Below are 57,671 nucleotides of genomic sequence, written 5' to 3'. Positions count from 1 at the left end.
CGTTGGCGTTGGGCAGGTCGACCCACGCGTCGGTCGCAGGGTCGTAGGCGAAGGTCTCGTTGGACAGGTCACCCTGCTGGACCCCACCGCTCACCACCAGCTGGGCGTTGGCCGCGGCGTAGGCCGCCGCCCAGTGGTCGCTCGGCGCGTCCGCGACCGGGGACCACGTGTCGCTGGCCGGGTCGTAGGCGTAGGTCGCCGCCGAGCTGGACTCGGTGTCGGGGTTGATGCCACCGGAGCAGTAGAGCTGACCCTCCACCCCACCGCAGGAGGTGAAGGCGATGCCCTCGGGGTAGTCCGCCAGCTGCTCCCAGGAGTCCGATGCCGGGTCGTAGGCCGTGACCATGCTGGAGCTGGGTGCGCACTGGTCGGTGGTGCATCCACCGACCGTGTAGAACCGTCCGTCCAAGACAGCCTGGCCCGCTGCCGAGACCGCCGACGGGTTGTCCGCGACCTGGGTCCAGGCATCGGCGCCGGCGTCGTAGACGAAGGTGGCCCCGGTCGTGGAGCCGGCGTCGTCCCAGCCGCCCGACACGACGATCTGCCCGTCGATGACCGCAGCCGCGGGGGCGTTGACCATCATCGGGAGCGGCGCGACCTCGACCCACTCCATGGAGGCGTTGTCGTAGCGGTGGACGGCCGCCGTCGGCTCGAAGCCGTCACTGCCACCCACGACGTACCACTGGCCGTCCAGGGCCACGACCCGGCTGTCCATCGTGCCGGTCGGGTAGGGCGTCAGCTCCGTCCACGGCTCCTCCTGCGGGGCACGGGCCGACGCGTCGTCGTCCGTCCCGCCCGGTGCCGCGGCGAAGGAGGGCTCTGCGTCGACCGTCCGCAACGGCGCGCCCTCGGCGGCCAGCGCGTCGGCGGCCGAGAAACGGGAGCCGTCGGCACGCAGGATGGTCATGTCGCCACCCACCTCCCGCAGCTCCACCTGCGCCGCACCGGTGCCCCCGTTGCTCACCGTGAGATCTCGGGTCTCGGACTCGCCGAGCACCACCTCGGTCTCGATCGACTCCGGGTCCACCGTGAGGACGCCGCCCTCCAGGGTGAAGTCGGCGCGGACCGCCCCCTCGTCGGGCACGTCGACGTCCTGCGTCGCCGCGCTGTAGTTGCGGGCGGTCGCCTCGAACGGATGCGTGCCGGCCAGCGAGCTGAACAGCCAGTAGAAGCCGTCGTCCTGGCCCTCGTCCGTCGGGGTGTCCTTGGTGATGCCGGCCTCATCGGTGACCAGGTCGGTCACCTTCGCCCCGCTGATCGGGCCGTCGTCGACACCGGAGGTGACGGTGCCGAAGACATACCCGCCCTCACCGACCGGGTCGCACGACATGCTGCCGAGCAGCACGTCATCCACCTGCCACCAGAGCGTCCAGTTGGCGTCGTAGAAGTGCCAGCGCACCTGCACCTGGCTCTGCCCGGCCGCCATCGGCAGCGGCACGGTGTCGCGCACCGCGACGTTCTCGCCGGTGTAGGTCTTCACCGTGGTCCAGGTGTCGCCGCCGTCGACGCTGACGTCCAGGTCGGCGGTGTCGCCGAAGTCGACGTAGAAGTGGTTGAAGGCGACGACGGGAGTGGCCTCGGCGCTGAGGTCCACGACCGGGGAGACCAGGGACGTGTCCTGGAATCCCTCAGGGCCGTAGAAGTCGCTGTTGACGTCGGCGAAGCCGCCCTCGGCGCCGGTCTCGTTACCCATGCCGGCCGGGTCGTCGAAGGTCCACACCTGGCCGTTGTCGAGGTTGTCCTCCACGGTCCACCCGGCCGGGATCTCGAGGGTCTCGAAGGACTCGGTCAGCCCCGAGGAGCTGGCGGCATACCCGTTCGCGACGCAGGACAGGACATCCACGAGCATGCTGACGTCCAGGGTCTCGTCACCGGCGAGCGCCACCTCCTCGGTGACGGTCGTGTAGCCCGGGTACTGCGCCTCGACGCGCACCACGACGGCGGTGTCGAGCGGCACGTCGAGGGCGTAGGTGCCGTCGGCCGGGTCGGTGTAGGTCGTGAGGGCCGTGCCCGCGACGGAAACCTTGGCGTAGAGCGGGTAGCCCTGGCCGGAACCGTCGGTCACGGTCCCGCTCAGCGTGCCCGTGGGCGCCCGGTCGAGAGCGAAGTCCTGCACCGTCGTGCCGTCCACGGGCACGGTGACCTCCGCGCTCTCGTCGACCCAGCCGAAGCTGGAGGCGGTGACGGTGTAGTCGCCGGCGCTCACGAGGGCGCGGTAGTCGCCCTCCGCGTCGGTCGTGAGCTCGCGCTGCAGCGGCCCGTCGAGGCTGACCTGCGCGCGGGCCAACGGGTCGCCGGAGGCGGCGTCGGTGACGGTGCCCTCGACGAAGCCGGTGTCGCCGCGCGGGGCGGCCTCGACGAGCGCGAGCGCGTCGAGACGCCCCTCGCCGAAGACGTTGTTGTCGTCGTCGGTGCCACCGCACTGGTCGTCCGGGTTGTCGACGGCGGTGCCGTCCAGCAGGTCCTTGGTCGCCTCGAGGTCGCCGACGAGCAGCGGCGCGCTCGCCCACAGCAACGCGATGGAGCCGGCGACGTGCGGGGAGGCCATCGAGGTGCCGGTGAAGGCGGCGTAGCCGTTGCCCGGGACCGAGGAGCGCACGGCGGTGCCGGGCGCCGAGAGGTTCGGTTTGGTCTCGCCACCCTCACCCGCGCCGCGGCTGGAGCTGTCGTTGATCTGGTGGTCGGCGTCGTAGTTGCCGACCGAGTAGTTGACGACCAGGCTGCCCGGCGACCCGGAGGTCTCGCAGCCGGGGCCGATGTTGCCGTTGGCCCACACCCCGAACTGTCCGGCCGCCGCCCAGGCGAGGGAGACGTCCTCCATGAACGGGTCGTTGGAGGGTATGCCGGAACCCCACGAGTTGTTGATGACATGGGGGCGCTGGGCCGGGTCGGGGTCGCTGCCGTCGACGCGGGTCGGCGCCAGCATCCACTCGCCGCTGGTGATGAGCGCCTCGTCGGAGGGGCAGCAGCCGTTGGCCGCGATCCACCGCGCGCCCGGCGCGACGCCCACCTGGTTGTCACCGCCGTCGTCACCGACCATGGTGCCGGTGACGTGGGTGCCGTGCCCCTCGCCGTCGACCGGCTCCTCCGGGGAGACCCCGGCCGCGTCGAACCAGTTGTAGTCGTGGTCGAAGGTCCCGTCGCCGTTGTTGCCGCGGTACTGCTCCGCGAGCGCGGGGTGGTCGAACTGCACGCCGGTGTCGATGGTGGCGACGACGATGCCCTCGCCGGTCACGCCGTACTCGCTCCAGACGTCGTCGGCGTTGATGTCGGCAATCCCCCACTCGACCGCCGCCGGGCCGACCGCGGTGGGCTCGACGGGGTGCACCTCGGGCACGTCGTAGGTGCGCGTCGGGTAGATCCCCTCGACCTCCGAGCGGCCCGCGAGCGCGAGCGCGAGATCCTCCGAGCCGGCGGTCACGTGGACCGCGTTGGTGATCCAGTGCGCCTCGTAGGTCGCCCCCTCGGCGTCCAGCTTGGCGCGGACCCCGGCCTGGCTGGCGTCCGCCGTGCTGGTCAGCGCGTCATACACCCCCTGGCCGCGCGCGCCCCAGTCCTGCACCCCCTCGAACTGCGTCAGGTCGGGGCGCTCCTCCAGCCGCACCCAGAAGTCGACCCGCTCCTGCGTCTCGAACTCCTCCTGCAGCACCCGCTCGATCTTGCCCTCGGCATCCGGGGTCGGAGCCGCGAGCGCCGGGCCCGAGACCAGACCTCCCGCCAGCAGCGTCGAACCGCTGAGCGCGGCGACCGCCCGTCGCCATCCGTGTGTCGTCCTCACAGTGCCCTCCCTGGTGCCGTCTGCCCGTGGACCCGGACGTTGTCGAATCTATGTAGCCGGACGCACCGGTGTGACAGTTCGGACCAGGGCAATTGTGGGGCAGAACGACCGGGCGCGGGCGCGCGGCCTCCGGGACCGGGTCAGGAGGTGAGCGGCACCGCGCGGAAGCCGGCGCCCCGGACCGTCTCGATGACCAGGGGCGCGCCCGCCTCGGTGAGCTTGCGGCGCAGTCGTTTGATGACCGAGCGCACCTGGGCACCGTCACCCACGAAACCGGTCGCCCAGACCGAGCGCGACAGCTCGACGAGGGACCAGACGTGCTCGGGGTCGGAGGTGAGCAGGCTGAGCGTCTCGAACTCCAGCCTGGTGAGCGACAGGGCCGACTCGCCGAAGCACACGCGCCGCACCTCGGGCTCCATCCTCAGGTGATAGGTCGCAGCCGCACAGGCGGTCGCCGCCGCCGGGCAGTGACGGAGCAGCGCCTCCGCACGCTCCCGGGAGGGCGCCACGATGACGGTCACGTCGTCGGGCAGCAACCCGGCCAACCGTTCGCGTTCAGCGCGGGTAGCCGCGACGACGACCACCACCGGGCGGTCGATCTCGATGCGCTCGAGATCGCGCTCCCCCGACTCCAGCACTGCCCCCGGCGACTGCACCATGAGCGAACTGTAGCCACGTCCACGCAGGCCCGCCAGGGCCTTCGTGATTGACGGCATACACCGCATGACCACAGCGTGATCGTCAGTAGCGCGGGTGATTCTTTGGCGATTTTGACTTACTTCCGCAGGTTCTGCATCCTGTCGGTATGCAGCAGCACACCTCCGGCGCCGACACCCGCGCCGTGCACGCCGGGCGCTCCGATCTCACCGCTCTCGGGGTGCACGTGCCGCCCATCGACCTGTCCAGCACCTACCCCCTGCCGGACGTCGAGGCGGGCGGCGCCGCCTACGACCAGATGGCCGGAGGAGGGGTGCGCGAGGAGGGCCAGACCGCGGTCTACCAACGGTTGTGGAGCCCCGGGGTCGCGCGCTTCGAGGAGGCCCTGGCCGAGCTCGAGGGCGGCGAGGCGGGCATCGCCTTCGCCTCGGGGATGGCCGCGCTCAGCGCCGTGCTGCTCGCCTGCGTGGGTGCCGGCACCCCGCACGTCGTCGCGGTGCGACCGCTCTACGGCGGCTCGGACCACCTGCTGGCCACCGGCCTGCTCGGCACCAGGGTCACCTGGACCGACGTCCAGGGCATCTCCACCGCGATCGAGGCCGACACCGGGCTGGTGCTGGTGGAGACCCCGGCCAACCCGACCCTGGACCTCGTGGACCTGCGGGCCGTCGCCGCGGCCGCCGGGGACGTGCCGGTCATGGTCGACAACACCTTCGCCACGCCGGTCCTGCAGCGCCCCCTGGAGCTGGGAGCCAGCCTCGTGCTGCACTCGGTCACCAAGTTCCTCGCCGGTCACGGCGACGTCCTCGCCGGTGCCGTGGTCACCTCCGAGACCTGGGCCCGTCGGATCCGGCCGGTCCGGGCCGTCACCGGCGCCGTCCTGCACCCGCTCGCGGCCTACCTCGCGCACCGCGGCCTGCAGACGCTGCCGCTGCGGGTGCGCGCCCAGCAGGAGAGCGCCCGGCAGGTCGCGCAGTGGCTCGCCCAGCACGAGGAGGTCGAGCGGGTGCTCTACCCCGGCCTCCCCGACGGTGACCCGCAGGGCCTCGTGGGCAGCCAGATGTCCGGACCGGGTGCGGTGCTCGCCTTCGACCTGGGCAGCTACGACCGGGCGGCCCGGGTCGCCTCGGCCGTCGGGCTCATCACCCACGCCGTGTCCCTCGGCGGCGTCGACTCCCTCATCCAGCACCCGGCCGCGCTGACCCACCGCCCGGTGGCGGACGGGGCCAAGCCGGGCGAGGGCATCCTGCGGCTCTCGGTCGGCCTGGAGGACCTCGCCGACCTGCTCGCCGACCTGGACCAGGCGCTGCTCACCGCCGCGGTGATGAGCCCCCGGGCGCTGAGCCACTCGGGCTGACCCGAGCCCTCGGCCCCGAGGACGGCCGTCGCCGTCGCCGGACCCTCGTGCGTCAGGCCTTCTTGGGCGCGGCCTTCTTCGCGGGGGCCTTCTTGGCGGGCGCCTTCTTCGCCGGCGCCTTGCGAGCCGGCTTCTTGCGGGTGGTCGGCCCCTTGGAACGCTTCTCCGCGATGAGCTCGAAGGCCCGCTCCTCGGTGAGGCTCTCCGGGTCGTCGCCACGGCGCAGGGTCGCGTTGGTCTCCCCGTCGGTGACGTAGGGCCCGAACCGGCCATCCTTGACGACGACCTTCTTGCCCGAGACCGGGTCCTCGCCGAACTCGGCCAGCGGCGGCTTGGCGGCCCCGCGCCCCCGCTGCTTGGGCTGGGCGTAGATCGCCAGCGCCTGCTCGAGGGTGATGTCGAAGATCTGCGCCTCGGTCTCCAACGAACGGCTGTCGGTGCCCTTCTTGAGGTAGGGCCCGTAGCGGCCGTTCTGGGCGGTGATGTCCACACCCTCGGCGTCCTGGCCGACGACACGGGGCAGCGACAACAGCTTGAGCGCGGTGTCCAGCTCGATCGTGGCGAGGTCCATGTCGGCGAAGAGCGACCCGGTCCGCGGCTTGACCTTGGCCTTCTTCTTGGCACCCTTGGCCCCCGACTCCCCGTCCGCGTCGTCGTCGACGACCTCGGTGACGTAGGGGCCGTAGCGCCCGCTGCGGGCGATGATCTCCCGGCCCGTCTCGGGGTCGGTGCCGAGCACCCGGCCGTCGTCGGCCGCGGCCGCCAGCAGCTCCTCGGCCTTGGCCGCGGTCATCTCATCCGGCGCGATCTCGTCCGGCACCGTGGCCCGGCGCGGCGTCTCGCCGTCCTCACCGGGCAGCTCGACGTAGGGGCCGTACCGGCCGACGCGCACCACGGTGCCGTCGCCGGTGGTCACCGCCGAGATCGCCCGGGCGTCGATGTCGCCGAGGTCCGCCACCAGGTCGCGCAGGCCCTCGGTCGTCGACGCCTGGTCACCGAAGTAGAAGCGCTGCAGCCAGGCGACCCGACGCTCCTCGCCCCGGGCGATCTTGTCGAGGTCGGTCTCCATCGCGGCGGTGAAGTCGTAGTCCACGAGCCGCGGGAAGTGCTGCTCGAGCAGCTGGGTGACCGCGAAGGCCAGCCAGGTCGGGACGAGAGCCGACCCCCGGCTGTGGACGTAGCCGCGGTCCTGGATCGTGCCCACCGTCGCCGCGTAGGTCGAGGGGCGGCCGATGCCGCGCTCCTCCAGCGCCTTGACGAGGGTGGCCTCGGTGTAGCGGGCGGGCGGGCTGGTCTGGTGACCCTGCGCCTCGGCGCGCAACGTCTCCAGGGTGACGCCCTCGCTGAGCTTGGGCAGTCGCATACCCATCGCGCTGTCCTCGCCGTAGCGGCTCTCGTCGCGACCCTCCTCGTAGGCCGCGAGGAAGCCGCGGAAGGTGATGACGGTGCCCGAGGCGGAGTACTCCGCGCTGGAGTATGTCGTGCCTGCGGCCCGCGTCCCCGCCGGCAGGGTCGCGGTGAGCTTGACGCTGGCGGTCGACCCCTTGGCATCGGCCATCTGCGAGGCGACGGTGCGCTTCCAGATGAGCTCGTAGAGGGCGTACTCGCCGCCGCGCAGCTCGCCGGCGACCTGGGCCGGGGTCCGGAAGGAGTCCCCCGCCGGGCGGATCGCCTCGTGGGCCTCCTGCGCGTTCTTGCCCTTCTTGCCGTAGACCCGCGGGACCTCGGGGACGAAGTCGGCACCGTACATGTCGCGGGCCTGGCTGCGGGCCGCCCCGACCGCCTGGCTCGACAGGCTGGTCGAGTCGGTCCGCATGTAGGTGATGTAGCCGTTCTCGTAGAGCCGCTGCGCGGTGCGCATCGTGCTCTGGCTGTTCATCCGCAGCTTGCGGGACGCCTCCTGCTGGAGGGTGGAGGTCGTGAACGGCGCCGAGGGGCGGCGGGTGTAGGGCTTCTCGGAGACCTCCCGCACGACGACGTCGGCCTCCCGGGTGCCGGCGGCGATCGCCTCGGCCGCCGCGGCGTCCAGCTGCACGGCCTTGGCGCTCTTGAGCGTGCCGTCGTCGGCGAAGTCGCGACCGCTCGCGACCTTCGAGCCGTCGATGCCCGTGAGCTTGGCCTCGAAGCCCTGACCGCTGTTGCCGCCCGGGGCGAACTCGCCCTCGACGTCCCAGTAGGAGGCGACCTTGAAGGCCATCCGCTCGCGCTCGCGCTCCACGACGAGCCGGGTCGTCACCGACTGGACGCGTCCCGCCGACAGCCCCTGCTTGACCTTGCGCCACAGGACCGGAGACACCTCGTAGCCGTAGAGCCGGTCCAGGATGCGGCGGCTCTCCTGGGCGTCGACGAGGTCGGTGTCGAGCTCCCGGGTGTCGTTGACGGCCCGCTGGATGGCCTCCTTGGTGATCTCGTGGAAGACCATGCGGCGCACGGGGACCTTGGGCTTGAGCACCTCGAGCAGGTGCCAGGCGATGGCCTCGCCCTCGCGGTCCTCATCCGTCGCGAGGAAGAGCTCGTCGGCGTCCTTGAGTGCCCGCTTGAGCTCGGTGACCTTCTTCTTCTTGTCCGCGTCGACCACGTAGTAGGGGTCGAAGCCGTCGTCGACGGCGATGGCGAACTTGCCGTAGGGCCCCTTCTTCATGTCGGCCGGGAGCTCCGAGGGGTTCGGCAGGTCACGGATGTGGCCGACGCTCGCGTCGACGCGGAAGTCCTTGCCGAGATACTCGCCGATCTTCTTCGCCTTCGCGGGCGACTCGACGATGACCAGCTTGCTACCAGGTGCCACGGAATCTCCTTCGCCCCGTGTGCCGCGGATTCGTCGCGACGTCCGACACGGGGACCTCGGGCGTCACCGTAGCCCATGCGGCCCCAGCGGCTACGCTGACTCCCTATGGCGGCACGCGGCGCGACACGGACGGTGACCACGAGCCCAGGGACCGGCCGGTCGCTGGGCCACCGGGCGAGGTCGGCCGCAGCGCTCCTCGCGCTCGGCTCGATCGTCCTCGCCGGGTGCGACGACGACTCCGGCGCCGGGGAGGACGCCTCGGTCGCGGACGCCGCAGCCGAGGCGGGCGAGGCCGCCAGCGCGGAGCCGAAGGAGGGCGGGGGCACCTCGGGCGCCGGCGGGTCCGAGGACTCCGACGCCGCCGAGCCCGCAGCCCCGCCCACCGAGCCCGCCGACATCGAGCTCGACCGTGGCGACCGGAGCGTCGATGAGGAGGGCTCCACCATCACCGTGCAGGGCGACCGTGCCGCCTTCGTCACCCCGACCGGCAACATCGCCTGCGTCGTCAACGACGCCAGCGCCGCCTGCCAGCTGCTCGACAAGACCTACTCCCCCGACCCCGCCCACCTCGTCGCCAGCACCGTCGGAGACTGCCCGGCGGACGTGATGGACACGATGCTGCTCACCGACGCCGGCGGGGCCTGGACCTGCCCGCCCGAGCAGCTCACCACCGTGGCTGCGACCGACCAGGGCGGCTGGTGGGCCGACGCCGCCGGCGCCCCGACGACCGGCGTGGACGACACCGACGCCGCCGTCCTGGACTACGGCCTGACCCTCCAGATCGGCGACACGTCCTGCCAGTCCGCCGAGGACGGCGTGACCTGCCGCAGCGGTGAGCTGGGCCGGCAGTTCTTCATCTCCCGCTCGGCCTACCGCTTCGGCGCCGCCTGAGGCGTCCGCGACCCGGCGTGGCGCGCACCCGGCGCCTCGCCCCTGACCTCAGCGCAGCAGCCCGTCCTTGACGAGCTCGCGCAGCGTCGGCAGGACGGCCTGCTCGACCGCGGGGGTGTCCTGCTCGGTGAGGACCGCCAGCCCCGAGCAGAGCTGGGCGGCGGTCAGCTCCCCGTCGCAGGCTCCCACCAGCCCGGCACCCAGCGTGTCCAGCCGCACGGTGCGCCGCAGCCCGCCCCCCTGCCTGACCTGGATGACCTGCGGGTCGGGCTCACCGGGCCGCCCGATGCGGTCCTCGGTGACGTCGTCGGCGACCTGCCACGCGGTGCCCAGCAGCTCGGCGTCGTCGTGCTCGGCGAGCCAGGTGCGGGCCTCCAGGCCGGCGAGCACCGCCGGGCCCATCGGGGCGCTGACCGGGCCGCGCACGTCCATGAGGTCCAGCCAGGGTTCACGGTCCGTCGCCGGTCGCTGCACCGTCACGACGCCGAAGCCGAGCCGCTCGACCCCGCGCGCGGCGAAGTCGTCGAGCCACGCGGCATACAACGCCTCGAAGCCGGGGGTGCCCGGCTGGTGGCCACCGTCGCGCGCCCACGTCTCGGCGTAGTCCGCGACGTCCTGCTCCTCCCGCTGGACGACCCAGGCGTCCACCCCGGTGCCCGCGAACCACGCCCCTACGTGCTCGGCCCAGTCCTCACCCGCGCGCAGCTCCCAGTTGGCGAGCAGCTGGGCGATGCCCCCGGGGCGCAGGTGCTCACCGAGGTCCCGGACGAGCCCGGCGACGAGGGCGTCCCCCGCCTGGCCCCCGTCGCGGTACTCGTAGACCGGCACCTCCGGGGCGCGTGGCGTGATGACGAACGGCGGGTTGCTGACGACGAGGTCGAAGCGCTCCCCCGCCACCGGTTCGAGCAGGCTGCCGGTCCGCAGCTCGGCGGCCACGTCGTTGAGCGCCAGGGTGAAGCGGGCGAAGGCCACCGCCCGCTCGGAGAGGTCGGTCGCGACGAGGTATGCCGCGTGCCCGGCCAGGTGCAGCACCTGCACCCCGCTGCCGGTGCCGATATCGAGAGCCCGCTCGACCCGCGGCCGCGGCGTCCAGCTGGCCAGTGTGGTCGACGCGCCGCCGATGCCGAGGACGTGGTCGGTCGGCAACGGGCCGCCGGTCACCATCTCCGAGCGGTCCGAGACGACCCACCACGACTCGTGGTCGGTGGCGTAGGGGCGCAGGTCGCAGACGGCCTCCAGGCCGTCCTCGACCTGCACCGCCAGGCCCAGCCCGAGCAGGCCCTGTGCGCCGAGCCGGGGCAGGGCGGCGTCGAGGTGGTCGCGCCGGACCCGCCCGCCGAGGGCGAAGAGCCGGCACAGGACCAGCACGGGGTCGGCCGAACTTGCGGCGACGCGCTGCGCCGGGAGAGGTTGCTCCCGGTGCAGCGCGGCCACCGCGACCGGCCCGAGGGCCTGCGTCAGGGCCTCGACGGTGTAGCCCACCTCGCCCAGGTCGGCCCGCAGGTCCGCCAGGAGGCCCGGGTCATCGACGGAGGGCGGCGGCAGGCTCAGCGCTCGACCGCCGTCGCGGGCACGTCGTCGCTGTCGCCGATGGCGATGTCGCGGCGCTTGGACACCACGACGGCGGCGACGATCACGGCCAGGGCGGCCAGGGCGATGCCCCAGCGGATGAGGTCGTTGGCGCCCTCGCCGTAGGTGAGGCCGATGATCGCCGGGGCGATGAGCAGCGCGACGAGGTTCATCACCTTGAGCAGCGGGTTGATGGCCGGGCCGGCGGTGTCCTTGAACGGGTCACCGACGGTGTCACCGATGATCGTCGCCTCGTGGGCCGAGCTGCCCTTGCCGCCGTGGTTGCCGTCCTCGACGATCTTCTTGGCGTTGTCCCAGGCGCCACCGGCGTTGGCCAGGAAGACCGCCATGAGCACGCCGGTGCCGATCGCGCCGGCGAGGTAGCCGGCGAGGGCACCGACGCCGAGGCCGAACCCGACGGCGATCGGGGCGAAGACCGCGAGCAGTCCGGGGGTGGCCAGCTCACGGAGGGAGTCGCGGGTGCAGATGTCCACGACGCGGGCGTAGTCGGGCTTCTCGGAGTAGTCCATGATGCCGGGCTTCTCGCGGAACTGGCGGCGCACCTCGAAGACGATGGCGCCGGCCGCGCGGGTGACGGCGTTGATGGCCAGCCCGGAGAAGAGGAAGACGACCGAGCCACCGATGAGGACCCCGACGAGGGCGCGCGGGTCGAAGACGAGGAAGGACTGGAGCACGTCGGCGCTGGCCTCGCCGGCCCCCTCCAGGGCCTGGAGGATCGCGTCGAGGTAGGAGCCGAAGAGCGCGGTCGCCGCGAGCACGGCGGTCGCGATCGCGATGCCCTTGGTGATGGCCTTGGTCGTGTTGCCCACCGCGTCGAGCTCGGTGAGGATCTGCGCGGCCTCGCCGTCGACGTCGCCGGACATCTCGGCGATGCCCTGCGCGTTGTCGCTCACCGGGCCGAAGGTGTCCATGGCCACGATGACGCCGACCGTCGTGAGCAGGCCGCAGCCGGCCAGCGCGACGTAGAACAGCGCCAGGATGAGCGAGCCGCCGCCGAGGGTGAAGATCGCGAAGATCGCCGCCGCGATGGTGACCGCGGTGTAGACGGCCGACTCCAGGCCCACCCCGATGCCGGAGAGCACCACCGTCGCCGGGCCGGTGAGGGAGGTGCGGGCGACGTCCTTGGTGGGTCGGCTCTCGGTGCCGGTGAAGTAGCCGGTCAACCAGAGGATGAAGGCGGCGAGCACGATGCCGATGACCACGGAGGCCGCCGCACCGACGGCCGCGTTGACCGTGTCGGCGTCGGCCGCGACCTCGAGCTCCAGCCCGCTGGTCACGGCGAGCTCGGTCGGCAGGAAGACCAGGGCCGCCCCCACGGAGGCGACGGCCGCGATCCCGGCGGAGATGTAGAAGCTGCGGTTGATGGCCTGCAGGCCGTTCTCCCCCGGGCGGGCCTTGGTGATGTAGACGCCGATGATCGCGGTGAGGACACCGATGGCCGGGATGATGAGCGGGAAGGTCAGGCCGCCCTCGCTGCCCAGCGCCGCGGTGCCGAGGATGAGCGCCGCCACGAGCGTCACGGCATACGACTCGAAGAGGTCGGCGGCCATGCCGGCGCAGTCGCCGACGTTGTCGCCGACGTTGTCGGCGATGGTGGCGGCGTTGCGGGGGTCGTCCTCGGGGATCCCGGCCTCGACCTTGCCGACGAGGTCGGCGCCCACGTCGGCGGCCTTGGTGAAGATGCCGCCGCCGACGCGCATGAACATCGCGAGCAGGGCGGCGCCGAAGCCGAAGCCCTCGAGCACCTTGGCCGCGTCGCCCTGGAAGATGAGGACGACCAGCGCCGCGCCGAGCAGACCGAGCCCGACGGTCGCCATACCCACGGTGCCGCCGGTGCGAAAGGCGATGCGCATGCCGTCGTCGCGACCAGTGGTGCGGGCCGCCTCGGCGACGCGCATGTTGGCGGCGGTGGCGAGGTTCATGCCCAGCCAGCCGATGAAGGCGGAGAAGCCGGCGCCGAAGATGAAGGCGATCGAGCGGCCCACCCGGACGAAGAGGTCGTCGGCCGGCAGCGCCATGAGCAGGAAGAACGCCACGACGGCGAAGACCCCCAGGGTGCGGAACTGCCGCCCGAGGTAGGCCGAGGCCCCCACCTGGACGGCACCGCCGATCTCCTGCATCGACGCCGTGCCCGGCGAGGCGGCCAGCACCTCCTTGCGGAACATGAAGCCCATGACGAGGGCGACGAGGGAGATGCACAGCACCACGACGACGATCGAGGTGTCGGCACCCGAGAGCGAGACATCGCTCGCGGCAGCGACTGGGGACATGTATGCCTCCTCAGAGGGCCCGCATCTTCGCGGGCGACGACGCGGTGGGTCCGCGGGACATCGTTCGGATGTCGCCACTGTAGTGATCAGGCGCCCGCACGCCTAGCATCCCGACCTGCGGACGACGAGGTATGTCGGAGCGGCGGCGTAGCGTGGTCGTCGAGATGGACGACCTGTGCTCCGCGACCTTCGACCCCCACACCACCCTGGCCCGCCTCACCGAGGGAGCCCGGGCCGAACGCCTGCGCCACGTCCGCACCGTGCCCGCCCGCGAGGGCCGCACCGCACCCTGGCCCTCGTGGTGCGCGCCCACGGTCAAGGCGGCGCTGCTGGGGCACGGGATCGACGCCCCCTGGGCGCACCAGGCGGAGGTGGCCGAGCTCGCCCACGCCGGACGGCACGTCATCGTCTCGACCGGCACGGCGTCAGGCAAGTCGCTCGGCTACCTCATCCCCGTGCTCACGGAGCTGAGCGACGGCACCGGCGCGGTGACCGGCCGGGGGGCGACCGCGCTCTACCTCGCGCCGACCAAGGCCCTCGGCGCCGGCCAGGAGTCGCGGCTGCAGGCCCTGGCCGTGCCCGACGTGCGGGTCGCGCGCCTCGACGGTGACACGCCGAGCGAGGAACGCCGGTGGATCCGGGAGCACGCGCACTACGTCCTCACCAACCCCGACCTCCTGCACCACACGCTGCTGCCCGGGCACGAGCGCTGGGCCCCCTTCCTGCGGGCGCTGCGCTACGTCGTCGTCGACGAGTGCCACATCTACCGCGGGGTCTTCGGCGCCCACGTCTCGGCGGTGCTGCGTCGGCTGCTGCGGGTGGCGGCGAGGTATGGCGCGACCCCCACCGTCGTCCTCGCCTCGGCGACCGTGGCCGAGCCCGAGCCCCTGGCCCGGGCCCTGACCGGCCAGGACGTCGTGGCGGTGACCGCCGACGCCTCCCCCCGCCGCGAGGCGGTGGTGGCCCTCTGGCAGCCGGGTGAGCTCGAGGACGGCCGCCGACGCAGCACCCTCGGCGAGGTCGCCGACCTGCTCACCGACCTCGTCTCCTCCGACGTGCAGACGGTCGCCTTCGCGCGCTCCCGGGTCGGGGTGGAGCAGGTCGCCTCCCGTGCCCGGCAGGCCAGGGAGGCACGCAGCGGGACCGCCGCGGGGATCGCCGCCTATCGCGGCGGCTACCTTCCCGAGGAGCGACGCGAGCTCGAGTCGGCGCTGCGGGAGCGCACCGTCATGGGACTCGCCGCCACCAGCGCCCTGGAGCTGGGCATCGACATCGCCGGGCTGGACGCCGTGGTCATGGCCGGCTGGCCGGGCACGCGCGCCTCCTTCTGGCAGCAGGTGGGCCGCGCCGGACGCAGCGGCTCCCCGTCCCTGGCGGTGCTCGTCGCGGCCGACGACCCGCTCGACACCTACCTCCTCACCCACCCCGAGCTCATCTTCGAGGCACCGGTCGAGACGTGCGTGCTCGACCCGGAGAACCCCTACGTCCTCGGCCCGCACCTGGCGGCCGCCGCCGCCGAGCTGCCGCTGACCGAGGCGGACGAATGCTGGTTCGGCCCCGGCCTGCGCGCCCTCGCGGAGCAGCTCGTCGTCGGCGGCGTCCTGCGGGCCCGCCCCACGGGGTGGTACTGGGCCCGCCCCGACCGGGCCACCGACCACGTCGCCCTGCGCGGCGCCGGGCAGACCGTGCAGATCGTCGACGCGCGCAGCGGACGCGTGCTCGGCACGGTGGACGAGGCGCGGGCCCTCACGACCGTCCATCAGGGGGCGGTCTACGTCCACCAGGGCGAGCCGTACGTCGTCACCGAGCTCGACCTGGACGGCTCGGTCGCCCTCGTCGTGGCCGGGGATCCTGGCTGGAGCACGCGGGCCCGGAGCGAGAGCACCTTCAGCATCCGCGAGCAGCAGACCCGACAGAGCTGGGGGGCGGCGTCGCTGGCGACGGGCAAGGTGGAGGTGACCACGCAGGTGACGGCCTTCCAGCGGGTGCTGACCGACGGCACCGTCATCGGGACCCACCCGCTCGATCTTCCGGCCCGCACCCTGGTGACCCAGGCGGTGTGGTGGACCCTCCCGCTCGAGGAGCTCGCCCTCGCCGGGGTGGCCGAGCAGGATGTGCCCGGGGCCCTGCACGCCGCCGAGCACGCCTCGATCGGGATGCTCCCGCTCCTGGCGACCTGCGACCGATGGGACATCGGCGGGGTCTCCACGGCGCTCCACCCCGACACCGGCCTGCCCACCGTCATGGTCTACGACGGCTACCCCGGAGGGGCCGGCTTCAGTCGGCGGGCCTTCGCCGCAGCGGTGCGCTGGCTGTCCGCCACCCGCGACCTCGTGGAGAGCTGCCGGTGCCAGGCGGGGTGCCCCGCGTGCGTCCAGTCGCCCAAGTGCGGCAACGGCAACGAGCCCCTCGACAAGGACGGTGCGGTCGCCGTGCTCGGGCACCTGCTGAGCGAGCGCGAGGTCGTCGTCCCGACGGGCTGATCGACGCGGCCGGAGCAGCCCCGCTGCGTTACCCTCTGCCTGATGGGGGCCGCCCGGTCACCGCGCCCCTCGTGGGACATCCGCTCCTCGAAAGGTCTGCCATGGTCGTCTTTGGCCTCATCCTGCTGCTCGTCGCCCTGGCCGTGGTGATCTACATGTGGCTCGCCACCCGGGGCATGGACCCCGTCCAGATCTCCTACGGCATCCTCAACGTGGAGATCACCCCGATCTGGTTGTTCGTCGTCGGTGGCATCACGCTGGCGGCGGCCACGAGTGGTCTCTGGCTGCTGGCCGTCGGCACCCGCTCCAAGGCACGTCGCGCCCGGGAGGTCCGCGAGCTGCGTCGGCAGGCCAAGGACTCCGACCGGCGGGTCGAGCGGGAGCGCGACGCGCAGCGGCTCGGGTCGGATGCCGCCGGCGCACCCCGCACCACCCAGCCCCGCCCCGCCTCCGACTCCTCGGCGGCCGCCGACCGCACGACCACCCCGATCCTGCCGCGGCAGACGCCGGGCGCAGGCGGCACCGCGAGCGGGTCGACCGGGTCGGTCCCGGGCGACCGGGCCTGAGCCGACGCCACGTGAAGGGGGACGGACCGGGGCTCAACCCCCCTACAGTCGAGCCCCGGGCATGTCGATCTGACCCCACCTCCAGATCGTCATACCGTCCGCCACTACCTGCTGACCTCACCGCACTCGGTGATGCCAGGTCAAACCCATGACCTGCGACATCTCCACAGACTCACGGATGCGTCGGGGCAACTGTGAAAAGCGCGTTGTCGCGCAGAACACCGTCTGAGCAGCCGTCCTACGCGTCACGGCGCTGCGTGAGGGCGAGCCGGGATGCACTCCAACTGTGGAACTTCACATCTGAGCGTGCGGCGGGGCTCGTCTGTCGATGACGATGGACGCACCGGCGTAGCGTGCGTCGAGGTGGTCGCCCTGGGCCACACCGGACCGGACGAGGAGGGTCGATGACGACATCGCGCCGCGCAGCGACCCGCAGCGTGCTGCACTCGGGCCCGTTCGACGCCGCGCTGCGGGCCGCCCTCTCCGACAGCGGTCTGACGCTGGAGCGGGTCCGCGACCGGCTGCGCCGCAAAGGGGTGTCGGTGAGCCTCTCGACCCTCAGCCACTGGCAGACCGGGCGGAGCCGGCCCGAGCGCGCCGTCTCCCTGCAAGCCATCCGGGAGATCGAGCGGATGGCCGGGCTGGCGCCCGGAGCCCTCATCTCCCTGCTCGGCCCGCACCGCCCCCGGGGCAAGTGCCCCCCCCCCCCGCCGGGGCCCAGGCCCTCCTGGCCTCGGTCGGCCAGTCGCTCTCCGAGGACATGGCCGCCACCATCTCGCCGCTCATCGAACGCTCCGCCGGGGTGCTGGCCACCCGGGTCGTCGACGAGGTCCTCACCATCGACAGCCGTGGGTGCCTGAGATCGATCCGCACCCGGCTGGTCGTCGAGGCCGTCAGCGGCTTCCCTGACCGCTACACGGCCGTCTACATGAGCCGCGACGGCTCGTCGTCCGGGGTGCTGGGCATGCGCGCGCTCATCGGCTGCCGGGTCGGCCGGGTGCGCCGCCACCCCTCCTCCCCGATCGTCGCCGCCGAGATGCTCCTCGGCGCACCGCTGCTGCCCGGCCAGCACCACGTCCTGGAGTACGAGGTCGTCGACCGCGGCCGCACCACCCGGCCGAGGTATGCCAGGTTCATCCCCAAGGGCACCTCCTCGGCCGTGATCACCGCGCCCTTCGACCGCTACCGCGTCCCGGCGCGCTGCTTCGGCCGTGTCGGCGAGGAGGAGCCCAGGGAGCTGAGCCTGAGCGCCGATCTCGCGACCCACCTCATCGCAGCGGGCATCCCCGGCGGGCAGCTCGAGGTCAGCTGGGAGTGGCCCGAGCAGCCGTCGCTCCCGCCCGAGCCCGCACGCTGACCGTCCACCTCGTGCCGATGACGGGGCGCTCCACCTGCACCGTGACCTCCGGCCAGGGGGAGGCCCCTGCGGGGTCCACCACACAGCTCTGGAGACTCGTCCCGTGCTCGTGCGCCACCTGCCTGGCTCGCGCGCAGGCCGCGTCGTCGCCGAGCCCCTGGACCATCTGACCCGCTGCGGCGAGCGCTCCCAGGTCGGCGGCCGTGCGCGCCTGCTGCCCGGCGACGAGGACGGCCACCAGCCCGAGGGCCAGCACGAGCACGGTGGACAGCCCGACCACCACCCCGATCCCGAGCACGGAGGCCGAGCCGCGCTCGCCACGGCCGGCCCAGCTGCCGGTCGATCCACCGGCCGAGGTGACGGCCGATCCGGCTGCCCCGACGTGGTGGCGGGGCCGCGTGTGCCGACCGCTCATGGCGCCGCTCCGGGCTCCCACACCGCCCGGGCGTTCGCCTCGGCGGCGGGCAGGCCGGGCAGGAGCCGGTCACGGGCTCGGGCCCGGACCACCACCCGCACGCCCTCGGCGTCACCCTCCACGGACACGCTGGCCCCGTGGGGTGCTCGCTGCAGTGCGGCATCTCGGACGAGCCCGGTGTCCTCCCCGCGGGATGCGGCGCGCGCTGCAACGCGCGCCGCATCCTCGCACCGGACCTGATCCACCCCCAGGCTGAGCGCGGTCAGGCAGATCGCGAGCACCAGCAGCACCGAGGGGATGACGAGCGCCATCTCGGCGCTGACCATCCCCCGGTCACCGCCATGATGCCCGCGCCGGCTCACAACGACACCGAGAGTGCGGTCGTGATGACCGAGGTGACGACGCCCTTGACCCCTCCGGACTGCAGGATGGCCATCAGCACCGCGGCGAAGGCGCAGGCGGCGATGGTGCCGACGGCATACTCCGCCGTGGTCATGCCGGCGTCGCCACGCTCGCGGAGCCGGCGCAGGGCCGCGCCGATGGTGGTGTTCTTCTTCTTCATGGTTCCCCTCCTTGTGGGTGGGTGCGTCTCACGGTGAGACGCACGTCTGTGACCGCCGGGCGGTCGGTTCAGTGGCCTCACCAGGACTGCTCCCGGACGAGGGCGAGGACGAGCGGCACGACCGTGCTCAGCACGAAGCCGGGCAGGAAGGCCAGCCCCAGCGGCACGACGAGGCGGACCCCCAGACGGGCGGTCGCCACCTCCACCGCGGCGACCGTGCGTCGGCGCAGGTCCGAGGCGGTCTGACGCAGGGCCGGCCCCGGGGACACGCCGGCGAGGGCGGCGATCTCCATGCTCGTCCGGGCGGGTCGCCAGTGCCGACCCGCGGACTCCCAGCTCGGCCCCGCATCGATCCCGAGCAGCAGATCGCGGCCGACGTCCGCCAGCTCCTCGCTGAGCGGCGGTGGCAGGACCGCGGCGACGTGATGGGCCGCCGCGCCGAGCGAGCTCCCGCCCTGGAGAGCGAGGGCGAGCAGGTCGAGCGCCTCGGGGACAGCAGCCTGCGTGTCGCTCCCCGACGCGCCACCGGACCGGCCGCGCGGCGGGGTCCACCCCTGCGCCGACGGCGCCCACCACACCAGCGGCACCGCTCCGGCGACCACCGCGAGCAGGGGCAGCAGCCAGGTCGTCGAGGTCAGCACGAGGACCCCTCCCCCGGTGACCCTGTCATCGCGCACCTGCGAGGACCTGGGCGATCAGTCGACGCACCAGCACCTGACCCAGCAGCAGCAGCGCAGCCCCAGCTCCGAGGCAGGCCCACGCCAGCGGGGTGGCGTAGAGCGCGGCCGGGTGCACGCCCAGCATCGCCGCCAGCCCGATGCCCGCCAGCGGCAGCAGGGTCAGCACGGTCGCTGTGGCCCGGGCCCCGGCGCTGGCCGTCTGCACGGCGTCCTCCAGGCGCCGGCGCTCGCGAGCCGTCCGGGCGCTGACGCGCAACGCCTCGGCCAGGGGCGCCCCCGACCGGGCTGCCACCTGCCAGGACCGCGCCACGGCCGCGACCGTCGGGGTGCCGGAGCGCCGGGCCAGGCGCTCCCACGCCGGGGCGAGCGGCTCGCCCTCCTGCGCGGCCCGGGCCACGATGCCCCAGTCCGGCCCGGCGCCCGGAACCGCGGGGCGGGTGCGCTCCAGCGCCAGCTCCACGGCCCGGCCCACCGGCAGCCCACCCTCCAGGGCTGCAGCGATGGTGTCGACCACCTCGAGCTCCCGCGCGACGAGGTCGGCATCCGGGTCACGTCGTCCCCCGCGGAGCCGACCCAGTCGGGCGAGGAGCCGACGACCCAGCGCCCTCCGGCTCCGGGTGGCTGCGGCCCGGCCCCTCCTGGGCTGATCCAGGGCGGTGTCGGGCGTGGCCGCGACGCCGTCGTCCGACGGGGCGACGTCGTAGCCGTCGGGGGCGACCTGGGCCCCGGAACGGGGTCGCACCAGCACGCTGGCGGCCGCCAGCGCTGCCAGGAGCAGCGGGGCGAGCGCCGGTGCGGCCGAGCTCAGCACGGCAGGTCCTCGGGTGGCAGGCCCAGGCGCGCGGCCAGCTCAGCACTCCCCGGGCCGGGACGCCAGGCACCAGGCCCACCCTCGAGTGCGGTGACGCACTCGGGGCGGCCCTCTCGGGCTCGCAGCACGGCCACCTCGCGCAGGCACCGACGACCGGCGGCGTCGCGGGCGAGGTGGATGACCACCTCGATGGCGCTGACCAGCTGCGCCTGGACCGCCTCACCCGACATCTCGGCCAGCGCCCCGAGGGCGGTGAACCGGGCCACGACGTCGCGGGCCGCGTTGGCGTGCACCGTGCCGCACCCGCCCTCGTGACCGGTGTTGAGGGCGGTGAGCAGCTCGCGCACCTCCGCGCCGCGGACCTCTCCGACGACGACACGGTCGGGGCGCATGCGCAGGGACTGGCGGACGAGGGTGGTCATCGTCACCTCGCCGCGGCCTTCGACGTTGGCGGTACGGCCCTGGAGGTGCACGACGTGCGGGTGGTCGATCCGCAGCTCCCTGACGTCCTCCACCACGACGATCCGCTCGCCGATCGCGCAGCGGGACAGCAGCGCCCCGAGCAGCGTGGTCTTGCCCGACCCGGTGCCGCCGCTGACGAGGAAGGACACCCGCGAGCGCACGACGGCGTCGAGCACCCTGGCGGCGACCGGGTCCACGGCCCCCCAGTCGATGAGGTCGTCCAGGCTCGGCACCACCTGTCGGGGGATCCGCAGGCTGAGGTGTGCCCCGCCTCCCACCAACGGTGGCAGCAGGGCGTGCAGGCGCAGGCCGCCCGGGAGCAGCCCATCCACCCAGGGGCTCGACTCGTCCAGCCGCTGGCCGGAGAGGGCGGCGAGGCGGACGGCCAACCGGCGCACGCTGCGCTCGTCGACGAACCGCACGGGCGAGGGCTCGGCTCCGCTGCCGCGGTCGACCCAGACGCCCGACTCGCCGTTGACGAGGACGTCCGTCACCCGGGGGTCCTCCAGGAGCGGCCCGAGGGGGCCGAGCGCCGCGTGCAGGTCCGACTCGCGCGGACGGGTCGTCGTGGTCATGGCACGACGGTCACCCACGGGCCGTCCGGTCCGCCACCGGGTGCCGCAGATCTGTGGACGACCGTGCGGACGCGGCGACGGTGTGGACGAGACGGCCACCGACGGGCGACGGTAACGGGCCCGCAGGCCGAACCCCGGTTATCCGGGAATGGGTGGGAAAAGGGGACGGCCCCGGCGGGGGGGAAGCCGGGGCCGTCGGTGTCCAAGGTCAGGGGGGGATGACCCTAAACACCCGCGCTACAACTCTTGCGAGGAGCGCTGTTCCTCAAGTATGCATGACCGGCGAGGCCTAATGCAAGCTGTACCCGACACCGCGAGTGCCGGACATCACGGGCGCCCCGTCATACCCCCGGGGATATCACGCCACCACCCTGCGTGAGCCCGTGGCCAGCAGCTCAACGCCGCTCCTCGGTAGGGCCTCCCAGGCGTCCGACCCGCACGGCGTCGGCGATCCGACCCCCCTCGGCAGCGCCTCGGACGACCGCCCCCGCGCAGTGCTCCAACCAGAGCCGGACCCCGTCCGGGTCACCGGAGGCATAGGCCGCCAGCGCTCCCCGGTAGTCCGTCCCGGCCCGCTCGGCGTGACCGCTCTCGGGCACCGCCACCCCGGTGGGGTCGACCCCGGCAACCCGCAGCAGGATGCGCTCGAGCGCTCTGGCAACCAGACCGTTGCCCGCGACGAAAGGTCGCGCGACCACGATCTCGGCGTGGATGACGGCGGCGAGGAGCAACGCCGGCTGCTGCCCGCCCGGCACGAGCCGGAGCAGGTCGTGGACCGACGCCAGACGGACCCGGGCCTCGGCCACCCCCGGCGCCGGGCCGAGCACCTCCACACCCTCGGCCGACTCACCCTCGAGGCGTGGCCTCCCGACCTCGCGCGCGGGCAGGAGGCCTGCCGAGGCCGCGGTATGAAGTCCGGCCACCAGCTGAGCGGGGGCCCCCAGGTCGGCCAGGGTCACGCCCTCGGTCCGGGCCGTCACGCGGGCGGACGCCAGCACCGTGCGCCACAACGGATCATCGACCGGCGCCTGCTCCAGCGCACCGCGCATGAGATCGCGGACCACGGCGACGCTGCGCGTGGAGCCCGCCGGCTCAGCCCCCTCCAGGAGCCCCGAGGCGGCGGCCCCGCGCACCCTCGACTCCGCCGCAGCCTCGGGGATGCGGCGCCGCAGACCCTCGTGCCACCGCAGGGTGGTGCAGGCCTCGCGGGCCCGATCCATCCCGTCCGTGACGCCGGGGAGGGCGGCGAGCGCCTCGAGAGCGCGCAGCGGGCTGGTCATCCGGTCACTGTATGCGGCACCGGCTCGCCCTCATCGGCCACCGCTGCGCCGAACCCGCACCCAGGCCCTACCCGGAAGTCTTTAACAAATCTTTGCCAAAAGTGGCTCTGACCACTCCGTATCCACTGTCAGACTGGTGGTATCGACCCAGGAGCCCCCTCTTCGGAGGGTGCGGCTCCGCCGGCTGTCACGGGACCGGTTGTCGACACGAGTGCCCGCTCGGCACTGAACAGGGGGTGCCGGGCGGGCACCGTGCTTGCCCGCAGGGCCTCACCCCACCTCGACGTCCGCAGGACGCTGTCGTGATCGGCCGCGCTGCACCTGTCGTTCGCGCAAGATACGATCGGCTCATGGCAACTCCTGCACAGACCGACACCTCCGCGCTGGCCGGAACGGCCGGCAAGCGCTCCCTCGGTCAGCTCGTCTCCGACGTGTCCCTGGATGTCTCGCAGATCATGCGCGGTGAGCTCGAGCTCGCCAAGACCGAGATCATGCAGGACGTCTCCCATGCCGGCAAGGGCGCCGGGATGTTCGCCGGCGCGGCCGTCTTCGGCCTCTACGGCCTGGGGCTCCTCTGGCTCGGGTTGGCGGGGGTCATCGGCATCTGGCTCGGGTGGTGGGCCGGCCTGCTCATCATGGCCGGCGTCCTCTTCCTCATCGCCGCCGTCCTCGGACTCATCGGCAACAGCCAGCGCCAGAAGGTCAACGGCAAGCCCGAGCGCGCCATCCGTGAGGCGAAGGAGACGGTCGACACCGTCAAGTCCGCCGCCCAGGGTCAGCGGCGCGCGAGCGCGCTGGAGACCTCGCAGCACTGAGCCTGCACGGGCGGTCGACTCCCGTCCGCCCTCACAGCTCGAGCTCCCTCGTCGGTGCGTCCGGCCAGGCCGGGGCGATCCCGGCCAGGTGGAGGACCCGGTCCAGGACACCGGCGGTGAACCCCCACACCAGCAGGCCCTCGACATCCCAGGCCGGCCCGACGAAACCGCTGGGGTGATGGACCCGGAACCGCTGCGCGGGGTCGATGAGCCGGCGCACCTCCGGCTGGAGGACCCGGGCCACCTCACGGGTGTCCTTGGCCCACAGCGATGCCGGGTGGGGCCGCCGCCACCACCCCAGGACCGGCGTCACGTCGTAGCCGGACACGGGGATGTGCAGCGTCGGCAGCTCACCGAGGATGTCCACGCCCGAGGGGTCGAGGCCCACCTCCTCCGCCGCCTCCCGCAACGCCGTCCCGGCGGCGTCGCGGTCACCCTCCTCGGTGCCGCCCCCGGGGAAGGCCGGCTGACCCGCGTGCGAGCGCATGGTGTGGGCTCGCTCGGTGAGGACCACCGTGGTGGCGTCGGGATCACCGGGATCCTCGACCCCCGGGGCGAAGAGGACGAGGACCGCCGACTGGCGGCGCCCTCCCTCCGGTGGCGGCAGGAACCTGCTGAACCGCTCCCCGGGCAACCCGGGAAGCACTGCCGCCAGGTCGGTGAGCCAGCCCGGCGGCGACCAGCCCTCCGGCGCGGGCACGCTCACGCCCGGGGAGCCGTCCGCACCAGCGCGGCGGCGGCGACCGGGTCGGTCTCGCCCACGCCGTAGGCCGGGCAGAGCCGGGCCACCGGGCAGGCACCGCAGGCCGGCTTGCGCGCGTGGCACGTGCGCCGGCCGTGGAAGATCAGGACGTGGGAGAGCTGGGTCCACTCCCGGCGGGGGAAGAGCGCTCCCACCGCGTGCTCGACCGCCACCGGGTCCTCCGCGTCGGTCCAGCCGAAGCGTCGGGCCAGCCGCCCTACGTGGGTGTCGACGGTGATGCCCGGCACGTCGAAGGCGTTGCCGAGCACGACGTTGGCGGTCTTGCGCCCGACCCCCGGCAGGGTGACGAGGTCGGTGAGTCGAGCAGGCACCTGCCCCTCGAACCTCTCCACGAGGGCTGCGCCCAGCTTGAGCAGGGACTCGGTCTTGGCCCGGAAGAAACCGGTCGGCTGGATGATCGCCTCCACCTCGGCACGGTCCGCCGTCGCCAGGGCATGGGCGTCGGGGAAACGGGCGAAGAGCGTGGGCGTCACCCCGTTGACCCGCACATCCGTCGTCTGGGCGGAGAGCACCGTCGCGACCAGCAGCTGGAAGGCGTCCTCGAAGTCCAGCTCGCAGTGGGCGTCGGGATAGCGCTCCTGCAGCAGGCGGGCCATCCGCCGCGCGCGACGGGTCAGCGCCAGCGCGCTCTCCCCCGTCGGGGTCTGGTCAGCCGGACCGGCGGGATCGCTGTCGACACTCACCAGCACAGCCTAGAGGGGAGGTCCGACACCCCGACGCAGCCCATTCCTGCGCTGGTCATGGCACCATGAGGCGGTGGACCGGCACGTCGTGATGAAAGCACCGTTGTTCGCCGCGCTCGATGGCGCGACGGCCGACCGCCTCATGGACTCGATGAGCCCCCACCGATTGGCCCGGGGCGACGTCGTCTTCCACGAGGGGGACCCGGGGGACTCCCTCTATGTCATCACCCGCGGCAAGGTGAAGCTGTCGCGCGCCTCCTCGGACGGCCGCGAGAGCCTGCTGTCCGTCCTCGGACCGGGCGAGATGTTCGGCGAGCTCAGCCTCTTCGACCCCGGCCCGCGCCTCACGACCGCCTACGTCGTGTCCGACACCGAGTTCATCTCCCTCGGCAACGATGCGTTGCGCGCCTTCCTCGGTCGTCACCCGGAGGTCGCGATGCAGATGCTGGCGGGCCTGGCCCATCGTCTTCGCAAGACCAACGAGGGGTTGTCCGACCTGGTCTTCACCGACGTGCCCGGCCGCGTGGCCAAGGCCCTGCTCGACCTGTCCGACCGCTTCGGCCGACGCTCGGACGCCGGGCTCGTCGTCGCCCACGACCTCACCCAGGAGGAGCTCGCCCAGCTGGTCGGCGCCAGCCGGGAGACGGTCAACAAGGCCCTCGCCGACTTCGCGCAGCGCGGCTGGGTCACCCTCGGCGCCAAGGCCGTCACCCTCATGGACGTCGACCGGCTCCGCCGACGGGCCCGCTGAGCGCGCGGATCAGCGCTCGAGCTCGCCGAGGTAGTCCAGCTGCGCGAGCACCGAGAGCCGGGCGGCCGGCCATACGGCGCGCGGGGTGTCGGCATACACCCGCTCCACGACCGTGTCGGCGAGGTCACCAGGCTCGCCCCGCACCTGCGCGACGGCCTCACGGACCTGCTCCAGGCGCGCGTGCCGGTGCCGCCAGTAGTGCTCCACCACCCCAGCGGCATCCGGGACGACCGGTCCGTGCCCGGGCGCGATGCTGGTCGCGGCCCGGTTGCCGGTGAGTCCGCGCAGCCGCTCCAACGACTCGAGGTATGACGTGAGGTCGCCGTCCGGGTAGGCGACCACGGTGGTGCCCCGGCCCAGGACGGTGTCGCCGGTGAGCAGCACCTGCTCGGCAGGCAGGAGGAAGGACAGCGAGTCGGCCGTGTGACCGGGGGTGGGCACGACGAGCAGCTCGAGGCCGCCGACGACCAGGCGTTCGCCGTCCACCAGGTCGTCATGGCCCCGGCCGCGGCGGCGCACCGGAGCCCCGGTGAGCTCCGCCCACCGGTCGGCGGACTCGGCGTGGTCGGCGTGGCCGTGTGTCAGGAGCGTCAGCGCCACCCGGGCGCCCCGTTGCTCGACGTGGTCGAGCACCGAGGCGAGGTGGCCCTCGCGCAGCGGCCCGGGGTCCACGACGACCGCCTCGGCGCCCCCGGGCTCGAGCAGCACCCACGTGTTGGTGCCGTCCAGGGTCATCGGCGAGGGGTTGGGGCAGAGCACGGCGTGGGCGCGCTCACCCCAGGGACCACCCGCCCAGTCGGCATCGGCGACAGCACTCATGCGCCCAGCCTCTCACCGTGGTGGCCCGGTGCCGCCAGGGCGACCCGCACCTACCGCCGTATGCGCATCCGCACGGTGCCGTCGACCTCCACCGGTGCGGGCAGGACCGGCACCACCGGCACCGGCTCCCGGAGCCAGGCGTCGAGATCGGTGACCTCCGCCAGCTCCTCGAGCATCACCCGCGTCGGCGGCAGCAGCACGTCGCGCCCCTCCGCGTACCCGGTCAGGATCTCCGCCGGCGCACGCCAGGAGGCCACCTCCGCCTCGGTGCTCTCGTCGTCGGCCAGCTGTCCGTCCGGCATGCGCGCGGCGAAGAACCTCGTGTCGTAGCGTCGCGGCTCGCACTCCGGCGTCGTCCAGTGACCTCGCAGCGCCAGCAGGTCGGTCCGCAGCACGAGGTCGTGGCAGGCCAGCACCTGCGCGAAGTTGTGGGTGCGGTCCAGGAGGCCGGCACGCTCGCGGCGCCACCCCTCGTCGCGGACATCGGTGACGACCGCGGCCGGCGAGGGTCCGGCCAGCAGCACCCCGCACTCCTCGAAGACCTCGCGGGCGGCGGCGGTCACCACCTGTCGGGCGGCGCTCTCGTCGGTCCCCAGTCGCGCGGCCCACTCCTGGGCGCCCGGCCCCGCCCAGGGCACGTCCTCGTCCGCATCACGGGGGTCGACCCCGCCGCCGGGGAAGGCGATCATGCCGGCCGCGAAGGCCATGCCGGCGGCGCGGCGCAGCACGAAGACCTCGAGGCCCCCTCCCGGTGCGCGTTCCCGCAGGAGCATGACGGTCGCCGACGCCCTCGGCGCGGCCACCTCACGCTGCTCCTCGGGCAGCGCCAGCCATCGACGGGACTGCTCGGCGATGACCTCGGGCACCGCGAAGTCACGGTATGCCGCTGCTCCGGTGCCCGTGCGCCCGGTCATGTCACTCGCGGACGGCGACGACGATCTCCACCTCGACGGGGACGTCGAGCGGGAGAACCGCCATACCGACCGCGGAACGGGCGTGTACCCCGGCGTCGCCGAAGGCGTGGCCGAGCAGCTGCGAGGCCCCGTCGAGCACACCCGGCTGGCCGGTGAAGCCGGGGTCGCTCGCGACGTAGCCGACGACCTTGACGACGCGCACGACGCGGTCCAGGTCACCGACGACAGACTTCACGGCGGCGATGGCGTTGAGCGCGCACACCCCGGCGAGGCGGGCCGCGTCCTCGGGCGACACCAGGCCCTCGCCCTCACCGACCTTGCCGGTCTGCTCGAGGCGGCCGTCGACGAAGGGCACCTGCCCGGAGGTGAAGACGAGGTCGCCGTGCTGCACGGCCGGGACGTAGGCCGCCACGGGGGCGGCGACGGGTGGCACCCGGTGACCGAGCTCGGCCAGCCGCTGCTCGACGACTCCCGCACCGGAGGTGTCGGACGTCATACCGGACCCTCAGGCGTTCTTGGGGCGCTTGAGGTAGGCGACGAGGTTGCTGCCGTCGCCAGGGCCGGGCACGACCTGCACGAGCTCCCAGCCGTCCTCGCCCCACTGGTCGAGGATCTGCTTGGTGGCGTGGATCATGAGCGGAACGGTCGCGTACTCCCACTGCTGCACAGTCATGCCCCGACCCTACCGGGCGACCTCGGAGGCGCTGGTCACGTGCGTGCCCCGGCCCCGCCGGCGAGGAGCCGGGACCTCTCAGAAATCTCACGTACGGTGTCTGGTATGCGCTCTGCTCTCACTGTCGCACGGGTGACCTCGCTCCTGGGGGTCTTCCTGGCCGTCTCGATCCTCATGGGGATCATCGGCGCCGGACTCCTCGCCCCCGTGGTGGGCGCCAGCGGGCTCGCCGCCCGCGAGGGGGTCAGCATGTTCGAGGAGCTCCCCGGCGACCTGGAGCAGAACCCGCTCGCCCAGCAGTCCCGCATCCTCGCCGCGGACGGCACGATCCTCGCGACGCCGGCCCAGCAGAACCGCATCATCGTCGAGAGCGACGAGATCAGCCAGAACATGAAGGACGCGCAGGTCGCGATCGAGGACGAGCGCTTCTTCCAGCACGGTGGCGCCGATGTCGAGGCGCTGGCCCGGGCGGTGGTCCAGAACACCACGACGGACACCACCCAGGGCGGGTCGACCCTGACCCAGCAGTACATCAAGCTGGCCCTGCTGCAGCAGGCGCTCAAGGAGGATGACGCCGAGGCCTACGCGCAGGCGCAGGCCCGGTCGGGGATGGAGGGCTACGTCCGCAAGCTGCGCGAGCTGAAGTATGCGATCACCCTCGAGGAGCGGCTCACCAAGGACGAGATCCTCGTCGGCTACCTCAACCTCGCCTTCTACGGCGACAATGTCTACGGCGTCCAGGCGGCGGCCCGGCACTACTTCAACGTCGACGCCGCGGACCTCACGGTCGCACAGTCCGCGCTGCTGGCGGGGGTCGTGCGCTCGCCCAGCAACACCAACCCGGTGGCCAACCCCGAGCTGGCTCAGGGGCGGCGCGACGTCGTGCTGGGCAACATGCTTGACCAGGACATGATCACGCAGGAGGAGCACGACGAGGCCGTCGCCGTGAAGGTCGAGGACATGCTCGAGATCAGGGACAGCCAGCGCTCCTGCCTGCGCTCGCGCAACCCCTACTTCTGCGACTACGTGGAGGCCTGGCTGCTCGAGCAGCCCGCGCTCGGCAAGACCCGTGACGAGCGGCTGGAGAACCTCACCACCAACGGCCTCACGGTCGAGACCACGCTGGACCTCGAGCTGTCCGCCGAGATCAAGGACATCCTGCGCGACGCCACCCCGGAGGGCAACGACTACTTCCTCGGGTCGGCCGCCAGCGTGGTGGAGCCGGGCACCGGCAAGATCCTGGCCTTCAACCAGTCCAGCGAGTACTCCTTCGACGAGAGCCAGGACAAAGTCCAGACCACCTCGGTCAACTGGAATGTCGACAACGCCTACGGCGGTCCGGGAGGTATGGCGATCGGTTCGATCGCCAAGGCCTACACCCTGGTCGACGCACTGGAGAAGGGCGTGCCGGTCGAGGCCGACATCCGGGTGCGCGAGCCGCAGGACAGCGCCATGGGCAACGTCTGGCTCGAGGACCCCGAGGACCGGCCCACGTCATACCCCCCGGCCGACGAGGTCTTCCCGGCCGGCATCTTCTTCCGGGACGACTTCGAGGAGGGCTGCACCATCGGTGAGGACCACTGGGCGGTCCGCAACGCCAACGACGAGAACCACGTGCCCGAGATCACGCTGCGTAAGGCCTCGGCCCTGTCGGTCAACACCGCCTTCGCCACGCTGGCCTCGCAGGTCGGGACGTGCGACATCGCGGACACCATGACCGAGATGGGCCTGCACGCGGCCAACGGCCAGGACTACGGGCTCGACCCGGGCAACGCCGACACGACGCTGGCTCCCTCACTGGTGCTCGGCGCCGACACGGCGAGCCCGCTGACCGTGGCCACGTCCTACGCCACCTTCGCCTCCGGCGGGATCTACTGCCCGCCGGTGCCGGTGACCAAGGTGACCGACGCCAACGGTGAGGAGCTGCCGCTGGATCTCCCGGAGTGTGAGCGGGTCATCGAGGAGGACGTCGCCCTCGGCGCCGTCGAGCTCCTCGGGGGCGTCCTGAGCATCGATGGCTCGGGGTGGCGCGCGATCCTCGAGGGCGAGCGCCCCGCGGGCGGCAAGACCGGCACCAACAACGACTCGACGAGCACGTGGTTCGCCGGCTTCACCCCGCAGCTGTCGACCGCGGTCTTCGTCGGCAACGTCCCGGGCGGCGCCCGCTACGGCGACGACCTGGTCGACATCACCATCGGCGGCGAGTTCATCGAGGGTCCGCTCTTCGGTTCCTCGCTCGCGGCCCCGACGTGGAAGCGGATCATGGATACCGCCTCCGAGGGGATGGAGATCGAGGACTGGGACGAGCCCTCCGCGGAGATCCTCAACGGCAAGCGGGTGACGATCCCCCGCGTCGTCGGTATGCCGGTGGACGAGGCGCAGGAGCGGCTCGAGGACGCCGGCCTGACCGGCAGCGTCGTCCGGGTCTCCTCGAGCCAGCCCGAGGGCACCGTCGTCTACACCACCCCGGGTGTGGGCTCGTCGGTGCAGACCTCCAACCCGGTGACGCTGCACGTCTCCACCGGCTTCCAGCAGGCCGCGGCCCTCCCCCAGCCGCAACCGCAGCCGGCCCCCCGGCAGCCTCAACCCCAGCCACAGCCGCAGCCACAGCCGCAGCCGCAACCCCAGCCGCAGCCCACACAGGAGCCGGAACCCGAGCCCGAGCCCGAGCCGACGCAGGAGCCCGAGCCTGAGCCGGAGCCGACGCAGGAGCCCGAGCCCGAGCCGGCACCCACCCCGGGACCGCCCGAGGAGCCGCCGGGAACCGACCCTCCCGGTCAGGACGACTGAGCCACCTCCACCTCTCCCACGGTGCGCGGCAGCCCGCGCACGGGCGTGGGCGAAGCCCCGATGAGACACTGACCGCATGAGCGAGCAGACCGGCCTCAAGGCCACCCTCCAGCAGGACCTCACCGCCGCCATGCGCGCCCAGGACAGGGTGCGCGCGGGCACGCTGCGCATGGCCCTGACCGCCGTGACCACCGAGGAGGTCGCCGGCAAGGAGGCACGCCAGCTGGCCGACGACGAGGTGCTCAAGGTCATCGCCAAGGAGGCCAAGAAGCGCCGCGAGGCCTCGGATGCCTACACCGGCGCCGGCCGCCCGGAGCTGGCCGCCCAGGAGGAGGCCGAGCTGGCGGTGCTCGAGGCCTACCTCCCGGAGCAGCTGAGCGATGCGGAGCTGGTCGAGCTGGCCCGCGCGGCCGTCGCCGAGACCGGCGCGACCGACCTGCGCGGCATGGGCCAGGTGATGAAGGTCCTGCAGCCCCGGGTCGGGGGCCGCGCCGAGGGCGGCCGGGTCGCCGCCGCCGTCAGGCAGGCCCTCGCCGGATGATCTCCACCCCGGCGCCGGGATCTCGGGCCACCGCACGCAGGTGCGGGGCTATCGACCTGGGACTGGCGTGAGCGGACGCGCGGTCGGCGGCGACCTCGCCCGCGCGGTGGCCACGACGCTCGGCCTGGGAGCCGGGGTGGCGGCCTACGCCACCTGGGTCGAGCCACGCTGGTTCGCCCTCCGGGAGCAGACCGTGCCGTGCCTGCCGGTCGGGTCGCGCGACCTGCGCGTGCTGCACCTGTCGGACCTGCACCTCGTGCCCCGGCAGACCCGCAAGCGTGACTGGGTGCGCGGCCTGGCCGACCTCCAGCCCGACCTCGTCATCCACACCGGTGACCACCTGGCGGCCATGGACGCCGTGCCCGCGGCGCTCGAGACCTACGGCGCGCTCCTGGACCGCCCGGGAGCCTTCGTGCTCGGCTCCAACGACTACTACCCGCCCACGCGCAAGAACCCGCTGCGGTATGTCAACGACAGCCACCGCAAGGGTGCCGACCTCACCCCCCTGCGGCTCCCGACCCAGGATCTCGTCGACGGGCTCACGGCCCGCGGCTGGGCCGACCTCACCCACCGCCGGGTGCGGCTGCCGGTCGGTGGCCTCGACCTGGAGCTGGTCGGCACCGACGACGCGCACCTGGGCCTCGACGACTACGCCCGGGTGTCCGCGCCGGCGGACCCGGAGGCCGACCTGACGATCGGTGTGACCCACGCGCCCTACCGACGGGTGCTCGACCCGATGGCGGCGGACGGCGCCGGCCTGCTCATCGCGGGGCATACCCACGGCGGCCAGCTGCGGGTGCCGGGGTATGGCGCCCTGGTCACCAACTGCGACCTCGACACCTCCCGGGCGTCGGGACTGTCCCGCTGGTGGCCCGGCGCGGGCGCGACACCCTCGGACGCGGCACCCGCCGACGCAGCCTGGCTGCACGTGTCGGCCGGGCTCGGCGGCAACCCCTACACGCCGTTCCGCTTCTGCTGCCGGCCCGAGGCGACGCTGCTCACCCTCACGGCGGCCCGACCCGGCCCTGGCGTTCTTCGCTGAGGGGATCGTCCTCGACCATCAGGTCGAGGGCGTCCGCCGACGCCCCGCCGTCAGGGAAGTCCGCTCCCGGTGAGTCGTCTGCTCGGCCGTGGCCCAGGAGCACCCGGGTGAGCTCGTCCTGGCTGGCCAGCAGCCCGTCGAGGGCCTCAAGGAGGTGGCGGTCCTGCGGCTCCTGGTCGGCGAGGGCAGCCGCCAGCACCGCGCGGCGCACCAGCTCCTTGACGAAGGAGGCGGTCGTGCCCTCGGTGCGGCGGGCGACCTCGGCCCGGGTCTGCTCGGCCAGCGGGAGCTGGGCGGCGTAGAGATCGAGGAGGCGGCGGCGCCCCGCCTCGTCCGGCAGCGGGATCTCCACCGCCAGGTCGACGCGGCCGGGGCGTTGCACGAGGGCCCGCTCCAGGGCCTCGGCACGGTTGGTCGTGAGCAGGAAGGTCACGTCGGCGTCGGCGTCCAGCCCGTCCATGGCGTCCAGCACCTCGAAGAGCAGGGGCCGGGCCACGTCACCCATTCCGCGGTCCTCCGCCACGAGGTCGCAGTCCTCCAGCACCACGACGGCCGGCTGCAACGCCCGGGCGAGCGATGCGGCGAGGGAGATGAAGCGCAGCGAGTCGCCCGCGAGCAGGACCACGGTGTGCTCGGGGTTGCGCCCGATGAGGTGCCGCACGGTGTGCGTCTTGCCCGTGCCCGGGGGCCCGAAGAGGAGCAGCCCGCGCTTGAGGTGCTGGCCGTAGCGGCGCAGCGTGGCGGCGTGCTCGGCGATGCCGCTGACGTGCCCGGTGATCCGGGCGAGCGAGCCCGGCGGCAGGATGACCTCCCCCTCGTCGACGTCCGGTCGCGGGAAGAAGGTGACGCCCTCGGACTCCGGGCCATATCCGGAGGACTCGAAGCTGATGACCTTGCCGCGCAGCACGCTGCGCTCGAGGGAGAGGACGCGCAGCTCCTCCAGCACCGCGTCGCGGGCCATGTCGTCGACGCACAGCACCTCGAAGGTCGCCCTGTTGCGGCCGTACTGCGGGTTGCCCCGGCGCTGCAGCACCACCACGGGCACCCCGCCGTGACGGAACAGCCGGAGCCCCACCCCCATCGCGCGCCGGTGCTCGTGCGGTCCGACAGCGACCGAGACGTAGTCGACCTGACCGACCGAGGGCATACCGTGCGAGCCGCTGATGAGGTCGGCGAGCGAGAGGTGGTGACGCAGGTCGCCGCCCCCGACCCCGATCTCCTCCGCCTCGGGATCGCGGCCCGCGATCTCGGCCAGCGCGACGTCCCAGTCGGCGAAGCGGTGCCCGGCCACCTCCTCGGTGACGACCGCCACCTGCGCCGCGGTCGTGCCGAGGTATGCCGTGATCCGCTCCCCGAGCGGCTCCCCGCCCTCGTCCACCGTGCTGCGGTGCGCCGCCTCCGCCAGCGAGCGGAAGGAACGGAGGAATCCCCTGACGTCGTCGTCCATCTCCTCAACCTAGACGCCCCCACCGACAGGCACGACGGATTTAGCCCAGGCCAGGGCCGTGGGCTATCCTTGCGGACGCTGCGCGCGGCCCCCTCGGCCTCGCGCGGAGGCCACGGGGTGTGGCGCAGCTTGGTAGCGCGCTTCGTTCGGGACGAAGAGGTCGCAGGTTCAAATCCTGTCACCCCGACCATCTGATCAAGGGCCGTCCACCTGCAGCGATGCAGGTCGACGGCCCTTCGTCATCTCGGGGCCCGACGCACCCGCCTCCCCCTCCCCGGGCGTCAGTGACCCTCGCCGAGCTGCCCGGTCAGCTGCCCGTGCCGGGCCGCGGAGGACGTGTTGAGACCGACGATCGTGACCTCCTTGCCGAGGCGGGCGTACTTCGTCTGCACGGCGTCGAGGGCGGCGACGGTGGAGGCGTCCCAGATGTGGCTGTCGGAGAGGTCGATCACCACCCGGGCCGGGTCGCCCGCGTAGTCGAACTGGTAGACGAGGTCGTTGCTCGTGGCGAAGAACAGCTCACCGGAGACCGCGTAGGTGCGCACGTCTGGGGTCCCGTCGCCGTCGACATCGGCCTCGGCGACGCGGTCGACCGAGGCGAAGTGGGCGACCCGGCGGGCGAAGAGGATGATCGCCGCGTTGACCCCGACGATGACGCCATACGCGAGGTTGTGCGTGACGACCGTCACGACGACGGTGAGGATCATGACGAGGTTCTCGCTGTGCGGCATCCGGCGCAGCGTGGCGGGCCGGACGCTGTGCCAGTCGAAGGTCGCGACCGAGACCATGATCATCACCGCGACGAGGGCGGCCATGGGGATCATGCCCACGGCCGGGCCGGCACCGACCACGAGCGCGAGCAGGAAGACGCCGGCGAGGAAGGTCGAGATCCTGGTCCGCGCCCCGGCGACCTTGACGTTGATCATCGTCTGACCGATCATCGCGCAGCCGCCCATGCCGCCGAAGAACCCCGAGGCGAGGTTGGCGACGCCCAGGCCCCAGCTCTCGCGGGTCTTGTCGGAGTGGGTGTCGGTGACCCCGTCGACCAGCTTGGCGGTCATGAGGGACTCCAGGAGGCCGACGAGCGCCATGGCGAGGGCGTAGGGGGCGATGATCCGCAGGGTCTCCAGCGTCAGCGGCACGTCCGGGACGAGGAGCTCGGGCAGGGAGGTGGGCAGCTCCCCCTGGTCGGAGACGTCCGGCAGCTGCCACCCGGCCGCCCACGCCAGCGCGGTGATGGCGACGATCGCGACGAGCGGGGCCGGCACCACCGTCGTCAGCCGCGGGAGCCCGACCATGATGAGCAGGCCGAGCCCGACCATCGGGTAGACGAGCCACGGCACGTCGATGAGGTAGGGGATCTGCGCCATGAAGATGAGGATCGCCAGGGCGTTGACGAAGCCCACCATGACCATCCGGGGGATGAAGCGCATGAGCTTGGCGACCCCGAGGACCGCCAACACGATCTGCAGCACCCCGGCCAGCAGCACGGTCGCGAGGAAGTAGTCGAGGCCGTACTCCCTGGCCACCGGGGCGATGACCAGGGCCACGGCGCCGGTCGCGGCGGTGATCATCGCGGGCCGGCCGCCGACGAAGGCCATCGTCACGGCCATGACGAAGCTGGAGAAGAGCCCCACCCTCGGGTCGACCCCGGCGATGATGGAGAAGGAGATCGCCTCGGGGATGAGGGCGAGCGCGACGACGAGGCCGGCGAGGACCTCGGTGCGCAGGCGGCGCGGGTGGCGCAGTGCGGCGCGCGTCGAGGTCTCGCGCTCACCGGCCTCGGGCACGGCGGGGGTCTGGCGTCCCCCGGACGCCGGGGCGGTGGTCGGCTCGGTCATGGGGCTCCTCGGGCAGGCGGGGATCAGGTCAGGGATCGGGGGCGACGGCGGCGTCGGAGGCGTCCGTCAGGCAGGGGCCGGGACGCGGGAGGGCGACGGGTGGTCACCGTCGCAGCACGGCCAACTCTACCGCGGCGTTAGACTCGGGCGTATGTCGTCCCCCCTCGCCTCGAGCGATGTTCCGGCGCTGGCCTCCCGCCGCCGCACCTTCGCCGTCATCTCCCACCCCGACGCCGGGAAGTCGACGCTCACCGAGGCGCTGGCGCTGCACGCGCAGGCCATCGCCCAGGCCGGAGCCGTGCACGGCAAGGGCGCACGCCGCGGCACGGTCTCCGACTGGCTCGAGATGGAGCAGGCGCGGGGCATCTCCATCACCTCCGCGGTGCTGCAGCTCACCGTCGACGACGTGGTCCTCAACCTGCTGGACACCCCCGGTCACGCCGACTTCTCCGAGGACACCTACCGGGTGCTCTCGGCGGTCGACTGCGCCGTCATGCTGCTGGATGCCGCCAAGGGGCTGGAGCCGCAGACGCTCAAGCTCTTCGAGGCGTGCCGGGTGCGGCGCACCCCGGTCATCACCGTCATCAACAAGTGGGACCGCCCCGGCCAGGAGCCGCTCGCGCTGCTCGACGAGATCCAGCAGCGCCTCGGCGTCACCCCGACCCCGCTGAACTGGCCCGTCGGCATCGCCGGCGACTTCCGCGGCGTGGTCGACGCCGCCACCGGTGGCATGACGCAGTTCACCCGCACCCCCGGTGGAGCGACGGTCGCCGGGCGCGAGGAGCTGGACGCAGGCGAGGCCGCGCGCCGCCACGGCCAGGACTGGCACGCGGCCACCGAGGAGCTGGAGCTGCTCACCGCCTCCGGTCAGGTCCACGACCAGGAGGAGTTCCTCGCCGCCCGGACCACCCCGGTCCTGTTCACCGCCGCCGTCATCAACTTCGGCGTGGCCGAGCTGCTGGAGGCGGTCACCCGCCTGGCGCCCCCGCCCGGGCCGTGGTCCGACGTGCAGGGCGTCGCCCAGCCGGTCGACGGGCCGTTGTCCGGCTTCGTCTTCAAGGTCCAGACCGGCATGGACCGCTCCCACCGGGACCGGATCGCCTTCATGCGCGTGTGCTCCGGCCGTTTCGAGCGAGGGATGGTGCTCACGCACGCCGGCACCGGGCGACCGTTCCAGACGAAGTATGCCCAGTCCGTCTTCGGCCGCGAGCGCGAGACGATCGACGAGGCCTACCCCGGCGACGTCGTCGGCCTGGTCAACGCCCATGCGCTGCACGTCGGTGACACCCTGCACGAGGGCAGGGCCGTGCACTACCCGCCGCTGCCGCGGTTCGCGCCCGAGCACTTCGCTGTCGTGCGGGCCCGGGAGACCGGGCGCTCCAAGCAGTTCCGGCGCGGGATCGACATGCTCGACCAGGAGGGCGTGGTGCAGGTGCTCGTCAGCGACCGCCGGGGCGCCCAGGCTCCCGTGCTCGCGGCCGTGGGACCCATGCAGTTCGAGGTCGCCACCCACCGGCTCGAGCACGAGTTCGGGGCGCAGGCGGTGCTCGAGCCGCTCGGCTACGGCATCGCCCGCCGGACCACCCCGAGCGCCATGCCCGTGGTGGACGGCAAGCACGGGGCTGAGGTGCTGCGCCGCACGGACGGCACCCTGGTCGCGCTCTTCACCGACCGGTGGCGCATGGGAACGGTGGAGTCAGAGCTGCCCAGGGGTAGCCTGCTGCCCATGTTCGGAGCCGACGGCATGGATGCCTCGTGACCGACGTGAGGGGGCCTCTCGTGCACATCGGCGACGTCGCCGAGCGCACCGGCCTCTCGCACCGGACCATCCGCTACTACGAGGAGATGGGGCTGGTCGAGCCGACCGACCGGACCGAGGGCGGCTTCCGGCTCTACGACGACGCCGCGGTCGAGCGGCTCCTGCTCATCAAGCCCATGAAGCCGCTGGGCTTCTCCATCGAGCAGATCCGCGACCTGCTCGGCGCCTTCGACACCCTCGCCGACCCCGCCAGCGGCGACCGGGACCGTGCCGCAGCGCATACCCTGGTGCACCAGACCCACGCCATCGCCGAGGGACGCATCGCTGAGCTCAAGGCCTCGACGGCCCGAGCGGAGGCGTTCACCCGTAGGCTCGGGCAGGTATGGCACGCTCCGGCGCCGCCCGCCCCAGCCACACCCCACCGAACCAAGGAGACCCGTTGAGCCACCCGCACCCCGAGCTGAAGGCACCGCCCTCGCTGCCCCGTAACGCCCTGAGGGTGGTGGCGCTCGGTGGCCTCGGCGAGGTCGGCCGCAACATGGCCGTGCTCGAGCACCGCGGCAAGCTGCTCATCATCGACTGCGGCGTCCTCTTCCCCGAGGAGCACCAGCCCGGGGTGGACGTCATCCTGCCCGACTTCTCCTTCCTGGCCGACCGGTGGCAGGACGTCGTCGGCGTCGTGCTCACCCACGGTCACGAGGACCACATCGGCGGCGTGCCCTACCTCCTGCGCGAGCGTGCGGACATCCCCGTCATCGGCTCCCGTCTGACGCTCGCCTTCATCAGCGCCAAGCTCAAGGAGCACCGGATCAAGCCGAAGACGACCCAGGTCGCCGAGGGCGACCGGCTCTCGCTGGGTCCCTTCGACTGCGAGTTCGTCGCCGTCAACCACTCGATCCCCGACGGCCTGGCCGTCATGGTGCGGACCTCCGCCGGGTCGGTGCTGCACACCGGCGACTTCAAGATGGACCAGTTCCCGCTCGATGACCGGATCACCGACCTGCGCGCCTTCGCCCGGCTGGGCGAGGAGGGGGTCGACCTCTTCATGGTGGACTCCACCAACGCCGAGGTCCCCGGCTTCACCACCGCCGAGAAGGACCTCGGCCCCGCGATCGACACCGTCTTCCGGACCGCCCCGGGGCGCATCGTCGTCTCCAGCTTCGCCAGCCACGTGCACCGCATCCAGCAGGTCCTCGACGCGGCCGCCACCCACAAGCGCAAGGTCGCCTTCGTCGGCCGCTCGATGGTGCGCAACATGAAGATCGCCCAGGACCTGGGCTACCTCAAGGTGCCGCGCGGTCTCGTCGTCGACGTCAAGGAGCTCGACAACCTGCCCCCCACCAAGGTCACGCTGGTCTGCACCGGCTCCCAGGGAGAGCCCATGGCGGCGCTCTCGCGGATGGCCAACCGCGACCACCAGATCCACGTGGGCGAGGGCGACACCGTGCTCCTCGCCAGCTCGCTCATCCCCGGCAACGAGAACGCCGTCTCCCGGATCATCAACGGCCTCACCCGGTGGGGCGCCAAGATCGTCCACCAGGGCAACGCCAAGGTCCACGTCTCCGGCCACGCCAGCGCCGGCGAGCTCGTCTACTGCTACAACATCATCAAGCCGCGCAACGTCATGCCGGTCCACGGCGAGTGGCGCCACCTGCGGGCCAACGCCGACCTGGCCATCTCCACCGGGATGCACCCCGACAACGTCGTGGTCGTCGACGACGGCATGGTCGTCGACCTCGTCGACGGTCGGGTCAAGGTCACGGGCAAGGTCCGCGCCGGCTACGTCTACGTCTCGGCCGGCGCCGTCGGCGACGTCACCGAGGACGAGCTGCGCGACCGGCTCACCCTCAGCCAGCAGGGCACCGTCACCGTCGTCGCCCTCGTCGACGCCGAGACCGGTGCACTGACCGAGCCGCCGGACTTCGTGGCCCGCGGCCTGGGCACCGACGAGAAGATGTTCGACGCCGCGATCCCGGCGATCGAGAAGGCCCTCGCCGAAGCCGCCAGCCAGGGCATCGGCGACCCCCACGAGCTCGAGCAGCGCATCGCCCGCGCGGTCTCGCGGTGGGCCTTCCGCAAGCACCGCCGCAACCCGCTGGTCGTGCCGGTCGTCATCGAGGCCTGACCGACCTCGCCGCCGCCGGTGCGTGGGTCCGATGGAGGGCACGCGCACCGCGGCGGGGTTGGTAACCTGAGACGCATGTCCCGCCCGACCGACCGCTGCCCCACTGGCAGCGGCCTGTCCAGGGCGGGTCTGCCATGAGCCTCCTGTGGACCCTGGTCATCTCCGCGGTGACGGTCCTCGCGACCTTTCCCCTGACGCGCTTCCTCGGACGCCACGCAGGCTGGCCGATCGCCGCGCTCTACCTCGCGGCCGCGGCGGCCTACTGGCCGGCCGCGACGCAGGTCATGGCTGGGGAGACCCCCACCTGGTCCATCCCCTGGGTGCCGACCCTCGGCCTGGAGCTGTCGCTGCGGGCCGACGGCCTCGGCACGATCTTCACCTTCATCGCCCTGGTCATCGGCGCGATCGTGCTCGCCTACTCCACGGCATACCTCAAGCCGGGACGCAACCTCACCTTCTACTTCTACATGGCGATGTTCACCGTCTCCATGGTCGGGCTGGTGCTGGCGGACGACCTCATCCTGCTCTTCCTGTGCTGGGAGCTCACCAGCCTCGCCAGCTTCTTCCTCATCGCCCGCTCGGGGTATGCCGGTGAGGCCGCCTCGCTGCGCACCCTGCTCATCACCTTCCTCGGGGGGCTCGGGCTGCTCGCCGCGGTCACGGCGATCGCCGTCCGCACCGGCACCACGACGCTGTCCGAGGCGCTCGCGCACGAGGTGTGGGACACCAGCCCGGGGTTCACCGCCACCATCGCCCTGCTGGTCATCCTCGCGGCCTTCACCAAGTCGGCGCAGTTCCCCTTCCACGTGTGGCTGCCCGACGCGATGGCCGCGGCGACGCCGGTCAGCGCCTACCTCCACGCCGCGGCCGTGGTCAAGGCCGGGATCTTCCTGCTCATGCGCTTCTCGCCGGCCTTCCACGACGTGCCGGTGTGGAACGTCCTGCTCATCACCACCGGGCTGGTGACCTGCGGCATCGGCGGCTGGTTCGCCCTGCAGAAGACCGACCTCAAGAAGCTCATGGCCTACTCCACGGTCAGCCAGCTCGGGCTCATCGTCGCCACCATCGGGGTGGGCACGGAGTACGCCCTCGCCGCGGCGATGCTGCACGTCATCGCGCACGCGCTCTTCAAGTCGGGGCTCTTCATGATGGTCGGCGTCGTCGACCACGCGGCCGGCACCCGCGACGTGCGGCGCCTGCCCGTGCTCTCCAGCGCGATGCCGATCGCCTTCTGGGTCACCGTGCTCGGCTGCGCCTCGATGGCCGGGGTGCCCCCCATGCTGGGCTTCGTCTCCAAGGAGAGCATCCTCACCTCGATGCTCGAGTCGCCCTTCGGCGCGCTCGCCGCGTGGGCGGCTTTCCTCGGCGTGGCCCTCACCGCGGTCCTGACCTTCGCCTACTGCGCCAAGATCGTCTTCAACGGCTTCTACGACGGACGAGGCCAGGCCAAGTGGCCCGAGGACCGCCCCCTGCACACGACGCCCTGGGCACTGGGCACGTTCGCTGCGCTGCCCATCGTGGCGGGGCTGCCGCTCGCGTTCTTCGTCGGCATCCTCGACACCCCGGTCGGTCGGGCCACGGCGGCGATGCTCCCCGCCGGCGTCGAGGAGCCGCACCCCCACCTCGCGCTCTGGCACGGCATCAACCTCGAGCTGGTCACCTCGCTGGCCATCATCGGCGTGGGCGTCTTCGTCATCCTGCGCCGACGCTTCTTTTTCCCCGCCCGCGAGCACGACACCTTCTCCTTCGACGGCGCCGACGTCATCCGGGTCATCAACGACACGGCCGCCGACGTCGGCAAGGCCCTGGCCGCCCTGGTCCGCGCCGACAACCCCACGCGGCACGTGGCCGTGCAGTTCGTCGCCTTCTCCGCCCTGGTGCTCGGCGGCGTGGCCGTCCTCGTCTCCGGGGGCCACCTCCTGCCCGTCCAGGAGGGGCTGGTCAGCCCGATCGACGTCGTCGTCCTCGTCATCATCGCGGTGGCGGTCGGGGTGCTCGTGCGGGCCAACTCCCGGCTCGCCGCAGTCGTCGCCCTGTCAACGGTGGGCGCTGCCGTCACCGTCCAGATCTTCGCGCTCGGCGCACCCGACGTCGGCATGACGCAGCTGCTCGTCGAGGCGCTGACCGTCCTCATGATCATGCTCGTCCTGCAGCGGCTGCCGCTGACCTTCGGCCGGGGCCCGCGCTGGGGCAACAAGGCGGCCCTCTCGCTCGCGCTCGTCGGCGGCCTCTCGGCCGGCGTGGCCACCTGGGCGCTCACCGGCCGCCGTGACCGCAGCGAGATCGCTCTGTGGTACCTCACCGAGGGTCCGGTCGAGACCAGTGGCGACAACGTCGTCAACACCATCCTCGTGGAGTTCCGGGCCCTCGACACCTTCGGCGAGCTCACCGTGCTCGGCATGGCCGCGGTCGCCATGGTCGCGATCCTCTCGACCGTCCGCGATACCTACCTCGACCCGCCGCCGGAGCAGGACCGCAACTACGTCGCCCCGCCCGAAGTGCCGCTGCGCGAGCGCGGCTCCACGGCATACCGCGCCGTGACCGAGTCCTGGGGCAACGCCGTCCCGATGCAGCTCATGGTGCGCGTCACCGCCCCGCTGCTCGCGGCGATCTCCGCGATCCTCTTCTTCCGCGGCCACAACTCCCCCGGCGGCGGCTTCATCGCCGCGCTCGTCGGCTCCGCGATCGTCGCCCTCATCTACCTCGCGACCTCCCGGGACCGCGCCGTCGGCCCGCCGCGGCTCCCGCTGCGCCTCGTCGCGCTGGGCGTGCTCATCGCCGTCGGCACCGGCATCTGGGGGATGCTCGGCCACGCCTCGTTCCTCGAGCCGCTGCACACCTACGTCTTCGACATCTACCTGACCACCTCGATGGTCTTCGACCTCGGCGTCTACCTCGCGGTCCTCGGGCTGGTCATGGAGGCCTTCAACCTGCTCGGCGCCACCGGTGGCCGCGAGGGCACCCGCGAGCGCGCGGACGAGTCCGTCGAGGGCGAGATCAGCGGCCCCATGGACACCTCCCGCGGCGAGCGGTATGCCGAGGAGCGCCGCGGCATACCGGGGCGTGGCTCGACCTACCTCCAGCAGGACCTCCCGCCCCGACCCGGAGGTGGCACGCCGTGATCATCCCGCTGACCGTCGGCGTCCTCACCGCCGGAGCCATCTACCTCATGCTGCAGCGCGGCATGGTCCGGATCATCTTCGGACTCTCGCTCCTCGCGCACGCCGCCAACCTGCTCATCCTCTCCGCCGGCGTGACCGCCTGGCGCGGTGAGCCCTTCCCCGAGGCGGCGGGTGCCGCGGACGCCGGGGACCCCCTGCCCCAGGCCTTCGTCCTCACCGCCATCGTCATCGCCCTGGCGGTGACCGTGCTCATGCTCGCGATGGCCGTCATCGGCCACAACGACGACACCAAGCGCATGCCGGAGACCGGGGAGATGCGCCGACGATGATGAACGCCGCCCTCCTCCCCCTGCTCGCCGCGCTGCCGATCGCGGCGGCGGCCGCGACCGTGCTCTGGCGCAACGCGGCCTGGCAGCGGTTCTGGCTGCTCGCCATCCCCGTGCTCACCGGGGCCGCCGGGCTCGACCTGCTCCTGCAGCACCGCACCACCCCGGTGCTCGCCGAGAATGTCGGCGCCTTCGTGCCCGGCGTCGCGATCCCCTTCGTCTCCGACACCTTCAGCGCACTGATGATCCTGGTGACCTCGTTCACCGTGCTCATGTGCCTGGTGTTCATGGCCCTCACCGGGGAGAACCGCTACCGGCTCGTGACCCCCCTGGTCCTCATGCTCCTCGGCGGGGTCAACGGCGCCTTCCTCACCGGCGACCTCTTCAACCTCTTCGTCTTCGTCGAGGTCATGCTGCTGCCCAGCTATGCGCTCATCGCGGTGACCGGCACGTGGCGGCGGCTCGGTGTGGGGCGGACCTTCGTCGTCGTCAACCTGCTCACGAGCACGATCCTGCTCATCGGGGTCGGCCTGGTCTACGCCACCGCCGAGACCGTCAACCTCGCGCTGCTCGTCGGCGCCGGGAGCGACCCGCGGACGATGCTGAGCTCCGGTGTCGTGCTGCTCGCGCTCTCGATCAAGGCCGCGGTCGTGCCGATGCACACGTGGCTCCCGCGCAGCTATCCCGCGACCTCGGCGGCCGTCATGGGCCTCTTCTCGGCGCTGCACACCAAGGTGGCCCTCTACGCGCTCTACCGCGTCACCTCGACGCTCTACGACGGCCGGCCGCCGTGGATCATGATCCTGGCCGTGCTCGTCGGCCTCTCGCTGGTCGTCGGCTCCTACAGCACCTTCGGGGAGCGGGTCATGCGCCGCGCGCTGTCCTGGCAGATGGTCGCCGGAGTGGGGCACATCCTGCTCGGGCTGCTGCTCTTCACGCAGTTCTCCCTCGCCGCCGGGATCTTCTACATGATCCACCACATCATCACGATGGGGGCGCTCATCCTCGGCGCCGGCGCGATCGAGCAGACCTACGGCTCGGGTCGCTACGAGCGGCTGTCAGGCATCATCCGCCGGGACAAGCTGCTGACGATCGGGTATGCCCTGGCGCTCCTGTCGCTCGTCGGCCTGCCCCCCAGCTCCGGCTTCTTCGGCAAGGTCGGCCTCGTGCAGGCCTCGGCCCAGGTCGGCGGTGCCTGGCAGGCGGTCTTCATCACGCTGATCTTCGTCGGTGCCCTCGGGTCGCTCGTCGCGATGCAGCGGCTGTGGGTCGGTGTCTTCTGGGGTCCGGACATGGAGGACTACCTGCCCGACTCGCCGGAGACCGGCCGCAGCGCCAAGGTCCGGCTGACCGACGACATCCGCGTCACCCCCCGCCTCATGACACCGATGCTCGTCCTCGTGCTGACCCAGCTCGCGATGTTCGTGCTGGCCGGCCCGATCATGGAGGTCACGACCCGGGCCGCGGCCGGGCTCGTCGACCTCGAGCCCTATGTCCGGGCGGTGACCGGATGATCCTCAACCCGTTCCGCACGGCCGTCTACGGCGGCTGGCTCGCCAGCGAGGTCATCCGCGGCGCGCTGCGCATCGGCGCCGACGTCATCACCCCGGGGCTGCGCATGTCGCCTGCCATCGTGGCCCTCCCGCTGCACTGCGAGACCGACCTGGAGATCAGCACCATGGCCTCCTCGATCACCATCACCCCCGGCACGGTCACCGTGGGCATCGCGCCCCGCACCGGCGACACCCCACCGACGCTCTACGTCCACGCGCTCTACTGCGAGGACCGCGAGTCCCTCGTCGCCGAGCTGCGTGACATGGAGCGCCGGCTGCTCGTCATGACCCGCGGCCGGCCGGCCAGCGACCGCACGCGCGGGGTGGAGCCCACATGACCCTCATCGTCTGGACCACCGTCGCGATCCTGCTGCTCGCCGCCGTCCTCGGACTGGCCCGCGTCATGACCGCCCGCGACGACGCCTCGGTCGCCGCGGTGAGCGACCTCGTCTACTTCTGCGCGGTCGGGACCTTCCTCATGATCGGGATGGCCTCGGAGTCGATCGTGCTCCTCGACGTCGCCTCCCTCGCGGCGCTCATCGGCATCCTCGCCACCGTGTCGCTCGCCCGGATCCTCACCCGGGGGCGCCGATGACCCTCCTGCTGACCCTGCTCATCGGCGTCCTGTGCATCGGCGGCGCGATCTTCGTCCTGCTCAGCGCCATCGCCATGCTGCGGGCCCGCGACGGGTTGTCCCGGATCAACGTCCTGTCCGGGGCGACCGGCATGGGTATGCCGTGGATGGTGACCGGCGTCTACCTCCACAACGTGCAGGTGCACGGCTTCACCGTGGTCGACCTCGTCAAGCTCATCGTGGCCGTCGCGGGCTTCGTCATCATGAGCTCGGTCGCCTCCAACGCCCTCGGGCGTGCGGCCTACCGCTCCGGGGCCCCTCTCGACCCGGCCACGGAGCCCAACGACCTGGCCTGACCGACCGGGCTCTCCCAGTGCCGCGTCAGGTCGCGTGCAGCGCGGCGAGCTCGGCCTCCATGACCTGCTCGTCGTCGGCGTCCAGCCGCACGTGCGCCAGCAGCGTGTGGAGCACGCGCAGGGCCGAGGCCGCCCGCTCGCCCCAGGAGGAGAGGTAGCTGAACTGCCACCACCACATCGCCTCGGTCGGGCGACCGGCGAGGAAGTGCTCCTGCCCGTGGGCCAGGTCGGCGGCCACCGCCACCAGGTCGTCGGACAGCGACCCGCGCGTCACCTCGCCGGTGAGGACGGGGTCCTCCAGGTCGCAGTAGTCGTCCAGGCCCCCGAGCAGGCTGTGCAGCGCCTCCCTGACGCGCTCGAGGTCGGCGTCCGGCCCGGCGTCGGGCTCGAAGCGCTCGGCCGGGACGACGTCCACGAGAGCGCCCAGGCGCGCGCCCGCGGCGCACACCTGACCCACGCTGAGCAGCAGCAACGGCAGTGCCGACTCCGCGGCACCGCCCGAGGCGACCTCCTCCAGGCTCGCGAAGTAGGCCGCCACCTCGGCGTGCATCTCGCGGGCCGGTTGGGCCCAGTCGTCCTCGACCATGACCACCACCCTAGGGGCAAAGGGGTGGCTGTGGTGGGTCAGGAGGTGGGCGTGCCGCTGGAGATCATCCGCCGACCCTCGAAGGCGCGGCCGAGGGTGACCTCGTCGGCATACTCCAGGTCGCCGCCGACGGGCAGCCCGGAGGCGAGTCGGCTGACCCGGACCCCGTCGTAGGGCTTGAGGAGGCGGGCGATGTAGGTCGCCGTCGCCTCACCCTCGAGGTTGGGATCGGTCGCGATGATGACCTCGTCCACCGCACCGTCGGCGAGGCGAGCGACGAGCTCGCGGACCCGCAGGTCCTCGGGGCCGACGCCCCCGATCGGGTTGATGGCCCCGCCGAGCACGTGGTAGCGGCCCCGGAACTCTCGGGTCCGTTCGATCGCCGCGACGTCCTGGCTCTGCTCGACCACGCAGATCATGCTCGGGTCGCGGCGGTCGTCGAGGCAGATCCGGCACCGCTCGGCCTCGGCGACGTTGCCGCAGATCTCGCAGAAGCGCACCCTCTCGCGGATCTGCACCAGGGCCTCGGAGAGGCGGGTGATGTCCTCGGGGTCGGCCGAGAGCAGGTGGAAGGCGATCCGCTGCGCCCCCTTGGGACCGACACCGGGCAGTCGCCCCAGCTCATCGATCAGGTCCTGGACCACGCCTTCATACACAACACGCCACTGTATGCCTCGGCACCGACACCCGTGCTCAGGCTCGCCCGAGCGGCAGGCCCAGGGCGTGCCGCAGCGCGGGGACGTCGTCGACCAGACGGTCCGGCCCGGCGGCCCGGAGGTCTGCGGGCGTGCCTGCGCCCCAGGTGACCGCGACGGGCCGCATCCCGGCCGCCACGGCGGCCTGCACATCGACGACGGCATCGCCGACGTAGACGCAGGACGCCGCCTCGACACCGAGGCGACGGGCCCCCTCGAGCAGCGGCTCCGGGTGCGGCTTGTGCCGGGTGGTCTCCTCCAGCCCGACAACGACCTCGAGGTCGGGGATGCCGGTGGCGGACATGCCGCGCCGGACCAGCCCGGCCCGCTTGGAGGAGACGACGCCGACCGGGACGCCTGCGTCAACCAGGTCACGGACGAGCCCGGCGGTTCCCTCCACCCGGCGGATGAGGCGGTCGTGCGCGTCGAGGTTGTGCTCGCGGTGGTGCTCGACGAGGGCATTCCCCTCACCGGGTCGCACGTCCTCCAGGGTCTCCCGCAGCGGGCGGCCGATCCAGGACCGGATGGTGGTGGCCGGTGGAAGGGACGCGTGGGGGAAGACCTGCGACGCCACGGCACCCGGAGCCGTCAGGGCGTACTCGTAGGAGGCGACGATGAGGTCCACGGTGTCGGCGAGGGTGCCGTCGAAGTCGAAGAGCACCGCGGTGGTGGGCGCGGGACGGGGCGGGGTCACGCGGGGGCGTCGCCGGAGCGCTGGGCATACTCCCCGGCCCACTCCTGGCCGGAGATCTCGAGGATGCGGGCCATCACCTCGTCGGTGAGCTCGCGGCGGGCCCGGCCCTGAGGCACCCCGTCGAACCTGCCGGTCACCTCGATGGGAGCCCCGAACTCCACCCGCACCTTCGCCCGGCGAGGGAGCCGCGACCCGACGGGCTGGATGTCCTGGGTGCCTTGGAGTCCGACCGGCACGATCGGGCAGCCCGCCTCGAGGGCCAGCCAGGCGACGCCGGTCTTGCCGCGGTAGAGCCGGCCGTCGCGGGAGCGGGTGCCCTCGGGATAGATCCCGAAGGCACCACCGTCACGCAGGTGCGCCAGTGCGAGGTCGAGGGACTTCTGGGCCGCGCGGGTGTCGTCGCGGTCCACCGGGATGGACCCGACACCGGTGAACCACTCGCGGCTGATCCAGCCCTTGATCCCGGTGCCGGTGAAGTACTCCGACTTGGCGAGGAAGGCCACCTGCCGGGGCGCGGTGAGCGGGATGACCACGCTGTCGATGAAGGAGCGGTGGTTGCTGGCGAGGATGACCGGTCCATCCATCGGCACGCGCTCGCGGCCCACGACCTCCGGGCGCCAGATCGCGGTCGCCAGCGGGGTCACCACGGGATGGAGGAGCTCGTAGATCATGCCTGGGCCGTCCTCACGCCACGGGGTCGTCGTTGATGGCGATGACAGTACCGCCCAGCACGCTCTCGATCACAGGTTGGCCGACCGCGCCGGAGGTCGCGAGGTCCTCGTCGTCGGCGCTCGGTGCATCGCCACCCGGGGTCCGCTGCGGCGGCGGGGGCGGGCTGACCCGCGGCGTGCCGGGGCTCGCCGCCGACCGCGCGTCGGCAGCAGAGCCGTCGACGGCACCCTCAGCCGGTGTCTGCGCCTCCGCGGTGCTGTCGGTGGGGGCGGGCGACGGCTCGCCACCCGTCGCCCACGCCGGGGCTCCCTGCCCGGCGGCGCGCTGGGACCAGTCCGGCTGGTCGGCCGACGGCGCCGAGGGGCGGCCGCCCGCGCCGAGCTGCTCGGCCAACCCCGGTTCCCCGGCCGTCGCTGCCTGCTCGGCGCCGCCACGTGGGCCTGCCGCGCCACCCCGGCCGCGCACCCGCACCGGCGCGGGGCCGCTCGGCGACGTGCTCCCGGCGTCGCCCGCCGCGTCACCGCCGGACCGCGTGCGCAGGCGACCCCGCATGGGCGCGTCGGGTATGCCGTCCGGCACGCGGGTCGGGGGTGTGGCACCGACCGAAGTCTGCGCAGGGGAGGTCGGGCCCGTGGAGCGCGCCGGTGCCGCCGGGGTGGTGGCGGCGTGCAGATCTGCGGGCGGCGCCCAGTCGTCGGGCTCGGGGGGTTCGTCCGCCGGTGGCTCAGGGTCGTCGTCCGGCGGCTCCGGGGCCGAGGAGCCGGCGTGGCCTGGTCTTCCGCCGGGGCCGGTCGAGGGCTGTCGGCCCCGCGCACCCGGTGCCGGCTGATCGCCCTGGGCCGGGCGGCCACCGTCGGCAGACCCTCCGCCTCCCTGAGGAGACCCGCCCTGGGGCGGTCGGCCTGCGGGCGGCGCGTCACCCTCGCCCGGTCGCTGCCGATCGGCGGGCGCCGGCGCAGCCCCTCGTGGGGTGCCTGCACCGGACCCGGACCCGGACTGAGCGTCACCAGGAGCAGGTGCCTGGGCCCCCAGCACGGTGGCCTCGATGGTCGTGTCGAGGGCGAGCGCGTCGAGCACGCCCTGCCGCAGCGCCTCCTCGTTGGAGGTGCCCATGAAGTGCCGGATCCACCGGTCGTCCGGCATCCCGACGAGCAGCCGTCGGCCGTCGAAGTCGACGACCTGGATCGACTCGAGGGCCCCGGCCGTGCGGCGACTGATGGCCCGGACGGCGGTGATGATGTCGGGCCAGTGCCGACGCATCGCGGCGGTGTCCAGGTGCCCCGGCGCCTGCGCGGCCGTCGCCGTCTCGTCGGTGCCGGATGTCGGTGCCTGCTCTGCCGAGCCGACGCGTGCGCCACCCGGCTCCTGACCTTCGCCCGCCGGCGCACCCTGCGGCCCACGTGCCGTGTCGGAGGCGTCCGCTGCACCGGGGTCGGCGCCGCGCACGGCGGCCGAGGCCCGTCGACGGGCCGACACCGGTGCGGCACCGCCCGCCACGGGCCCCTGCGTGCCGGGCGTATCGCCCTGGGTCGGCCCGACGCCACCCTGCTCGCCACCGGCCCCCAGCCGGCGCTCGATCCGGTCGAGGCGGGCGCCGTGGCCCTCATCGCCCTGGGCCCCGGGCAGCAGCAGCCGGGCGGCCATGAGCTCGAGCATGAGGCGGTAGGACACCGCGCCGGTCATCTCCGACAGCCCACGGCTCACGAGGTCGCCCGCCCGGGACAGCCCCGCGGCGCCGTAGGACTGCGCCTGACGCCGCATCCGGTCGATCTGGTCCTCGGGCAGGCCGGGCAGCAGCCCGCCCGCCTGCTCACCGGTGGCGGCGAGCACGATGAGGTCGCGGTACCGCTCGAGGAGGTCCTCCACAAAGCGCCGGGGATCGTGCCCGGACTCCATCACCCGGTCGATCTGGGCGAAGACCGTGGCGGCGTCACCGGCCGCGACCGCCTCGACGACGGCATCCAGCAGCTCGACGTCGGTGAAGCCGAGCAGCGCCGCGGTGCGCTCGTAGGTCAGCCCGGCCTCGCCGGCACCGGAGATCAGCTGGTCCAGGACCGAGAGCGAGTCACGCACCGACCCTCCCCCGGCGCGCGTCACGAAGGACAGCACCCCCGGCTCGAGGCGGACGCCCTCGCTCTCGCACAGCTGCTCGAGGTAGGCCGTGAGCCGCTGCGGCGGGACGAGGTGGAAGGGGTAGTGGTGGGTCCGGGAGCGGATGGTCGCCAGGACCTTCTCCGGCTCGGTCGTCGCAAAGATGAACTTCACGTGCGGCGGCGGCTCCTCGACGATCTTGAGCAGGGAGTTGAAGCCCTCCCGGCTCACCATGTGGGCCTCGTCGATGATGTAGATCTTGTAGCGTGCCGTGGCCGGACCGAAGGCCGCGCGCTCACGCAGCTCACGGGTGTCATCGACCCGGCCGTGGCTCGCGGCGTCGATCTCGATGACGTCGACCGAGCCCGCCCCGTCGCGGGCCAGGGCGACGCAGGACTCGCAGGTGCCGCACGGCTCGGGCGTCGGGCCCTTCTCGCAGTTGAGGCAACGGGCGAGGATCCGCGCGCTGGTGGTCTTGCCGCAGCCGCGCGGCCCGGAGAAGAGGTAGGCGTGGTTGACCCGCCCGGAGCGCAGGGCCTGCATGAGCGGCTCGGTGACGTGCTCCTGCCCGATGACGTCGGCGAAGGTCTCGGGCCGGTAGCGGCGGTACAGGGCGATGCTCACACCAGTGACCCTAACGGCCTCCACCGACGGACGGCACCGGCTCGTCCACAGGCCGCAGGATGGCGCTGCGGTGGGCGGCCCGGGTGAGGACGACGTAGAGCGCGCGCACGCCGCCCGGCGACTCGGCCACGATGGCGTCCGGGTCGACGACGACGGTCGCGTCGTACTCCAGCCCCTTGGTCGAGAGGGGGTCGACGAGCACGACGCCCTCGTCCCCGGTCACGACGCCCGAGAGCCGCTCGTGCCACGACCAGGGCGCGATGACCGCGATCTGGCCGGCCACCTCCTGCCGCAGCTCCCCCAGGACCCGCTCCACCTCGGCGCCCAGGTCGCCCCTGGCGACCGAGAGCTCCACCGGCTCGTGGCCCGTCTCCCGCACCGCCTGCGGGATGTCCGCCTCCGGCACGTGCTCGGTGATGACCCGCGCCGCGAGGTCGAAGATCTCCCGGGCGTTGCGGTAGTTGGTGTCCATGTGGAAGGCCTGCCGCGGCGCGTTGCCGAAGGCCTCCTCGCGGGCCTGTGCGGCCTCGGCGAGGTCGTCCCACGAGGCCTGCGCCAGGTCACCGACGACCGTCCACGACGCCCATCGCCCGCGCCGACCGAGCATCCGCCACTGCATCGGGGAGAGATCCTGCGCCTCGTCGACGAGGACGTGGGCATACTCCTCCGTCTCCCCGATCCGACCGGCGAGCAGCCGCTCGCGCGGGTCGCTCGAGACACGGTTGCGGCCCTCGCCCACGGAGGTGACCCCGAGCGAGCCCTCCGTCTGACCGTCGGTGCCGACCCGCAGGGCCGAGACGCCGTACTGGCTCGCGTCGTCGAGCTCCTCGATCTCGAAGAAGCCGCGCTCCTCGCTGGGCAGGTCCACCACCGGGCCGAGCCGGGCCGCGAGGTCGTCGACGAGCGCCACGTCGGCCACGCTCCAGGTGCCGACCCGCAGCGCCTCACGGTAGGAGGCCGCCAGCCCCGCGGCCTCCTCGGCGTCACCGCCGCCGAGCCGCCGGACGAGCTCCTCGTCGGCGAGCCACAGCAGCACCTCGCGCGGGTCCAGCGGACGCCACCACTGACGCATGAACGCCTCGACGTCGCCGGAGTCGGTGAACCGGTCGACGAATTCCGCCCGGTCGCCCTGCTCGACCTGCTCCCAGGCGAGCTGGGCCAGCGTCTCCACGGCGGCGTCGTAGCCCGCGTTGCGGTGGTGGTGGCGCAGCACCTGGGCCCGGGCGCGGTCCAGGTGGGGCGCGCCCAGCCGGATGGCCTGACCGGCGACGAAGGTGCGCAGCTGCACCGGGGCGTCCGGGATCGGCTCGCGGACCAGCCGGGAGAGCAGCCGGCGGATGCGCAGGCTGCCCTTGAGCGCGGCGACCGCGGGCGGGTCGAGCCGGGTGGCGGTGATGCCGGCCAGGATGTCGCCCAGCGAGCGCAGGACGACCGAGTCCTCGCCGAGGGAGGGCAGCACCCGCTCGATGTATGCGGTGTAGGCGGCGGAGGGGCCGACGACGAGCACCCCACCACCCTCGAAGCGTCGGCGGTCGGAGTAGAGCAGGTAGGCGGCGCGGTGCAGGGCGACGACGGTCTTGCCGGTGCCGGGGCCTCCGGAGATCTCCGTGATGCCCCGGGCGGGGGCGCGGATCGCCTCGTCCTGGTGCTGCTGGATCGTGGCCACGATGTCGCGCATCCGCTCGCCGCGGCTGCGGGTGAGCGCGGCCATGAGGGCACCGTCGCCGACCACGACGACGTCGTCGGGGGGCTCGGCGACCATGAGGTCGTCCTCCACCCCGACGACCTGCTCGCCGCGACAGCGCAGCACTCGACGGCGCAGGACCCCCAGCGGGTCGACCGGCGTCGCGCGGTAGAACGGCGCCGCGGCCGGGGCCCGCCAGTCCACGACGAGGGGCTCGTAGTCGTCGTCGCGGACCCCCAGCCGACCGACATACCGCACCTCGCGGGTGTCACCACGCTCGTCGGCGACCTCGTGCTCGAGATCGAGCCGTCCGAAGACCAGACCCTCGTGCTGGTGCTCCAGGGAGGCCCGGCGCTTGCTCGCGGAGTAGACGAGCGCGTCGCGCTCGAACAAGCCCGCGAGCTCCTCGTCCCGCGGGTCCCCCGTGCCCTTGCGCTCGGTCTGCCCCCGCGACATCCCCTCCGCGTGCACCAGCTCGACGCGCTCGGCCGCCTTCTGGAGCTCGGCGTAGACCTTGTCCACGTGCGCCTGCTCAGCGGCGATCTCGGCGGCGATCTCCCGATCGGTGCGCACCACGTCCGTCATCCGCCCACCTTCCCTCCGGTCCTGACGGGCCGGGAGCCGCGTCACGTCACGGTCGGCCCCCGCAAAACGGACAGTCTATCGGTCCCGACCCTCAGACCCAGCCCCGGCGCACGGCCTGCGCCCCGGCGTGGAAGCGGGTCGCCGCGCCGAGGTGCTCCATGACGTAGCGCACGCGACGCTCCACGGTCCGCACCGAGATGCCCTGCTGGCGGGCGATGACCTGGTCGGAGGCGCCGCTGACGAGCAGCTGGAGGATGGCCTGGTCGCGCTCGTCGAGCGGCGCGGAGGATCCTCCTGCCTCCTTGCGCAGCGCGGCGTCGCGCATCTGACCGTAGGGCGCGGCCAGCATCCACGTGCGGTCGATGAGGTTGGCGACGGCGGCGACCGGCGCCTCGAGCCGGGCCTCGAAGGACCCGATGCCCTCGGGGTCGAACCGGCTGATGTCGACGAGGGTGACGTCCTCGTCGACGACGACGGCCGTCACGGGGATCCCGTTGCCCGTCCGCACCGCGGCCCCGTCGTGCACGGCCTGCTCCATGACCGTCACCGTCGACGGCAGCTCCAGCAGGCCGGTGTCCAGGATGAGGCGGCGGTCGACGCCCTCCCGGACGGACAGCAGGGTGGGGTCCTGCGCCGCCAGCTCCAGCAGCCGGCGGCTGGCGACCGAGCCGTCGATCGCCCACCACAGCCGCTCGGAGGCGGCGAGGTGCATCGCGGTGATGCGTCCCACGATGTCGTCGACCCCGCCGAGGAGGTCCATGCCCGGCACCGCCCCGCGGCTGCCCCCACCGGCCGCCCGCCGCCAGGCGCGCTCCAGCTCGCCCGCGGTCGCCCGGGCCAGGCGCAACCGGTGCTCGGTGTCCGCGGCATACCTCGCCACCGCCTCGCGCGGCGGCAGCACCTGCCAGGTGTCGGGCTCGTCCCCCGGTTGCAGGAAGCCGCGCGCCACCAGCTCCGCCATGGCGTCGTCGATCTCCGCATCGGTCATCCCCTCGGCCCGCAGCGCGGCACGCGACGGCGTCCCGAAGCGCAGTGCCCGACGGAACACCCCGCTGACGAACTCCTCGTACGCCGCCCCGTGCAGCCGATCGGTGTGCTGACCGTCCATGGGCCCATCATGTCGGATCTACGACAACGGCAGCATTCCGACGCCCCTCGACGTGACATGGCCGCACCGGATGTGTCACTGTGGGGGAGTCGGCTTCGGTCGGCGCAGGGATCGTGAGTGTCGCGCGGGCAGCCCCCCATCAGCCCGCAGCGACCCTGCCCTGCAGATGGCCCTCCTGGGAGATATCCCCCCTGCCTCCCAGGAGGGTCATCGCTCGTCGTGAGCGTCCATCCCCGCTGCGGCGCCAGATCCCGGCTCACCCGTGGCTCGCCACCCGCCCCGCTGCCGATAGGCTGCTGGCCCGTGGTGATCCTCGTCCTCGGCTCCGGCGCGCGCGAGCACGCCCTGGCCCGCTCCCTGGCCCTCGACCCCGCCGTCGACGAGGTCCTGGCCCTGCCGGGCAACCCCGGCATCGCGGGCCTCGCCCGGTGCCTGCCCGGTGATCCCACCGATGCCGCGCTCGTCGTCCACGTCGCCCGCACCGAGGGGGTCGACCTCGTCGTGGTGGGGCCGGAGGCGCCGCTCGTCGCGGGGGTCGCCGACGCCGTCCGCGACGCCGGCATCGACTGCTTCGGCCCGAGCGCGCAGGCGGCACGGCTCGAGGGCAGCAAGGCCTTCGCCAAGGACGTCATGGCCGCGGCCGGTGTCCCCACCGCCGCCGCGCACGTCTGCACCACCCCCGAGCAGGTCGCCGCGGCGCTGTCCGCGACCGGCGCGCCCTACGTCGTCAAGGAGGACGGGCTGGCGGCGGGCAAGGGGGTCGTCGTGACCGACGACCTCGCCGAGGCGCTGGAGCACGCCGCGATCTGCCTGGCCCGGGAGGGCGGTCGGGTCGTCATCGAGGACTACCTCGACGGCCCGGAGGTCTCCCTCTTCTGCCTCAGCGACGGCACCGACGTGGTCGCGCTCGACCCGGCCCAGGACTTCAAGCGGGTCGGCGAGGGCGACACCGGCCCCAACACCGGCGGGATGGGCGCCTACTCACCCCTCGCCTGGGCCCCGGAGGACCTCGTGCCCGAGGTGCTGGCGCAGGTCGCCCGACCGACGATCGCCGAGATGTCCGCACGGGGTATGCCGTTCGCCGGGGTGCTCTACGTCGGCCTGGCACTCACCTCGACCGGCCCGAGGGTGGTCGAGTTCAACGCCCGCTTCGGCGACCCGGAGACCCAGACGGTGCTGGCCCGGCTCCGCACACCCCTCGCCGGGGTCCTGCGTGCCGCGGCTCGTGGGGAGCTCGCCACGCTGCCGCCGCTGGAGTGGGACCCGCGGTCGGCCGTCAACGTCGTGGTCGCCGCGGAGCACTACCCGGCGACGCCCACCACCGGCGACGCGATCGGCGGCATCGAGCGGGCCGAGGAGGTCGAGGGGGTGCACGTGCTCCACGCGGGCACCGCCACCGACGAGACCGGGACCCTCGTCTCCGCCGGCGGGCGGGTGCTCAGCGTCGTCGCGGTCGCCGACGATCTCCCCCGGGCCCGCGACGCGGCCTACGCCGCGGTCGGACGGATCGACCTGCGGGGCAGCCACACCCGGCCCGACATCGCCCTCGCGGCGGCGCAGGGCGGCGTCGACCTCCCCGACGAGCCGAGAGCCGAGGCCTGAGATGACCCAGACGATCCCCGGGCACGAGCTGCTCTACTCCGGCAAGGTCCGCGGGCTCTACGCACCGCTCGACCCGCAGACCGGCGAGCGCGACGGGAGCAGGCTGCTCCTCGTCGCCTCCGACCGGGTCAGCGCCTACGACCACGTCCTGGACACGCCGGTCCCGGACAAGGGCGCGGTCCTCACCCAGCTGTCGCTGTGGTGGTTCGACCAGCTCGCCGACCTCGCCCCCCACCACGTGCTCTCCACGGACGTGCCGGAGCAGGTCGCCGGCCGCGGGGTCTACGTGCGCCGCCTGATGATGCTGCCCGTCGAGTGCGTCGCCCGCGCCTACCTCACCGGCGGCGGACTCGGGGAGTATGCCGCGACCGGCGCGGTCTCCGGCGTGCCGCTCCCCCCGGGGCTGGTCGACGGGTCGCGGCTGCCCGAGCCGGTCTTCACCCCGAGCACCAAGGCGCCCGTCGGCGAGCACGACGAGCCCATCAGCCTGGAGCAGGTGGTCGAGCTCGTCGGCCCCCGCCTGGCCCACCGGCTGCGCGACCTCACCGTGGCGATCCTGGCCCGCGGCAACGAGATCGCCGCCGCCCGCGGCATCCTCATCGCCGACACCAAGGTGGAGTTCGGCATCGACCCCGCGTCGGTGCCGGTCGACGACGCCGGCGCGCCCTGCTGGGCCGAGATCGACCCCGACGCCGTGCAGGTCACCCTCGCCGACGAGGTGCTCACGCCGGACTCCTCGCGCTTCTGGCGGGCCGCCGACTGGGAGCCGGGTCGGGCGCAGACGTCCTACGACAAGCAGGTGCTCCGGGACTGGCTGACCTCGGCGGCCAGCGGCTGGGACCGCGCCTCCGACGCCCCGCCCCCGACCCTGCCCCCGGAGGTCGTCGACCTCACCCGGGCCCGCTACGTCGAGGCCTACGAGGCCCTCACCGGCACGACCTTCGCCCCGCGCACCTGACCCGGCAGCGACCGACCACCGACCCCGCCAGGAGCCTCACCGACATGGCAGCCCACGACCTCGTCCTCACCACCGTGCCGGGTGGCTCGGCCCTCTCCGACTTCCGCGCCGAGGGGCTGCTGCGCCGGCTGCAGCAGGTCGTGCCGGGGGTCACCGGCTTGACGGCACGGCACGTGCACGTCGTCGCCACCGAGCACGAGCCGGACACGGGCGAGCTCGACGGCCTGCGCGCCATCCTCACCTACGGCGAGCCGTGGCCGACGGAGGAGGTGACGGGCGAGACCGCCGGTGGGACACGGCATACCTCGCTGGTCGTCGTCTCCCCCCGTCTCGGCACGATCTCACCGTGGTCGAGCAAGGCGACCGACATCCTGCACAACTGCGGCCTGGCGGTGCGCCGGGGTCGAGCGGGTGACGGAGTACCACCTGACCCACGACGGCCCCGCGCTGGACGAGCCGACGTGGACGGCCTGCGCACAGCTCCTGCACGACCGGATGACGGAGTCGGCGCTGCCCACGCGCGAGGCGACCGCCCTCCTCTTCGCCGAGCGCGAACCCGCACCGATGGCTCGGGTGGACGTGCTCGGGCGGGGGCGCGAGGCGCTGGCCGAGGCCGATGCCTCCTTCGGCCTGGCGCTGTCCGCGGACGAGATCGACTACCTCGTCGAGTCCTTCACCGCGCTGCGCCGCAACCCGACCGACGTCGAGCTGACGATGTTCGCCCAGGCCAACTCCGAGCACTGCCGGGCACAAGATCTTCAACGCCGACTTCGTCATCGACGGGCAGGAGCAGGAGCACAGCCTCTTCGGGATGATCCGGCACACCGAGGCCGTCGCGGGGCAGGGCACGGTCATCGCCTACAAGGACAACGCGTCGGTGATGGAGGGCGGCCGGGTCAGCCGGTTCGTGCCCGAGGGCGACGGGTCGGGCCACGGGGGAGCGGTATGCCCTGCGCGAG

General features: G+C 72.9%; 48 protein-coding genes, 1 tRNA gene and 1 pseudogene (2 of these 50 cut by a window edge). 23 read left to right on the top strand and 27 right to left on the bottom strand.

The genetic code is table 11. The features are described from left to right. Together FA582_RS02370 and FA582_RS02365 are read right to left on the bottom strand one after the other, a co-directional pair. Window positions 1–3,778: the 5' portion of a cell wall-binding repeat-containing protein gene (locus tag FA582_RS02370; RefSeq protein ID WP_010148228.1), read on the bottom strand. It extends 1,505 nt beyond the left edge of the window; the window shows 3,778 of its 5,283 coding nt (coding positions 1–3,778); the start codon lies at window positions 3,776–3,778; its stop codon lies off the left edge, out of view. Between the two features lie 140 nt (window positions 3,779–3,918). Continuing rightward, window positions 3,919–4,437 (bottom strand): winged helix-turn-helix domain-containing protein, encoded by a 519-nt coding sequence (locus FA582_RS02365; RefSeq protein ID WP_010148229.1) that lies wholly within the window; start codon window positions 4,435–4,437, stop codon window positions 3,919–3,921. Window positions 4,438–4,583: 146 nt separating this feature from the next. Here FA582_RS02365 and FA582_RS02360 point away from each other — a divergent pair, with 146 nt between their 5' ends. Next, entirely contained in the window at window positions 4,584–5,792 is a 1,209-nt protein-coding gene (locus tag FA582_RS02360) for a trans-sulfuration enzyme family protein (protein ID WP_010148230.1), read from the top strand. Window positions 5,793–5,844: 52 nt separating this feature from the next. Here the strand turns inward: FA582_RS02360 and topA are convergent, their stop codons facing one another. Beyond that, window positions 5,845–8,577, bottom strand: a complete 2,733-nt coding sequence (topA, locus tag FA582_RS02355) for a type I DNA topoisomerase (protein WP_010148231.1) — start codon at window positions 8,575–8,577, stop codon at window positions 5,845–5,847. A 105-nt stretch (window positions 8,578–8,682) separates the two neighbouring features. Between topA and FA582_RS02350 the strand changes: the two genes are divergently transcribed. Next, window positions 8,683–9,468, top strand: coding sequence for a hypothetical protein (locus tag FA582_RS02350; RefSeq protein ID WP_010148232.1), 786 nt, complete (start codon window positions 8,683–8,685; stop codon window positions 9,466–9,468). 48 nt (window positions 9,469–9,516) lie between these two features. On the opposite strand, the gene FA582_RS02345 is transcribed toward FA582_RS02350, so the two are convergent. Beyond that, window positions 9,517–10,950: a DUF7059 domain-containing protein gene (locus FA582_RS02345; protein ID WP_010148233.1), complete on the bottom strand. Its 1,434-nt coding sequence runs from the start codon at window positions 10,948–10,950 to the stop codon at window positions 9,517–9,519. A gap of 65 nt (window positions 10,951–11,015) precedes the next feature. Further along, entirely contained in the window at window positions 11,016–13,328 is a 2,313-nt protein-coding gene (locus FA582_RS02340) for a sodium-translocating pyrophosphatase (protein WP_010148235.1), read from the bottom strand. Between the two features lie 131 nt (window positions 13,329–13,459). Here FA582_RS02340 and FA582_RS02335 point away from each other — a divergent pair, with 131 nt between their 5' ends. The 3 genes from FA582_RS02335 (at window position 13,460) to FA582_RS02325 (ending at window position 17,734) form a co-directional block, all read left to right on the top strand. Beyond that, window positions 13,460–15,811, top strand: coding sequence for a DEAD/DEAH box helicase (locus FA582_RS02335; RefSeq protein ID WP_010148236.1), 2,352 nt, complete (start codon window positions 13,460–13,462; stop codon window positions 15,809–15,811). Between the two features lie 101 nt (window positions 15,812–15,912). Further along, on the top strand, window positions 15,913–16,377 hold the full coding sequence (locus tag FA582_RS02330) for a leucine-rich repeat flightless-interacting protein (RefSeq protein ID WP_010148237.1): 465 nt from the start codon (window positions 15,913–15,915) through the stop codon (window positions 16,375–16,377). A 694-nt stretch (window positions 16,378–17,071) separates the two neighbouring features. Then, on the top strand, window positions 17,072–17,734 hold the full coding sequence (locus FA582_RS02325; protein WP_029541250.1) for a hypothetical protein: 663 nt from the start codon (window positions 17,072–17,074) through the stop codon (window positions 17,732–17,734). Here FA582_RS02325 and FA582_RS02320 read toward each other — a convergent pair. The 7 genes from FA582_RS02320 to FA582_RS02290 form a co-directional block, all read right to left on the bottom strand. Continuing rightward, the gene (locus tag FA582_RS02320; RefSeq protein WP_051125192.1) at window positions 17,682–18,149 is read right to left on the bottom strand and encodes an Rv3654c family TadE-like protein; all 468 of its coding nucleotides are present in this window, start codon (window positions 18,147–18,149) and stop codon (window positions 17,682–17,684) included. The two genes, FA582_RS02325 and FA582_RS02320, sit on opposite strands and share 53 nt — an antisense overlap. After that, window positions 18,146–18,511, bottom strand: a complete 366-nt coding sequence (locus FA582_RS02315) for a TadE family type IV pilus minor pilin (RefSeq protein WP_202980110.1) — start codon at window positions 18,509–18,511, stop codon at window positions 18,146–18,148. The genes FA582_RS02320 and FA582_RS02315 overlap by 4 nt, the downstream gene beginning before the upstream one ends. Then, the gene (locus FA582_RS02310; RefSeq protein ID WP_010148240.1) at window positions 18,508–18,711 is read right to left on the bottom strand and encodes a DUF4244 domain-containing protein; all 204 of its coding nucleotides are present in this window, start codon (window positions 18,709–18,711) and stop codon (window positions 18,508–18,510) included. Before FA582_RS02310 ends, FA582_RS02315 begins: the two co-directional genes overlap by 4 nt. Window positions 18,712–18,788: 77 nt before the next feature. Then, window positions 18,789–19,388, bottom strand: coding sequence for a type II secretion system F family protein (locus FA582_RS02305; RefSeq protein WP_010148241.1), 600 nt, complete (start codon window positions 19,386–19,388; stop codon window positions 18,789–18,791). Beyond that, window positions 19,378–20,202 carry a type II secretion system F family protein gene (locus FA582_RS02300; protein ID WP_010148242.1) on the bottom strand — a complete coding sequence of 275 codons (825 nt, stop codon included), beginning with the start codon at window positions 20,200–20,202 and terminating at the stop codon, window positions 19,378–19,380. Before FA582_RS02300 ends, FA582_RS02305 begins: the two co-directional genes overlap by 11 nt. Then, window positions 20,196–21,239, bottom strand: coding sequence for a TadA family conjugal transfer-associated ATPase (locus tag FA582_RS02295; RefSeq protein WP_010148244.1), 1,044 nt, complete (start codon window positions 21,237–21,239; stop codon window positions 20,196–20,198). Before FA582_RS02295 ends, FA582_RS02300 begins: the two co-directional genes overlap by 7 nt. A gap of 395 nt (window positions 21,240–21,634) precedes the next feature. Next, a complete protein-coding gene (locus FA582_RS02290; protein WP_010148245.1) occupies window positions 21,635–22,519 on the bottom strand; it encodes a Fic family protein in 885 nt (294 codons plus the stop codon). 350 nt (window positions 22,520–22,869) lie between these two features. Between FA582_RS02290 and FA582_RS02285 the strand changes: the two genes are divergently transcribed. Beyond that, on the top strand, window positions 22,870–23,334 hold the full coding sequence (locus FA582_RS02285; RefSeq protein WP_010148246.1) for a phage holin family protein: 465 nt from the start codon (window positions 22,870–22,872) through the stop codon (window positions 23,332–23,334). A 31-nt stretch (window positions 23,335–23,365) separates the two neighbouring features. On the opposite strand, the gene FA582_RS02280 is transcribed toward FA582_RS02285, so the two are convergent. Beyond that, window positions 23,366–24,040: an NUDIX hydrolase gene (locus FA582_RS02280; protein ID WP_010148247.1), complete on the bottom strand. Its 675-nt coding sequence runs from the start codon at window positions 24,038–24,040 to the stop codon at window positions 23,366–23,368. Continuing rightward, on the bottom strand, window positions 24,037–24,780 hold the full coding sequence (gene nth, locus FA582_RS02275; RefSeq protein WP_010148248.1) for an endonuclease III: 744 nt from the start codon (window positions 24,778–24,780) through the stop codon (window positions 24,037–24,039). Before nth ends, FA582_RS02280 begins: the two co-directional genes overlap by 4 nt. A 73-nt stretch (window positions 24,781–24,853) precedes the next feature. Here nth and FA582_RS02270 point away from each other — a divergent pair, with 73 nt between their 5' ends. Further along, window positions 24,854–25,531, top strand: coding sequence for a Crp/Fnr family transcriptional regulator (locus FA582_RS02270; protein WP_010148249.1), 678 nt, complete (start codon window positions 24,854–24,856; stop codon window positions 25,529–25,531). 9 nt (window positions 25,532–25,540) lie between these two features. Here the strand turns inward: FA582_RS02270 and FA582_RS02265 are convergent, their stop codons facing one another. The 4 genes from FA582_RS02265 to FA582_RS02250 are packed head-to-tail and all read right to left on the bottom strand — an operon-like array spanning window position 25,541 to window position 27,937. After that, window positions 25,541–26,350, bottom strand: a complete 810-nt coding sequence (locus tag FA582_RS02265; protein ID WP_010148250.1) for an MBL fold metallo-hydrolase — start codon at window positions 26,348–26,350, stop codon at window positions 25,541–25,543. Between the two features lie 50 nt (window positions 26,351–26,400). After that, the gene (locus FA582_RS02260) at window positions 26,401–27,264 is read right to left on the bottom strand and encodes an NUDIX hydrolase (RefSeq protein ID WP_010148251.1); all 864 of its coding nucleotides are present in this window, start codon (window positions 27,262–27,264) and stop codon (window positions 26,401–26,403) included. A 1-nt stretch (window position 27,265) separates the two neighbouring features. Continuing rightward, the gene (locus tag FA582_RS02255) at window positions 27,266–27,760 is read right to left on the bottom strand and encodes a RidA family protein (protein WP_010148252.1); all 495 of its coding nucleotides are present in this window, start codon (window positions 27,758–27,760) and stop codon (window positions 27,266–27,268) included. A gap of 9 nt (window positions 27,761–27,769) precedes the next feature. Continuing rightward, complete coding sequence (locus tag FA582_RS02250; protein WP_081480592.1) at window positions 27,770–27,937, bottom strand: Sp36 family protein; 168 nt, start codon at window positions 27,935–27,937, stop codon at window positions 27,770–27,772. 132 nt (window positions 27,938–28,069) lie between these two features. Here FA582_RS02250 and FA582_RS02245 point away from each other — a divergent pair, with 132 nt between their 5' ends. From FA582_RS02245 to FA582_RS02235, 3 genes are all read left to right on the top strand, one after another. After that, the gene (locus tag FA582_RS02245; RefSeq protein WP_051125193.1) at window positions 28,070–30,727 is read left to right on the top strand and encodes a transglycosylase domain-containing protein; all 2,658 of its coding nucleotides are present in this window, start codon (window positions 28,070–28,072) and stop codon (window positions 30,725–30,727) included. A 76-nt stretch (window positions 30,728–30,803) separates the two neighbouring features. Next, window positions 30,804–31,268, top strand: coding sequence for a GatB/YqeY domain-containing protein (locus FA582_RS02240; RefSeq protein WP_010148256.1), 465 nt, complete (start codon window positions 30,804–30,806; stop codon window positions 31,266–31,268). Window positions 31,269–31,335: 67 nt separating this feature from the next. Beyond that, entirely contained in the window at window positions 31,336–32,310 is a 975-nt protein-coding gene (locus FA582_RS02235) for a metallophosphoesterase (protein ID WP_147899725.1), read from the top strand. Here the strand turns inward: FA582_RS02235 and FA582_RS02230 are convergent. Then, window positions 32,273–33,757, bottom strand: coding sequence for an ATP-binding protein (locus FA582_RS02230; protein ID WP_010148260.1), 1,485 nt, complete (start codon window positions 33,755–33,757; stop codon window positions 32,273–32,275). The two genes, FA582_RS02235 and FA582_RS02230, sit on opposite strands and share 38 nt — an antisense overlap. A 113-nt stretch (window positions 33,758–33,870) precedes the next feature. On the opposite strand from FA582_RS02230, the gene FA582_RS02225 reads away from it, so the two are divergent. Further along, window positions 33,871–33,947 (top strand) — tRNA-Pro (locus tag FA582_RS02225). A gap of 91 nt (window positions 33,948–34,038) precedes the next feature. Here the strand turns inward: FA582_RS02225 and FA582_RS02220 are convergent. Then, window positions 34,039–35,598, bottom strand: coding sequence for a SulP family inorganic anion transporter (locus FA582_RS02220; RefSeq protein ID WP_010148261.1), 1,560 nt, complete (start codon window positions 35,596–35,598; stop codon window positions 34,039–34,041). A gap of 151 nt (window positions 35,599–35,749) precedes the next feature. Between FA582_RS02220 and FA582_RS02215 the strand changes: the two genes are divergently transcribed. The 9 genes from FA582_RS02215 (at window position 35,750) to FA582_RS02175 (ending at window position 45,413) form a co-directional block, all read left to right on the top strand. Further along, window positions 35,750–37,357 (top strand): peptide chain release factor 3, encoded by a 1,608-nt coding sequence (locus tag FA582_RS02215; protein WP_010148262.1) that lies wholly within the window; start codon window positions 35,750–35,752, stop codon window positions 37,355–37,357. Then, window positions 37,354–37,800, top strand: a complete 447-nt coding sequence (locus FA582_RS02210; protein WP_075812136.1) for a MerR family transcriptional regulator — start codon at window positions 37,354–37,356, stop codon at window positions 37,798–37,800. Before FA582_RS02215 ends, FA582_RS02210 begins: the two co-directional genes overlap by 4 nt. Further along, complete coding sequence (locus tag FA582_RS02205; protein ID WP_010148264.1) at window positions 37,797–39,482, top strand: ribonuclease J; 1,686 nt, start codon at window positions 37,797–37,799, stop codon at window positions 39,480–39,482. The genes FA582_RS02210 and FA582_RS02205 overlap by 4 nt, the downstream gene beginning before the upstream one ends. A 134-nt stretch (window positions 39,483–39,616) precedes the next feature. After that, the gene (locus tag FA582_RS02200; protein ID WP_010148265.1) at window positions 39,617–42,604 is read left to right on the top strand and encodes a DUF4040 family protein; all 2,988 of its coding nucleotides are present in this window, start codon (window positions 39,617–39,619) and stop codon (window positions 42,602–42,604) included. Further along, a complete protein-coding gene (locus tag FA582_RS02195; protein WP_010148267.1) occupies window positions 42,601–42,933 on the top strand; it encodes a sodium:proton antiporter in 333 nt (110 codons plus the stop codon). Before FA582_RS02200 ends, FA582_RS02195 begins: the two co-directional genes overlap by 4 nt. After that, window positions 42,930–44,444 (top strand): monovalent cation/H+ antiporter subunit D family protein, encoded by a 1,515-nt coding sequence (locus FA582_RS02190; protein ID WP_337459782.1) that lies wholly within the window; start codon window positions 42,930–42,932, stop codon window positions 44,442–44,444. The genes FA582_RS02195 and FA582_RS02190 overlap by 4 nt, the downstream gene beginning before the upstream one ends. Then, complete coding sequence (locus tag FA582_RS02185; RefSeq protein ID WP_010148269.1) at window positions 44,441–44,821, top strand: Na+/H+ antiporter subunit E; 381 nt, start codon at window positions 44,441–44,443, stop codon at window positions 44,819–44,821. The genes FA582_RS02190 and FA582_RS02185 overlap by 4 nt, the downstream gene beginning before the upstream one ends. Continuing rightward, entirely contained in the window at window positions 44,818–45,078 is a 261-nt protein-coding gene (locus FA582_RS02180; protein WP_010148270.1) for a monovalent cation/H+ antiporter complex subunit F, read from the top strand. Before FA582_RS02185 ends, FA582_RS02180 begins: the two co-directional genes overlap by 4 nt. After that, window positions 45,075–45,413 carry a cation:proton antiporter gene (locus tag FA582_RS02175; RefSeq protein ID WP_010148271.1) on the top strand — a complete coding sequence of 113 codons (339 nt, stop codon included), beginning with the start codon at window positions 45,075–45,077 and terminating at the stop codon, window positions 45,411–45,413. The genes FA582_RS02180 and FA582_RS02175 overlap by 4 nt, the downstream gene beginning before the upstream one ends. A gap of 25 nt (window positions 45,414–45,438) precedes the next feature. Here the strand turns inward: FA582_RS02175 and FA582_RS02170 are convergent, their stop codons facing one another. The 7 genes from FA582_RS02170 to FA582_RS02140 form a co-directional block, all read right to left on the bottom strand. Beyond that, entirely contained in the window at window positions 45,439–45,999 is a 561-nt protein-coding gene (locus FA582_RS02170; protein ID WP_010148272.1) for a DUF5063 domain-containing protein, read from the bottom strand. Window positions 46,000–46,037: 38 nt separating this feature from the next. After that, complete coding sequence (recR, locus tag FA582_RS02165; protein ID WP_010148273.1) at window positions 46,038–46,655, bottom strand: recombination mediator RecR; 618 nt, start codon at window positions 46,653–46,655, stop codon at window positions 46,038–46,040. Window positions 46,656–46,692: 37 nt separating this feature from the next. Further along, a complete protein-coding gene (locus FA582_RS02160; protein WP_010148274.1) occupies window positions 46,693–47,388 on the bottom strand; it encodes an HAD family hydrolase in 696 nt (231 codons plus the stop codon). Beyond that, window positions 47,385–48,059: a lysophospholipid acyltransferase family protein gene (locus FA582_RS02155; protein WP_010148275.1), complete on the bottom strand. Its 675-nt coding sequence runs from the start codon at window positions 48,057–48,059 to the stop codon at window positions 47,385–47,387. The genes FA582_RS02160 and FA582_RS02155 overlap by 4 nt, the downstream gene beginning before the upstream one ends. A gap of 13 nt (window positions 48,060–48,072) precedes the next feature. Continuing rightward, a complete protein-coding gene (locus tag FA582_RS02150; RefSeq protein WP_010148276.1) occupies window positions 48,073–50,775 on the bottom strand; it encodes a DNA polymerase III subunit gamma and tau in 2,703 nt (900 codons plus the stop codon). A gap of 10 nt (window positions 50,776–50,785) precedes the next feature. After that, window positions 50,786–53,044, bottom strand: a complete 2,259-nt coding sequence (locus FA582_RS02145) for a HelD family protein (protein WP_010148278.1) — start codon at window positions 53,042–53,044, stop codon at window positions 50,786–50,788. A 91-nt stretch (window positions 53,045–53,135) separates the two neighbouring features. After that, window positions 53,136–54,152 (bottom strand): helix-turn-helix domain-containing protein, encoded by a 1,017-nt coding sequence (locus FA582_RS02140; protein ID WP_010148279.1) that lies wholly within the window; start codon window positions 54,150–54,152, stop codon window positions 53,136–53,138. Between the two features lie 303 nt (window positions 54,153–54,455). Between FA582_RS02140 and purD the strand changes: the two genes are divergently transcribed. The 3 genes and pseudogenes from purD to purL all read left to right on the top strand — a co-directional run. Further along, entirely contained in the window at window positions 54,456–55,754 is a 1,299-nt protein-coding gene (purD, locus tag FA582_RS02135; protein WP_010148283.1) for a phosphoribosylamine--glycine ligase, read from the top strand. A 1-nt stretch (window position 55,755) separates the two neighbouring features. Continuing rightward, window positions 55,756–56,712 (top strand): phosphoribosylaminoimidazolesuccinocarboxamide synthase, encoded by a 957-nt coding sequence (locus FA582_RS02130; RefSeq protein ID WP_010148284.1) that lies wholly within the window; start codon window positions 55,756–55,758, stop codon window positions 56,710–56,712. Between the two features lie 44 nt (window positions 56,713–56,756). Next, window positions 56,757–57,671: pseudogene (purL, locus tag FA582_RS17630) on the top strand (phosphoribosylformylglycinamidine synthase) (it continues 3,055 nt past the right edge of the window).

This window comes from Serinicoccus profundi, assembly GCF_008001015.1.
GTDB classification, from domain to species: Bacteria; Actinomycetota; Actinomycetes; order Actinomycetales; family Dermatophilaceae; genus Ornithinicoccus; species Ornithinicoccus profundi.
Note: the sequence above shows the minus strand (reverse complement) of the source record. Positions and strands in the feature narration are given on the sequence as shown.

Excerpts from the sequence above, each read along its gene's own strand:
- FA582_RS02365 (WP_010148229.1), bottom strand. The coding sequence starts at position 4,437 with ATGGTGCAGTCGCCGGGGGCAGTGCTGGAGTCGGGGGAGCGCGATCTC.
- FA582_RS02295 (WP_010148244.1), bottom strand. The coding sequence starts at position 21,239 with ATGACCACGACGACCCGTCCGCGCGAGTCGGACCTGCACGCGGCGCTC.
- FA582_RS02175 (WP_010148271.1), top strand. The coding sequence starts at position 45,075 with ATGACCCTCCTGCTGACCCTGCTCATCGGCGTCCTGTGCATCGGCGGC.
- FA582_RS02145 (WP_010148278.1), bottom strand. The coding sequence starts at position 53,044 with ATGACGGACGTGGTGCGCACCGATCGGGAGATCGCCGCCGAGATCGCC.
- FA582_RS02260 (WP_010148251.1), bottom strand. The coding sequence starts at position 27,264 with ATGACCGGGCGCACGGGCACCGGAGCAGCGGCATACCGTGACTTCGCG.
- FA582_RS02200 (WP_010148265.1), top strand. The coding sequence starts at position 39,617 with ATGAGCCTCCTGTGGACCCTGGTCATCTCCGCGGTGACGGTCCTCGCG.
- FA582_RS02185 (WP_010148269.1), top strand. The coding sequence starts at position 44,441 with ATGATCCTCAACCCGTTCCGCACGGCCGTCTACGGCGGCTGGCTCGCC.
- FA582_RS02360 (WP_010148230.1), top strand. The coding sequence starts at position 4,584 with ATGCAGCAGCACACCTCCGGCGCCGACACCCGCGCCGTGCACGCCGGG.
- FA582_RS02290 (WP_010148245.1), bottom strand. The coding sequence starts at position 22,519 with ATGACCAGCCCGCTGCGCGCTCTCGAGGCGCTCGCCGCCCTCCCCGGC.
- FA582_RS02215 (WP_010148262.1), top strand. The coding sequence starts at position 35,750 with ATGTCGTCCCCCCTCGCCTCGAGCGATGTTCCGGCGCTGGCCTCCCGC.
- FA582_RS02155 (WP_010148275.1), bottom strand. The coding sequence starts at position 48,059 with ATGATCTACGAGCTCCTCCATCCCGTGGTGACCCCGCTGGCGACCGCG.
- FA582_RS02265 (WP_010148250.1), bottom strand. The coding sequence starts at position 26,350 with ATGAGTGCTGTCGCCGATGCCGACTGGGCGGGTGGTCCCTGGGGTGAG.
- FA582_RS02140 (WP_010148279.1), bottom strand. The coding sequence starts at position 54,152 with ATGGACGGTCAGCACACCGATCGGCTGCACGGGGCGGCGTACGAGGAG.
- FA582_RS02335 (WP_010148236.1), top strand. The coding sequence starts at position 13,460 with ATGTCGGAGCGGCGGCGTAGCGTGGTCGTCGAGATGGACGACCTGTGC.
- FA582_RS02220 (WP_010148261.1), bottom strand. The coding sequence starts at position 35,598 with ATGACCGAGCCGACCACCGCCCCGGCGTCCGGGGGACGCCAGACCCCC.
- FA582_RS02250 (WP_081480592.1), bottom strand. The coding sequence starts at position 27,937 with ATGACTGTGCAGCAGTGGGAGTACGCGACCGTTCCGCTCATGATCCAC.
- FA582_RS02130 (WP_010148284.1), top strand. The coding sequence starts at position 55,756 with ATGACCCAGACGATCCCCGGGCACGAGCTGCTCTACTCCGGCAAGGTC.
- FA582_RS02170 (WP_010148272.1), bottom strand. The coding sequence starts at position 45,999 with ATGGTCGAGGACGACTGGGCCCAACCGGCCCGCGAGATGCACGCCGAG.
- FA582_RS02350 (WP_010148232.1), top strand. The coding sequence starts at position 8,683 with ATGGCGGCACGCGGCGCGACACGGACGGTGACCACGAGCCCAGGGACC.
- FA582_RS02255 (WP_010148252.1), bottom strand. The coding sequence starts at position 27,760 with ATGACGTCCGACACCTCCGGTGCGGGAGTCGTCGAGCAGCGGCTGGCC.
- FA582_RS02330 (WP_010148237.1), top strand. The coding sequence starts at position 15,913 with ATGGTCGTCTTTGGCCTCATCCTGCTGCTCGTCGCCCTGGCCGTGGTG.
- FA582_RS02180 (WP_010148270.1), top strand. The coding sequence starts at position 44,818 with ATGACCCTCATCGTCTGGACCACCGTCGCGATCCTGCTGCTCGCCGCC.
- FA582_RS02240 (WP_010148256.1), top strand. The coding sequence starts at position 30,804 with ATGAGCGAGCAGACCGGCCTCAAGGCCACCCTCCAGCAGGACCTCACC.
- FA582_RS02310 (WP_010148240.1), bottom strand. The coding sequence starts at position 18,711 with ATGAAGAAGAAGAACACCACCATCGGCGCGGCCCTGCGCCGGCTCCGC.
- FA582_RS02285 (WP_010148246.1), top strand. The coding sequence starts at position 22,870 with ATGGCAACTCCTGCACAGACCGACACCTCCGCGCTGGCCGGAACGGCC.
- FA582_RS02340 (WP_010148235.1), bottom strand. The coding sequence starts at position 13,328 with ATGTCCCCAGTCGCTGCCGCGAGCGATGTCTCGCTCTCGGGTGCCGAC.
- FA582_RS02190 (WP_337459782.1), top strand. The coding sequence starts at position 42,930 with ATGATGAACGCCGCCCTCCTCCCCCTGCTCGCCGCGCTGCCGATCGCG.
- FA582_RS02320 (WP_051125192.1), bottom strand. The coding sequence starts at position 18,149 with ATGAGCGGTCGGCACACGCGGCCCCGCCACCACGTCGGGGCAGCCGGA.
- FA582_RS02230 (WP_010148260.1), bottom strand. The coding sequence starts at position 33,757 with ATGGACGACGACGTCAGGGGATTCCTCCGTTCCTTCCGCTCGCTGGCG.